Below are 57,671 nucleotides of genomic sequence, written 5' to 3' on the forward strand. Positions count from 1 at the left end.
GATAGAGGAAGCGGATCATGCTCCATTCGACCAGGGCTCCGAGTAGCGCTGCGGCGAAGAAGGCGAAGACGATGGCGAACAGGAAATACGAGCCGAACAGTTGGGGAAAGTGGCTGGCGAACAGGTTGGAGGTCATGTAGGTGACGTAGGCACCGAGAATCATGAACTCCCCGTGCGCCATATTGATGACCCCCATCTGGCCGAAGATGATGGCCAGGCCCAGGGCCATGAGAACAAAGACCGCAAACAGAATCAGACCGGCAAACCCCTGCATGGCAAAGATCGCGGACAGCTCGGCGGCAGAGAAATCAGAGAACATGGTCCTTCCTCCGGCGATATGAACAGGGATGGCGGCACCGGTGGTGCCAGACCCGCACCCCGAAGGGTGCGGGCCGGGGCGCGGTTACTGGTAACCGGCGGGGAACGGATCGGGCTCCATCAACTCTTCGGTCTCGTGGACAACCTTGAACTGACCATTACGCTGGGCGTGGCCGATGCGGCCCTTGGACCACAGGTGATGGTTTTCATGGATACGCACGTAGCCTTCAGGCGCGGTGTTCAGCTCGATATCCGGTGAGGCGGCACGCACCTTGTCGACATCGAAGGAACCGGCGGCTTCGACCGCGGCTTTCCACAGCCAGGGCCCGAGGTAGGCAGCCTGGGTCACGTCACCGATAACGGCATCGGCACCCCAGCGCTCCTTGAAGGCCTTGACGAAGGCTTCGTTGTTCTCGTTCGGCAGGCTCTGGAAGTACTTCATCGAGGCATAGGCACCTTCGATGTTCTCGCCACCGATACCGAGGATTTCATCCTCTGTCACCGAGATGGTCAGCAGGGAGAAGTCTTCCTTGGTCATGTCCAGGCCAGCGGCCTTGAGCTGGCGGTAGAAGGCCACGTTGGAGCCACCGACCACCGAGGCGAAGATCACATCCGGCTTGCGCAGGCGGATACGGTTGATCACCGAGTTGAAGCTGGTGTGACCGAGCGGGAAGTAGTCCTCGCCGACCACCTGGCCACCCAGATGCTGTTCGATGTGGGTACGGGCGATCTTGTTCGAGGTCCGTGGCCAGATGTAGTCCGAGCCGATCAGGTAGAAGGTCTTGGCACCCTTGTCCTCGGCTACCCAGTCCAATCCGGCCAATACCTGCTGGGTGGCTTCCTGGCCGGTGTAGATGACGTTGGGCGACTGCTCCAGGCCCTCATAGAAGGTCGGATAGTAGAGCATGCCGTTGTAGCGCTCGAAGATCGGTAGTACCGCCTTGCGTGAGGCTGAGGTCCAGCAGCCGAACACTGCGGCTACCTTGTCCTGGCGCAGCAGCTTGTTGGAACGGTCGGCGAAGGTTGGCCAGTCGCTGGCGCCGTCTTCCTGGATATATTCGATCTTGCGCCCCAGCACACCACCCATGGCGTTGATCTGTTCGATGGCGAGAATTTCCGCCTGTACCGAGCCTTCCTCACTGATCGCCATGGTGCCGGTGATAGAGTGCAGAATGCCGACCTTCACCGTGTTGTCGGTGACCGCCAGGCCGGTGGTATTGACCTCGGCGGTGGCGGGTGCCGCAGCTTGCACTGCCATTGGCATGCTCGCCATCATTACTGCGGCGGTGATCGCCGTGACAGTGGTGGAGAGAAACTTGCGGCGTGTCTGCTTGAATGGCCTGGAGTCGTTGGAGTGATCCATAGATGCTTCCTCGTTAACGGTTGAATCCTTCTGAATGGCTGTCACCGGTGGCAGCGCCGGCGACATCCACAGCGCCCACGTCTCGCATTCTGCGTAGCCTTCTCCAAACTGCCCATGCGACAAATACCCCAGCCGCCTACGTCATTTGACGCATGGCTGATACCGGCAAACAGGGGTAGGAGGAGCAGGATGCAGCGCGCTGGCATATATCTGGCATAGGTATGGGAAAGAGCGCTGGATTCCGGCCGGGGAGGGCGGATTCCAGGCTTGTCCAGATCGAGCATGCACCACGAAGGTGCAGGCCAGTAGGCCAGTGTCACCCGATCTGGCATCAAGGGGAGCAGCATGACCGCCAGACAACACATCTTCCGTGTGCGGCGCAGTTACAACCAGTGGGTGGCCAACGAGACGCTGGAGGATTACGCCCTGCGCTTCACCGCCAAGAGCGCCCGGCGCTGGTCGGGGGCGAAGGTGGCGGGTACCGCGCTGGGGGCGATTTCATTCCTCGCGCTGGAGGCCATCGGCGGCGCCATTACCCTGCACTACGGTTTCAACAATGCGCTGGCGGCGATACTGGCGGTGTGCACGGTGATCTTTCTCACCGCCATCCCGATCAGCTACTACGCCGCCCGCTACGGCGTCGACAGCGATCTGCTGACCCGCGGCGCGGGGTTCGGCTATATCGGTTCGACCATCACCTCGGTGATCTATGCCAGCTTCACCTTCATCTTCTTCGCCCTGGAAGCGGTGATCATGGCCATGGCCCTGGAACTGCTGTTCGGGGTACCGCTGGCGGCCGGCTATATTCTCTGCGCGGTGGTGATCATCCCGCTGGTTACCCACGGCATCACCCTGATCAGCCGCTTTCAGCTATGGACCCAGCCGTTGTGGCTGGTACTGCAACTGCTACCGTTCGTGTTCATCATCTACCTGAACGTCAGCGCGGTGGAGGATTGGACCAGCTTCGCCGGCACCGAGCCCGGCAGCGGGCCGGACAATGGCGTCAGCCTGCTGATGTTCGGCGCGGCGGCGGCGGTGATGTTCGCGCTGATGGCGCAGATCGGCGAGCAGGTCGATTTTCTGCGTTTTGTCCCTGAGCCCAAAGAGGGCCGGCGCCTGCGCTGGTGGGCGGCGGTCATGGCGGGCGGCCCCGGCTGGGTACTGCTTGGTGCGCTCAAGCTGCTGGCCGGCTCGTTCCTCGCGGTACTGGCGCTCAACCACGCCATCCCCCTGGAGGAAGCCGCCGACCCCACGCGCATGTACATGGTCGCCTTCGGCTACCTGACCAGCTCACCGCAGGTGGCGCTGGCGCTGGCCGGCATCTTCGTCATCATCTGCCAGGTCAAGATCAACGTCACCAATGCCTATGCCGGCTCCATCGCCTGGTCCAACTTCTTCTCGCGGCTGACCCACAGTCATCCCGGCCGGGTGGTGTGGCTGGTGTTCAACGTCAGCATCGCCCTGCTGGTGATGGAGCTGGGCGTCTACCGCGCGCTGGAGGAAACCCTCGGTTACTACGGCATCATCGCCACCGCCTGGGCCGGCGCCCTGGTGGCCGACCTGGTGATCAACAAGCCGCTGGGGCTGTCGCCACCACATATCGAATTCAAGCGCGCGCACCTGCATGACATCAATCCGGTCGGTGTCGGCGCCATGCTGCTGGCGACCCTGATCGGCATGCTCTGTTTTACCGGCACCTTCGGCGAGGTGCCGCGGGCCCTGGCGCATTTCATCGCGCTGGGCACCGCGCTGCTGACCGCGCCGCTGATCGCCTGGTGGACCAAGGGCCGCTATTACCTGGCGCGCCAGGTGATCCGCATCCAGCCGGACAGCGACGGCCGGCTGGCCTGCTGCATCTGCGAGAACCGCTTCGAGACCGAGGACATCACCCACTGCCCGGCCTATGGCGGGCATATCTGCTCGCTGTGCTGCTCGCTGGATGCGCGCTGCGGCGATTACTGCAAACCGGGCGCCGACTATGCCGCCCAGCTGCGCCGCCTGTTGCGCCTGCTGCTGCCGGAGCGGCTGATGCCGCGGGTCGGCTCGCGGGTCGGGCATTTTCTCGGGCTGTTGCTGCTGATCAACGGCCTGACCGCGCTGATGCTGTCACTGATCTACTACCAGACGCCGTTCATCGATGCCGACACCCAGGCCCAGGCGCTGCTGGGCACCACCCTGTGGAAGGTGTTCTTCATCCTGCTGATCATCACCGGGGTGATCAGTTGGCTGTTCGTGCTGGCCCATGAAAGCCGGCGGGTGGCGCAGGAGGAGTCGAACCGGCAGAACCGTCTGCTGCTGGAGGAAATCGGGGCCCACAAGGTAACCGACCGCGCCCTGCAGGAGGCCAAGGAGCATGCTGAGGCGGCCAACCAGGCCAAGAGCCGCTACCTGACCGGTATCAGCCACGAACTGCGTTCGCCGCTCAATGCGGTGCTCGGCTACGCCCAGCTGCTGGAGCAGGACCCGCAGATTCCCGAACAGCGCCGGCCGGCGCTGACGGTGATCCGTCGCAGCGGCGAGTATCTGGCCGACCTGATCGAGGGGCTGCTGGACATCTCCAAGATCGAGGCCGGCCGGCTCGAATTGAACCTGAGCGAGGTACGCATCGACCTGCTGCTCGATCAACTGGTCAACATGTTCCGTCTGCAGGCCGAGGACAAGGGGCTGGCCTTCCACTTCGACTGTCCGGACCGCTTGCCGCGCTGGGTGCGTACCGATGAAAAGCGCCTGCGTCAGATCCTCATCAACCTGCTGTCCAACGCCATCAAGTACACCGAGCGTGGCGGGCTCAGCCTGACCGTCGGCTACCGCAGCGGGGTCGCCGAGTTCACCGTCAAGGATACCGGCGAAGGCATCCGCGACGAGGATTTCGAACGCATCTTCCAGCCCTTCGAACGGGTGCGCAACCCCGGCTCCACCGCCTTCGGCACCGGCCTGGGGCTGACCATCACCAAGTTGCTGTGCGACATCATGGGCGGCGATATCAGCGTCCAGAGCACGCCGGGGCAGGGCAGCCAGTTCAAGGTCGCCCTGCTGCTGTCCAGTACCCGTGGTGAAGGCCGCGGTGAGCTGCCGGCCAGCCAGCCGCCACGGGGCTATGCTGGTGAGCCCAGGCGCATTCTGGTGATTGACGACGAGGACTCGCACCGCCAGTTGATGAACAGCCTGCTCACACCGCTTGGCTTTCAGGTCACCACCCTGGCCAACCCGCTGCTGGCCGTCGAGCTGGTGCGCAGTCAGCGTGTCGACCTGATCCTGCTCGATCTGAACATGCCCGGCATGGACGGCTGGAGTCTGCTGCAACAGCTGCGTGGGCAGGGTTGCAAGGCGCCGGTCATCATTCTCTCGGCCGATGCCGCCGATGGCGGCCAGTTGCAGCAGTCAGCGTTGCACGATGGTTATTTCATCAAGCCGGTGCCACTCAATCCGTTGCTGGAACAGATCGGCCAGTTGCTCGAATTGCACTGGCATCATGCAAGCGCTGCGCCCCAACCGGAGCTCATCGCCTCCACTGCCGCGCCGCCGGTCACCCGGCAGCAGTTGCGCGGGCTGGCCGAAATTGGCCACCGCAAGGGACTGCTCGAGGCGCTGTACCAGTTGCGTGAGCAGGATGCCGAACATGCCGCCTTCTACAGCGAGTTGATCCGCCTGGCTGACGCCTTCCAGTTCGACGCCATACGCCAGCGCCTTCAGGTAAACGACCATGAATACCCGTAACCGTATCAGCGATACCGTACTGATCGTCGATGATGCGCTCGATAGCATCCGCATGCTCAACGACGTGCTGGAAAACGCCGGCATGACCGTGCTGGTGGCTCTGGAAGGCGCCCAGGCGCTCAATATCAGCCGCAATATCACCCCCGACATCGTGCTGCTCGATGCGCTGATGCCGAACATGGATGGTTTCGAAACCTGCCGCCAGCTCAAGCGCAATCCCGCGCTGGCGGACGTGCCGATCATCTTCATGACCGGGCTGAGCGACACCGAGCATGTGGTCATGGGCCTGAACGCTGGCGGTGTCGACTACGTCACCAAGCCGATCAACCCGGATGAGCTGATCGCCCGCATGCAGGTGCACCTGGCCAACGCCCGCATCGCCCAGAGCGCCCGCCAGGCGCTGGACCAGACCGGCCAGTATCTGTTTGCGGTAGATCAGGGCGGGCAGATGCTGTGGGCCACGCCACAGGTGCATCAGCGGCTGCATCAGGCCGGTTATGGCCAGGCCGACGATCTGGCGGTGCTGGCTGACGAGCTGGGCATCTGGCTGAGCCACCAGCCGCAACCCGGCCATCATCTGGCGCCACAACGCGCCGGTGCGGACGGACCATCGATCGAGTTTCTGGCCCGCGTTTCCGCCCAGGAAAATCTGCTGCGCCTGATAGATGACCCGCGCAGTTCGGATGCCAGTGGTCGTCTGCGTGAAGCCCTTGGCCTGACCGGTCGTGAAGCCGACGTCATGCTGTGGATCGCCAATGGCAAGACCAACCGCGAGATCGGCCAGATCCTCGACATGAGCCCGCGCACGGTGAACAAGCATCTGGAGCAGGTATTTCGCAAGCTCGGCGTGGAGAACCGCACGGCGGCGGCTGCCGCTGCGATCAGGTGTCTGGCGCGGTTCTGAGCCTGAAGTAGAGCCTCCACTGTCCAAACCGGTCAGGCAAATCGATCTTTCCGAACATTGATCACCGAGCCCGCCGCTCTACTATGGATGACATTCAGGTGCCGCTCGCCCCGCACAGGGGCGCGTCATCCAGCGCGACACAATCATCGCTATTCGACGCACTGCCTCCAGCGGTTGAGGCGGCAGGCGCGTGCACCTGAAAAAAAGGGCCTACAGGCCCAACAACAAGAACAAGATAAAGGAAGTACAACTTATGCAATCGGTGAACGTGTACGAGCTTACAGGCAAGTCGAAATTCAACCGTTTCCACGGACTCATTCTGTTCTGGTGTGTGCTCATCCTGATAATCGACGGCTATGATCTGGCCGTGGTAGGGGCCGCGCTGCCTGCGATCATGGACGATATGGGCGTCGATGCCACCAGCGCCGGGATCATGGCCGGTTCGGCGCTCCTCGGTACCATGTTGGGTGCCATGTTCCTCGGGACGCTGGCCGACCGCATAGGCCGGCCGAAGATGATCGCGATCTGCGTGGCGCTGTTCAGCCTGTTCACCGCAGCCTCGGGCCTGACCAGTGACCCGGTCAGCTTCAGTATTACGCGTTTTCTCGCCGGCCTGGGCATCGGTGGGGTGCTGCCGGTGATGACCGCGCAGATGAGCGAATTTTCCCCCGCCAAGTTGCGCGCACGACTGGTAACCCTGGTGTTTGCCGGTTATTCCGTGGGCGGCATCCTGGTCGCCTTGACTGGCAAGCAACTGATCGAAAGCCATGGTTGGCAGTCGGTATTCTATATGGCCGGCCTGCCGGTGCTGCTGATTCCCTTCATTCTCAAGAGCATGCCCGAGTCGATGACCTTCCTGCTCAAGAAAGGCCGTCAGCAAGAGCTGCGGACGATTGTGCAGAAGATCGAGCCGCAACTGGCCGTCACCCCGCAAACGGTCTTCGTCGGGCTGGATGCAACGGCGGCCAAGCAGGATACGCCGGTGCGCAATCTGTTCCGCGAAGGCCGTGGTTTCAGCACGGTCATGATCTGGACCGCCTTCATGACCGGCCTGTTCATGGTCTATGCCCTTAATTCCTGGCTGACCAAGCTGATGGCCATGGCCGGTTTCAGCCTCGGTTCGGCGCTGAACTTCGTGATCGTGTTCAACATCGGTGCCATCGTCGGCGCGGTCGGCGGTGGCTGGCTCAGCGACCGGCTGAATATCAAGCATGTACTGGTGGTCTTCTATCTGGTCGGTGCCGTGGCCCTCACCGCACTGGGCTATACCCGCTCCACCGGCCTGCTGTTCGTCATGGTGTTCATCGTTGGTGCCTCGACGCTGGGTACCCAACTGCTGGCCTATGCCTACGCCGGCGACTTCTATCCGCTGTCGATCCGCTCCACCGGCGTCGGTTTCGCCTCGGGGGTAGGGCGCATCGGAGCCATAGTGGCGCCCATCCTGATCGGCTGGCTGGTATCGCTGAGCCTGCCGCTGGAACACAACTTCATGGCCATCGCCGTGGCCGGGGTGCTGGGTGCCATGGCCGTGACCATGGTCAACCAGTCACGTTCCGACTCCGCACGGGTACGGGAAGCGACAGCCCTGAGTAACTGACCGCAACAATTCACAGGTTTGCGCCCCGGTGGGGTGTCGTCGAGAGGCCGATCTGGGGTGTAGCGCGCCTGCGCTACGCCTGATCCCGGCAGAGCCAAAGCCCGTCGTCGAGTCGATTGCGACCCGGTCCGATCGCGGCCCGAGCCGCTCGACAACCCAGGCGATACACGCCTGGCTCATACAAACAACAAAAATGGTATCGGTAACATGTTCAAGAACACACTCAAGACGCTGCTGGTTTGCGCCATGGCAGCACAGGCGCCGGTGGCGCTGGCGGATTTTTTCGGGGACGCCAAGGCCAGCCTCGAGCTGCGCAACTTCTACTACAATCGGGATTTTCGCAATGAGGGCGCTGCCCAGTCCAAGCGGGACGAGTGGGGCCAGGGCTTCATACTCAACCTGCAGTCGGGATTCACCGAAGGTCGCATCGGCTTCGGTGTCGACGCGCTCGGTACCCTCGGGGTCAAGCTGGATTCCAGCCCTGACCGCACCGGCTCGGGTATTCTGGCGCATGATTCCGAGCGCAACGTGGCGGACGAATACAGCAAGGTGACGCTGACGGCCAAGGCGCGTGCGGGGCAAAGCGAGTTGCGGATCGGTGGTCTGCATCCCACCTTGCCGATGTTGTGGAGCAACAACAGCCGCCTGCTGCCGCAGATCTTCCGTGGCGGCATGCTGGTCTCCAATGACCTGGAGCCACTGAGCATCACCCTGTTGCGGGTGAACGCGGTCAAACAGCGCAATTCCACGGATTTCGAATCGCTGACGGCCTTCGGCTATGCGCCGGTCCGCGCCGACCATTACGATTACCTGGCCCTCGACTACCAGGCGCTATCGAGCCTGTCGCTCAGCTATCACCTCGCTGAGCTGAAGGACCTGTACCGTTCGCACTTCTTCGGCCTGAAGCTCGATCACCCGCTCGCCGCCGGCAGGCTGCTCTCGGACATCCGCTACTTCGATGCCAGCGACACCGGCAATGAAGGGCTGGGCGAGGTGGACAACCGTACGCTGAGCAGTTGGCTCGGCTACAACCTGGCCGGCCATACCTTCGGCGGTGGCTACCAGAAAGCCTGGGGCAGCACGCCGTTTGCCTTCCTCAACGGTGCCGACACCTACCTGTTCGGCGAGTCGCTGGTCAGTACCTTCACGGCGCCGAAGGAGCGGGTCTGGTTCCTGCGTTACGACTTCGACTTCGCGCAGGCGGGGCTGCCCGGTCTGACTCTCGGGGTCAAGTATGTGAAGGGTGATCAGGTTGACCCGACGCTGCTGAATACCACCCAGGCCGCCGAGTTGCGTGCCCAGGGCCGTGACGGCAAGGAATGGGAGCGGGTCACCGATATTGCCTACCAGGTCCAGAGCGGTCCGCTCAAGGACTTGTCCCTGCAATGGCGCAACTCCACCAACCGTTCGACCTACGCCGATAGCGCCAACGAGAACCGCTTGATCGTGCGCTATACCTTCAATTTCTGATTGAAGGGGCATGCGACCGGGGTAGCCGGATGGCTAATAGCGGTGCCCTGCACCCTGCGTTACACTCCGCGCTCAATTGATTGGTCCGACCAGTCGGAATCCCGCGGTTTTGCAGCGCAGCAGAGCAGGGGGCCGCTATGGCGATAATGCATAAAGACACGATTTCGGCTTGCCTGCTGAAGGAAGCCTTGTTGGGGTTCACCCGTCCCGGGCTGGATGCCGGAGCCCTGCTGGAAAGCCTCGGGTTTCCCGGCGTGCTGCTGGATGAGCCGGGCCATCGGGTGCCGGTCGAGCTGTACGGCACTGTCTGGCTGCGCCTGGCTGCCGCCTATGACGATGAGTTCTTCGCCATGGACTCGCGTCCGCTGCGGCTCGGCAGTTTCAATTTTCTCTGCCGCACCGGCATCACCCAGCCGACGGTGGAGCAGGCGCTGATCCATACCCTCAACTTCCTCGGCCTGATGCTCGGGAACTTCAAGGGGCGTCTGGCCAGAAGCCGGAGCCTGGCGGAAATCGTGCTGCTGGAGGGCGAGCAGCCGCCCCAGCGGCCCTTTGCCTATTTCACCTACTGGATGATCGTGCACGGCTTGGCCTGCTGGCTGGCGGGCCGGCGCATTCCCCTGCTGGCGGTCGAGTTGCGCTGCCCTGAGCCGGGCTATATAGCCGATTATCAGGTGATGTTTTCCGATAACCTGCGTTTTGGCCAGTCCTCCACCCGCGTCATCTTCGCCGCCGAAGCGCTGGACCTGCCGGTCCGCCGCAGTGAGGCCGAGTTGCGCTGCTTCCTGGCCCAGGCACCGGCCAACATCCTGGTTCGCTACCGGGATGCCAACAGCCTGGCCAGCCAGGTCAAGAACGCTCTGCGTGCGTTGCCGGCGATCGACTGGCCAACCAGCGATGCCCTGGCGCAATCGCTGTGCATGTCGCCGTCGACCCTGCGGCGCCGGCTGGCAGCCGAAGGTGTCCAGTATCAGGCGATCAAGGACAGCCTGCGGGAGGAGCAGGCGACTCGCTGGCTGGCCGATTCGGCGATCAGCTATGCCGATATCGCCGAACAGCTCGGGTTTGCCGATGTCAGCTCGTTCTACAAGGCCTTCCGCAAGTGGACCGGCACCAATCCCGGTCACTACCGCCAGTTGATTCTCGGCGACGATTGAGCGGACGGGAATCGCCAGACGCTTCGCCAGGCCGCTGCCGTCAGGCAGAATCATCGCTGAAATCCTCCTCCCAGAATTCCAGGTCGCCGCGGGAACCGGGAGTACGGGCCTGCTCCTGGGCCCGCAGCTCCACCCGGCGGATCTTGCCGGAGATGGTTTTCGGCAGGTCGCTGAACTCGATACGCCGGACACGTTTGTAGGGCGCCAGTTGCTGACGGGCGAACGCGATGATGTTGCCGGCCAGTTCCGGGCTCGGGGTATGGCCATGGCGCAGGATGATAAAGGCCTTGGGAACACATGAGCGCACCGGGTCGGGACTCGGAATGACGGCCGCCTCGGCAACGGCCTGGTGTTCGATCAGCACGCTTTCCAGTTCGAAGGGGCTGATGCGATAGCCCGAGGATTTGAAGACGTCATCGCTGCGACCGATATAGGTGAAGTACCCGGCCTCGTCGCGGACTGCGACATCACCGGTACGGTAGTATCGGCCACCCAGTGCGTCGCTGGTACGCTCGGGATCGCCTTCGTAGCCGCTGGTCAGGCTGGCGGGGGCCGGGTCGAGAGCCAGAGCGATTTCCCCCTCGTCGGCCTCCTGGTCATTGGCGTCGAGCAGCACGATCCGGTATCCCGGTAAGGGGCGACCCATGGAGCCGCTGCGCAGGGGCTGCCCCGGACTGTTGCCGATCTGCGCGGTGGTCTCCGTCTGGCCATAACCATCACGGATGTTCAGCCCCCAGGCGTGGCGGACGCGCTCTATTATCTCGGGATTGAGCGGTTCGCCGGCACCGACCAGTTCACGCAGGGCGACCGGGTAGCTGGCCAGATCCTCCTGGACCAGCATGCGCCACACGGTGGGCGGGGCACACAGCGAGGTGACCCTGCAGCGCACCATCTCATCCAGCACGGTCCTGGCATCGAACCGCTCATACTGGTAGCTGTAGACGGTGGCCCCAACGGTCAAGGGAGCGAAGAAACAGCTCCATGCATGCTTGGCCCAGCCAGGCGAACTGATGTTGTAGTGGATATCCCCGGCCTTCAACCCCAGCCAGTAGAGGGTGGACAGATGGCCAATGGGATAACTGGCGTGGCTATGCACTACCAGCTTGGGTTTGGATGTGGTGCCAGAGGTGAAGTAAAGCAGCAAGGGATCATCGGCGGTGGTCATGCCATCGGGTACAAAGTCTTCGCTGGCCTGGTGGCTGTCCGCGAAGCTTGTCCAGCCCCGGGATTGACCATCCACCGCGATGCGGGTGTGAATCTGCGGGTAGGCGGCGAAGCGCTGGGCATTGTCGGCCATGGTCACGATATGGCGCACGCCACCCCGCTCTATGCGGTCGGCCAGATCATCATCCGCCAGCAGGGTGGCGCAGGGAATGGTGACCGCCCCCAGTTTCATGCAACCCAGCATGATCTCCCACAGGGCGATATGGTTGGGCAGCATCACCAGGACCCGGTCGCCCCGCCGAATGCCTTGCTCTCTCAGGAAGTTGGCCGTCTGGTTCGAGCGACGTGCCAGTTCCGCGAAGGTCAGCTTCTGTTCCTGCTCGGCACTGACCAGCCACAGGGCCGGGTGCTGATTACCCCTGGCGATGGCATCGAAATGATCCAGCGCCCAGTTGAAATGGGTTGGCCTGGGCCAGTTGAAGCCCTGGCATGCGGCGGCGTAGTCCTCGCGGTTGGCGAGCAGGAAATCCAGTGCGGCGGCAAAGGGCGGGTTCACGGGCAGCCTCATCGCAGGACCTCCCTGACACTCTGGGAACGGGTCCTATGAAGAGTGGCATATATGTTGGGCATGAATAGCCTCCGGGATTGTTCTTCTTATCTGCCAGCAAGCTAGCAAAGCCCGTACCACACTGGAAAATCATTTTTATATCAATGGCTTGAGGTCAGGCATAGGCCGGAAAAGCCTTGCCAGGTGGATAACTGTCGCAAAGCGGTCCAGTCTCATGAGACTTTGTCTTAATATGAAACAGTTGGATGTGATCCCGGTGGGTGCTGAAAGCGCAGCGGCAGTTGGGCAGAGCAGCCTTCATGGCGTAGATGGCTGACCCGCCACAGCTGGCTCAATTATTGCTGCATAACACGAGGCGGTCGGGCATGCCGAGGTCCGTATCCGTCGATAATAAGAGGGTCTGCAACCAGACTCCGGAGGGGTAGCCATGCATGTAAATACAAGACTCAACCCTGGATTGATCGATATTTTCCGCGCTCGGGAAATGTCGCTTGCCGACCGGGGTTGGTGTTCGGGCGAGTTCATCCTGCGCGAACCGATCCGCGCATCCTGGCAGCGCAGCATGGATTACGGGCTGCAGCCGGATGCCGATCCGGTCGGGGCTGACCAGGTCGCCCTCGGCGCCGAGGACCTGTATGAAAGCAATAGAATGTTGCTGGACTGTGCCGAGCCCGCCTTGCAGCATCTGACCGACCGGCTCGGCCATCACGGCAATGACAGCCTGCTGATTCTGGTGAATGCCCAGGCTACGGTACTGGCCATCGAAGGGGGCAGCAGCAAGTGGCGGGAGTTGCGTGACCTCAACCCCGGAGTCTGCTGGAGCGAAGCGCAGCGGGGTACCAATGCCCTGGGCACCGCCCTGGTCGAGGACCGTCCGACCATGATCGGCTATGGCGAACACTTCCTCGATCGGCTCAGCATCTTTTCCTGTGCGGCTGTGCCTATTCGCAACCCCCAGGGCACCATCGAAGGTGTGCTTGACCTGACTCGTCAAGGTCCGACGCTGCAGGCCCAGGACAGCCTGCTGTTGCTGGACATGACCGCCAGTCAGATCGAGAGCCGCCTGTTCATCAGCTCATACGGCCATCAGTATGTGGTGGCTTTTCATCCGCGCCAGCAATACCTGGATACCGCCTGGCAGGGCCTGCTGGCACTGGATCCGGAAGGCAGGATACTGGCTGTCAATGAGCGTGCCTGCGAGTTCTTCGGCATGGATCGCCAGCAACTGGTCGGTCAACCCGCCGAAAGCCTGGTTCGGGGATGGCAGGAACGCTTCGGGCAATTGCGGCGGGGTGTCGGTGGCAGTCTGCGGACGCCGCGTGGTGATTTTTACTACAAGACCCTGCACCGGCCTGAGCCTCTGTCAGTGCCAGTGCATCAACCTGGGATACGCAAGGGCAATACCGCACCCAGTCTGGAAACCCTGGCGGGCAGCAGCAACCCGCGTTACCTGCGGGAACTGAACATGGCGGTGCGTGGCCTGCGCCACGATCTGCCCATTCTGCTGCTGGGTGAAACCGGCTCGGGCAAGGAATGGGTCGCCCGCGCGCTGCACCAGAACAGCCGCAGGGCGGACAAGCCCTTCATCGCGGTCAACTGCGCGGCTATCCCGGAGGGGCTGATCGAGTCCGAATTGTTCGGTTATCGGGATGGCGCCTTCACCGGGGCACGGCGCGGCGGCATGACCGGGCGACTGCAACAGGCCCATGGCGGCACCCTGTTCCTCGATGAGGTGGGCGATATGCCGTTGGCGCTGCAGGCGCGTTTGCTGCGGGTACTGCAGGAGCGCAAGGTGGCTCCCCTGGGTGCGGGCGTCGAGCAGGACCTGGATATCAACCTGATCTGCGCCACCCACCGTCAGGTCAAATCCCTGGTGACCGAGGGCGACTTCCGCGAGGATCTCTACTACAGGATCAATGGCATGTCCGTGCATCTGCCGCCGCTGCGCGAACGCAAGGACCTGCGCGAGCTGTGCTGTTCCGTGTTGCGCCGCCTGGGCGGCGGCGAGGTGACGCTTGCCGAGGAGCTGCTGCAGCTGTTCGAGGGCTACCACTGGCCAGGTAATATCCGCCAGCTGGAAATGGTGCTGCGCACCCTGCTGGCCATGCGGCTTCCGGAAGACCGGGAACTGGGGCTGGAGCACCTGCCGGCCACCACGATGGAGGAACTGATCGCCGAAGAGGCGTCGGTGCCGGACACCAATATCAGGGTCAGGGAGCAGGAACTCATCCGCCAGGCGCTGGCCGAGCACGATGGCAATGTGTCCGCCGCGGCCCGCATGCTCGGCATCAGCCGCGCGACCCTGTATCGAAAACTGAAGCAGGCTGGCTGATGCTGGTCGGCCTGGTATCGCGACTGGTCAGCAGCGAGCCGTCGGACGCGGTGCGCAGTGGCCTGCGCTGGCTGTACAGCTTCGTACGCCCGCAGTTGAAGGCCATTCTCGGTCTCATGGTGCTGTCGATATCGGCTTCGTTGCTGGTGTTGATGCAGCCGTGGCTGACCAAGCTGCTGATCGATGACGGCTTGCTGGCCGGCGATTTCCCGTTATTGGTGATGATAGTGCTGGGCATGATCGTCGCCACCACGGTGGCAACGCTGCTGTCGGGCATCAACCGCTATCTGCATACACGGTTATCGGGGCGCGTGCTGTTCGCCCTGCGTGAGGATGTGTACGGACATCTGCAGCAGCTGTCGCCACGTTTCTTCGGTCGGCGCCGCATGGGGGATCTGCTCAGCCGTCTCGATGGCGATATCGCCGAGATCCAGCGCTTTGCCATCGACGCGCTGTTTTCCGCCACCTCCAGCATCATCGGCCTGATAGGCGCGACCGTCATGCTGGTGATGCTGTCATGGAAGCTGGCGCTGCTGGTGGCGATCCTGGTCCCGCTGGAAATGCTCTGGCTGCGCTGGATGCGCCGCAAGGTGGCCGACGAGACCCGTACGCTGCGGGAGCGCTCCAGCGACATGTCCTCATTCCTGGTTGAAACGCTGCCGGCAATCAAGTTCGTCCAGGCGGTTGGTCGCCAGCGCCATGAAGCGGATCGCCTGCACGGGCTGGGGCAGGGGTATCTGCAGCAGTTGCTGCGCTTGCAGGTTGTGGAATTCTTCACCAACGCCATTCCCAGCACCATGACCTCGATCACCCGGGCGCTGGCCTTCCTGATCGGCGGCTATTGGGTCATCAGCGGTCAGTGGCAACTGGGGTCGCTGATCGCTTTCGCAACCTACCTGGGGATGGTGGTTGGCCCGGCGCAGAGCCTGCTGGGCCTGTATGTCGCGGTGCAGCGCATGGCGGTCAGCCTGACCCGCGTTACCGAGCTGCGTGACGAGAAGCCCGAGATCGCTGTTGCCGACAGCCCCCTGCCGCTGCCGGCGGCGCCCGCCGAGCTGGTGCTGCATGATGTCTCCTTCCAGCATACCGAGCGACAGCAGGTCATTATCGAAAGCGGCTCCGCGCGCTTCCCGGTGGGCAGGAAGATCGTCCTGTCCGGTCCGTCCGGCAGCGGCAAGTCGACCCTGATCGATCTGCTGCAGCGCTTCTATGACCCGGATCGGGGATATATCAGCTACGGGGGCGTGGATATCCGTCAACTGAACCTGAGCGGCTATCGCAAGCGGCTGGCGGTGGTCAGTCAGGATATCGTCCTGTTCCGCGCCTCGCTCGCCGATAACCTGCGCTACGGGGCGCCGGATGCCACCCTGGAGCAGATCGAGCAGGTGGTGAGGCAGGCCCATCTGGAGGAACTGGTGGCCAGCCTGCCGGAAGGCCTCGATGCCCAGTTGAGTGAACGTGGCCAGCAGTTGTCGGGAGGTCAGCGCCAGCGCATAGCGATTGCCCGGGCGCTGTTGCAGGATCCCGATGTGCTGGTGCTGGATGAGGCGACCTCGGCGGTGGATGTGCGCACCGAGCAGGCCATCATCCAGGAGATTGATGCCCTCTTCGCTGGGCGCACGCGTATTGTCATCAGTCATCGGCCGGGCATCGCCGATGACGCGGACCTGCATTACCAACTGCTCGATGGGCGTCTGAGCGTCACGGCAGCCAGCCCGTTGGAAGGAGTACCAGGTTGAGGGTGGGCATCATCGATAGCGGATTGCACCGGCAGCACTGGCCTCGGTTGCAGGCGGGCCGGGCCTTTGTCATGGGGCAGCAGGGTGTGCTCGGCCAGGCGCTCGAAGATGACCATCTGGGGCACGGCAGTGTGGTCACTCGTATCCTGTTGGCGCAGGCGCCCACCGCCGAGCTGGTGGTAGCGCAGGTGTTCGGCCAGCGCGCGGCGACCACCGCGGCGCAACTGACAGCCGCACTGCTGTGGTTGCTCGAACAGCGGGTGGAACTGATCAATTGCAGCCTTGGATTGCATGCCGACCGTCCTGCGCTGCGTGATGCCTGCGACCAGGCTGTCAGCCGCGGTGTGATCCTGTGTGCATCCAGCCCGGCCATGGGCCAACCGGTCTATCCCGCCAGTTACCCTGGGGTGGTCGCGGTCACCGGGGATGCTCGCTGCCAGCCGGGGGAATGGAGCTGGTTGCAGGGTGAGATGGCCGAGTTCGGCGCGACGGTCGGCAAGGGCAGCGAGGGCGGAGCGTCCATGGCTTGTGCCCGTTTCAGCGGCCTGCTCGCTTCGCTCTGGTCAACCCGGCCGGAGTGGAAGGCAGAGCAGGTGCTCGGGTATTTCAGGCAGCAGGCCAGTCGTACCGGCCCACAGCGCAGGGAGCCTCTATGCGAAAGAAACGGATAGCCGTTCTGGGAGCCGGCCCTGCCGGTGCTGCTGCTGCGCTGGGACTGGTGCGGCTCGGCTACCAGGTAACGGTGATCAGCGACTGGCGGCGTTTCAACGCCATCGAAGGTACCTCCGAGCGGGTATTGCAGGCGCTGCGCGGTATCGGCCTGCGGCGCGCCAGCGAGGCCGCCATTCCGGCGCCGAACCGCCAGGTCCTCTGGGCGGGACAGCGCAGCCTGCGTAATCGGGAATGGTTGCTGGAGCGGCCGGTCTTTGACCGGGCGCTGCGCGACGATCTTCACCAGGCCGATATCGAGGTGATCGAGGCGCGGGTATTGGCGGTGCATCAGGTGCACCCCGATCAGCTGTCGCTGGCGCTTGATGGTGCCGGCGACCTCGATGTGGACTTCGTGGTCGATGCCCGCGGGCGCCAGGCTCCGCAGTCCGCGGAGGCCGCCCGGGGGCCGGAAACGCTCAGCCTGTTGTGCCGGTGGCGTGGGCAGGCAGGGGAGGCGGCCAGCGCGGCGGAAAGCCTGGATTCCGGCTGGTGCTGGTTGGCGCGGCTGCCCAATGGCGAGCAGTACTGGCAATGGACGCTGGATGCGCGGCATATGGCGATGCCGGGCAGGGCGCAATTGACCGCCTGGTGCGCCGAGCGGCGGGCTGCAACCCAACTGGCGGCGGAGTTCTTCGCTGAAGATCCCGGCGCAGCGGTGGAGCTGCGCGCGCGCAGTTCAACCTGCACCCTGGCTTCGGACCTGTGTGGCGACAGGACCATACGGGTCGGGGATGCGGCAATGGCCGTGGATCCGCTCTCGGGCAATGGCATTTTCCAGTCGCTGTCCTCTGCGCTGCAGGCACCGGCGGTGATCAATACGGTGCTGCAGTACCCGGCCGATGCGCCGTTGGCGCAGGCCTTTCATCGTCGCCGGGTAACCGAGCTGTTTTACCGCTTCGCCCGCCTGGGCCGGGATTTCTATGCACAGGTGGAGGCTGCCCCGGAACAGTCGTTCTGGAGGGAGCGCCAGCGCTGGCCGGACGATCGCCAGACCCATATGCCGGTGACCCCGGAGGCGGTAACCACCGACTGGGCGCCGGTGGTCGCAGGGGATCGGATCAGTCAGGCGCGGGTGGTGATTACCCCGGATCAGCCGTTGGGCATCTGGCATCTGAACGGCGTGGAGCTGGCGCCGGTGGTGGAAGCCCTGCGTGAGCAATCCTGGGAGCAGGTGCTGGCGCAGCTGCAGCCTGCCCAGCGGGGGGCGGTTGCCGGGTGGCTGCAGACCTTGGGTTATGGGCCGGATACCGGCGTATCCGGCCGCAGCGTCACACCTTGATGAGCACTGATTTCGACTCGGTGTAGTGCTCGATCGCTGCCTCGCCCATTTCCCGCCCGATCCCGGACATCTTGTAGCCGCCGAACGGCAGAGCCGGGTCCAGTGCGGTATGGCAGTTGACCCACACCGAGCCCGCCCTGATCCGTGGGATCATGCGGTGGACCTGGCTCAGGTTGTTGGACCAGATGCTGGCACCCAGACCAAAGGGGCTGTCATTGGCCAGACGTATTGCATCCTCAATGTCGTCGAAGGGCTGGGCCACCAGCACCGGACCGAAGATTTCCTCCTGGACCAGCGGGCACTTCTGATCCACATCGGTGATCAGCGTCGGGCGGACAAAGAAGCCCGGCCCCGCAGAGCTGCCGCCACAGGCGATGGTGGCACCCAGCTCCCGGCCCATTTCGATATAGCCGTCCACCCGGGCCTGCTGCCTGGCGGAGATCAGCGGGCCCATGTCCACGCTGCTGTCCAGCCCGTTACCCAGCTTCATGCCATTGGCGATATCGCATATCTCCGCCATGACCCGGTCGAACTGACGGCGTTGGACGTACAGGCGGGAACCGGCACAACAGACCTGGCCCTGATTGAAGAAGATGGCATTGGCTGCACCCACCGCAGCCTCCATCGGGTCCATATCATCGAGCACGATGGTGGGCGACTTGCCGCCCAGTTCCAGGGTGATACGGGTCATGGACTCCAGCGCCGCCTTGCCGATCAGCTTGCCAACCGGAGTGGAGCCGGTGAAGGTGATCTTGTCGATGTCCGGGTGTGCTGCCAGCGCGGCACCGACTTCGGCGCCGATCCCGGTCACCACATTGAGCACGCCCGGGGGATAACCTGCCTCCTGCACCAGCTCGGCCAGCTTGAGGGCGGTCAGCGGGGTTTCATCGGCTGGCTTGAGGACCACGGTGCAGCCGGTGGCCAGGGCCGGGCCGATTTTCCAGCAGGCCAGGAGCAGGGGGAAGTTCCAGGCCACGATGGCACCCACCACACCCACCGGCTCGCGGGCGATGTAACCATGAAATTGAGCGTCAGGCATCAGCGGTACCGACGGGTTTACCGTGGTGCCGGTTATCTTGGTCGCCCAGCCCGCCATATAGCGGAAGAAGTCGATGCACAGCTGCACATCCACTGCGCGGGCCATCTGCGCGCTCTTGCCGTTATTCAGGCATTCCAGTTCGGCCAGGATGTCCGCATCGCGTTCGAGCAGGTCAGCCAGCTTGAGCAGCAGATTCTGCCGCTCCCGTGGCCGCATGCTGCTCCAGCTTGAATTATCGAAGGCCAGACGCGCCTGTTGTACGGCGCGATCAATATCGCCGGGCGTCCCCTTCGGTACATCGACCAGATGAGTGGCGGTTGCCGGGTTCAGCAACGCCATGGTCTGGTCCTGCTCACCGGCAGTCCACTCGCCTCCTATCAGCATGCTGCAGCGGCGGTTGAGAAACTCCCGGGTTTTTGGGTGGAGGGGAAATGCATCAGTCATCTTGTTCTCTCTCTCTGATGTTTAGAGTCCCAACCACAGGTGCAACCTCTGTGCCAAGAGCGCACACGGCCCCTGGTGGCTAAGGCGCCCATGCATCGGCGCGTAGAAGGGGGGCAGTGGCGTGCTTCAGGAGTGTCGCAAAGTGAAACAATCCTGAGACGCGGTGCTACATGCCGCGCTGACAAGCCTGGCGCGCAGGGTATGTGTCACAGAGTGAGATCATGTTGTCGCGCAATAAGACAATATGAGGTAGACAGGGGAGCAGGTTACGCCAATGTTTTTTCTATGTTATTGATTTAAATGAGTTTTATGTGAATGGCATGAGCCTTGCTTGGAGGGAGTAAGCACGGCAGGTTCCCCGCATCCGGGTTGGGCGAGCCGAAGCTGAAGAATAAATATCATAAGAAGACACCGTGGGAGGGCATGACCCGATGAAAACAAGACTCTTGAGGCAAGGGCTAATGGGAGGGCTGCTGGGGCTATCGTTGCTCCTGCATGGCACGGCACAGGCGGCGGACCCGGCATCGGCTGAGGAGCTCCTGGCCACACGCTGCGTGGCCTGCCACCAGGCAGAGGGCGGCGACAAGTACAGCCGGATCAGTCATCAGCGCAAAACACCCGAGGGCTGGCTGATGACCATTGCCCGCATGCAGACCGCCCATGACGTCCCCCTTACCGATGAAGAGCGGCGCACCCTGGTCAAGTATCTGGCCGACAGGCAGGGCATGGCCCCCTCCGAAACCGCAGACTATCGCTATGCGCTGGAGCGTCGCCTCAACCAGCAGGAGACGCTGATGGAAGACCCCCAGCTGGGTGAAATGTGCGTGCGCTGCCACTCGGGCGGGCGCGTGGCCATGCAGGGGCGCACCGAGCAGGAGTGGCACCACCTGGTGAACTTCCACCTTGGTCACTGGCCGGCGCTGGAATATCAGGCCCTCAGTCGCGATCGTGACTGGCTGAACATTGCCTTGAACGAAACCGTTCCCCATCTGGCCAAGCGTTTCCCGCTGGAAAGTGAAGCCTGGTTCCAATGGATGGAACAGCGTCCGAGCGCGGAAAGCCTGGCCAGCCGCTGGGTGTTCCGCGGGCACTATACCGGCAAGGGGGAGGTGGCCGGTAGCATGACGGCCAACTATGTCGGCGACGACAGTTTCGAGATCAAGCTGGATGGACGCTACGCCAACGGTGAGCCGTTCACCGGCAGCGGTACCGCACTGCTGCACAACGGCCATGAATGGCGTGCCAACGTCGACATCGACGGGACCATCCTGCGTCAGGTGTTCAGTGTGGTGGACAACGAGATGACCGGCCGCATGTTCGAGCGTGACCGTGACGAACGTGGTCTGGACTTCCACGCGGTTGCCGAAACCGCACCCACTCTGCTGGCGGTGCAGCCAGGCTACGTGAAGGTGGGCCAGGAACAGGAGCTGACATTGATCGGCAGCGGGCTGAACGGCACGCCGCAGCTGGGCGCGGGCATCGAGGTCCTCAAGGTGCTGGACAGCTCGGCGGACCGGATGCGGGTACAGGTGCGGGTCGCGGCCGATGCGCCGGTGGGTGTGCGGGAAGTGGCGGTTGGCGAGGCCAATGGCACGACCCTGGCGGTCTACCGGCAGATCAGCGAAGTGCGTGTGGTGCCGGATTATGCAGTAGCCCGGATTGGCGGCAACGGCAGCCCGACGGAGAAGGTCGAAGGCCGGTTTGACGCCGAGGCCTGGGGCCTCAGCGAGGATGGCAAGACGCCCTACCGGATAGGCTTTGTCCCGGCGACCTGGTCGGTGGAGCCATTCGACGAAGAGGCCGAGCAGCTCGAGGACGTCAAGTTCGCCGGTGTCATGGACAGGGAGACTGGGGTGTTCATACCGGGTGATGCGGGTCCCAACCCCCAACGTCCGATGATGGCCAACAACGTAGGCAACCTGAAAGTGCTGGCTACGGTTGAGGAGGATGGCCAGGCCGTGACCGGCGAAGGTCAGATGATAGTCGGCGTCCAGCGCTGGGTGATACCGCCGATCCCGTGAGGATAGGCGGCTCCGATGTAAACGGAATCAACAGACTCAGCGAGGTGGTCCCATGGGTATCAAACTGAATATTGTCGAGCACAACCTGCACCAGGTGCAGATCGATGCCGAACAGATGCTGTTTCACATTCCAACGAGTTCGCTGTTTACCCAGGATGAGCTGACGACCAGCATTCTTGGGGCCTTGCGCAGTGGCGCGGATTCCCGCGAGCACATCCAGACGGCGTTGGCGGGGCGTTTTCCGGCCCAGGACATTGACGAGGCGCTCAAGGACCTGCTGACGCTGGAGGTGGTGAGCGATGGCTCGCCGCTTACCGGGGATGTGTTTACCGGCGGCGTCAGCAAGACCGCACTGAATACCGTGGTGCTCAACGTCAACACGGGTTGCAATCTCAGCTGTACCTACTGCTACAAGGAGGACCTGGACAAGCCCTCTGCCGGTAAACGCATGTCGGCGGAAACCGCCATTGCCTCGGTAGAGATGCTGCTGGAGCAATCGCCGGAGGAGGAGCGCTATTCGGTGGTGTTCTTCGGTGGCGAACCATTGAGCAATCGTCCATTGATCGAGTACATGGTGGATTATTGCGAGCGGCGTTTCGCTGAACTGGGCAAGCAGGTGGACTTCATCATGACCACCAATGCCACCATGCTCACCGAAGACATCGTCGATTATCTCAACCGGCACCGCTTTGGCCTGTCGATCAGCATGGACGGGCCCAAGGCCATCCACGACAAGAACCGCATCACGGTCAGCGGCCAGGGCACCTACGACGTGGTTCGGCGCAAGGCGCAGATGTTGCTGTCGCGCTACGACAGCCGACCGGTGGGCGCCAGGGTTACCCTGACCCGGGGCACCACCGAGGTCGAGGCGATCTGGGATCACCTGATCAATGAGCTGGGTTTCGCCGAGGTGGGTTTCGCCCCGGTGACCTCGGGGGATATCAGCAGCTTCAACCTTACCGGAGAGGAGCTGATAACCCTGTTCGCCAACTTCAAGGCACTGGGCCGGCGCTATCTGGATGCAGCACTCAAGGGCGAGAACATCGGCTTCTCCAACCTCCATCAGCTGCTGACCGATATCCACGAGGGGCACAAGAAGTCGCTGCCCTGCGGAGCCGGCCTGAAGATGCTGGCAGTGGATTACAAGGGCGAGTTGAATCTGTGTCACCGCTTTACCGGCTCCTCGTTGCCCACCTTCGGCAACGTGCATGGCGAAGTGGACAATGCCTCGCTGACGCAATTCCTGTCGGATCGCCTGGATCGCAGCAATACCGGTTGCCAGACCTGCCGCATTCGCAACCTGTGTTCGGGTGGTTGCTATCACGAAAGCTACTCCAAGTACGGTGATCCGCAACATCCCAACTACCACTACTGTGAGCTGCTGCGCGACTGGGTGGATTTCGGTATCGAAGTCTACGCCAGGATCATGAGCAGCAATCCCGATTTCATTACCCGCCATATCGTTCCGCGGAAGGTGCACTGATATGAAACATCTCAAAGCCATTAACAATAAAGCGCGCACGCTCGAGCAGGCCGTCGCACAGGATCGGGTCGAGGAAGTGCTGGCCATGAACGCCACCGTTGGCTGTACCAGTACGGTCGATCCGGGTTGGGAAACGGACGTGTTCGGTGGCGTCACCGGACTCTGCCAGCCGATGGAAGCGGACCTGTACGGCTGCGCGGACCCCTGCTGGTGGCCGGCCCAGGTCCCCGACCTGATGAGCACCCACCCCGACTGGAACAAGGGCGCTGCCGACTCCAGCATGGACTGGCGCAAACTGGATACGGTTTTCCCCACAGACAAGTGAGCCTGGGGCTAGAGGATTTCGATATGTTCAAGAAAAACAACAAGATGTTAGTGGCTGGCGCGGTGATGACAGCGGTTATGACAGCGCCAGCCCTGGCCGATAATGCCGGTCGAGTGCTGCAATCCGGCCAGGAATACATGGTGGTGACCAACTACCCCAACAACCTGCATGTGATCGATGTGGCCACCGACGAGGTGTACAAGAGCTGCGACCTGCCGGACCAGTTCGGACCTGGGACGGCTATCGTCAGCCCGGACAAATCCCGCGCCTATGTGCTGAGCAACCGTTACACCACCCTCTATGGCATCGAGCTGGACAGCTGCGATATGTCCTTCCGCGCCGTCCTGGCACAGGCCCCGGGGGAGCTGGCGCGGTCGATGTACTCCTTTGCCGTCAGCGCTGATGGCAAGGAGCTCTACACCGTGGCCAACCCGTCGCAGAAGAACCTGGATCACTACGTCGTGGGTGACCCGCGGCTGCAGGTGTACAGTACCGATGCCGGGCTCGATGCCAAGCCGATCCGCATGTTCCCTGCACCGCGCCAGTCCTATCTGATGCAGGCCGCGGATGACGGTTCGCTGTATCTGGCTGCGGACAATATCTACCGGATCGACGTGCAGACCGGCGAGCGTGAAGTCGCCATCGGCGTGCGTGACTGGGAGCGCAAGGGCTACGGCCAGCCCGACGTGCTGTATCTCTGGCCCAAGCAGCAGGTCAGCCGGGATTTCACCATCCTCTACGCGGCGCCCAAGTTCACCGATGAGACGGAGGATATGGATACCGCGGAGTTCATGTTCGGTTTCTACAATATCAACCTGGAGACCGGCGAGATGGAAACCCAGGACTTCGCTCCAGTCACCGAGGTGTATTTCACTGGCGCGCGCTCGCCGAAGGACCCGAGTGCCATGTATGCGGTTCTCAACCGTCTGACCAAGTACGACATAGCCACCCAGAAGCTGCTGGCCTCCCAGGAGCTGGATCACACCTACTATGTACTGGCATTCAACCATGCCGGGGACAAGCTGTATCTGGCCGGTACCTTCAATGATATCGGCATCCATGATCCCGAGACCCTGAACAAGATCGGCAGCATCACCCTGCCGGGCGGGGATATGTCGACCACCACACCACAGATTTTCATCCGGTGATGCCTGGCCGCTCCGTCACCCGGAGCGGCATCCCAATCCAATAACAACGAGAGGTTCATCATGCGTACCGATCATATTTCTGGGCGGCGCTCGCTGCTGCCTGCCATTCTGGGTCTTGGCCTGGCGTTTGACGCCTGTGCCCATGAGCTGATCTCCACTGCCGATGGTTATCTGAACCTGGATATCAATGGGGCTGCCGGCATCTTCCACAGCGACAAGCGCTACAACATCGATGGCGCTACCGATCCTTCCGACGTGTCCTGGCGCGAGGCCTACCTGGAGTATGGCATCAGCTTCGGCTACAGCAGCCGAATGGGGCGCTGGGAGGGTGCGCTTACCGCGTTGAGCTCCGGCACCTGGGGCGATGGTGACGCGGCTGGCTTTTCCAACGGCAGTGAGCGCGAGACGGAGCTGGAGCAGGCCTGGTTGCGCTGGAGTTCCGCGCAACTGTTCTCGGCACTGGGGGAGGATGGCGTGGTGCTGTCCGCTGGCCGGCAGAGCGTCACCCTGGGCGATGGCTTCATTCTTGGCGCCGACATGGTCAGCATGGGGCGGGGTCTCGGCGATGAATTCGATCGTGGCGGCGGCTATTACCTGGGCGGCCGTACTGCCTTTGATCGTACCGCGGTGGTCAGTCTGGGCGGCGTCGAAGGCTGGCGCGGCGATCTGATGTGGCTGGAGTCGGATAACCACTTCCAGGCCGATATGGAACTGGCGATCGCCAACCTGGAGCATGTTGGCGACAAGGCCACCTTCGGTTTGAGTGCCATCAAGGGGCTGGATGTGAGCCGGCGTTATGCCGAGGCGCTGGGGCTGGAAGAGCGCGACGGGATGAAGGTCTACAGTGCGCGCGGGCAGGGTAACGCCGGCGTGGAGCAGCTGTTCCTGTCGGCGGAATACGCCCACCAGCGTTTCTCCTCCGGGACTGAAAATGCCTGGTATCTGGAAGGGGGCTGGACCTTTACCGAACGGGCCTGGCAACCGGCGCTGACCTACCGTTACAGCCAGTTCTCCTCTGGCTACGATCCATTGTTCTATGGCTTTACCCGGGGCTTCGGCACCTGGTATCAGGGTGAGGTGGCGGCCAACTATGGTGGGCCATTCAGCAGCAATGCCAAGGTCCATCACCTGGGTCTGCTGTTGAGTCCCCGGGAGGACCTGAGCCTCGGTGTGGCGGCCTTCGACTTCTCCACCCGCGATACCGCCGATGGGGACATGTCTGGTCAGGAACTGGATATCTATGCGGAATGGGCCGTGTCCGACCATGTCACCCTGATCCCGCTAGTCGGGCTGTTCAGTCCGGACAAGTCGGCGGTCGAAGGCGGTACGCAACTGGGAGGGCGCGGCGATAACCTGTATGCCCAACTGCTCATGTTCGTGAGCTTCTGATCCGCATTCCGGCCGCTCCAGCTGTCAACAGTGTGGAGCGGACCTGCAGACCGACCATACTGGTAACAGTGTCCAAAACAGTCAGGCAGTTTGAAACAAACGACCATTGCCCGGCCTGGCGGCAGGACACCAGAATGGTTGCATAACAATCTGACGGGTCGTGTGCTGGCCCGAGCCAGGAGCTTTCATGCAACTGAACAACCATACTTTCATGATCACCGGTGGTGCCTCGGGCCTGGGCGCGGCGGCTGCCACCATGCTGGTCGAGGCCGGAGCCCGGGTGGCATTGGTCGACCTCAATGGCGATGCCCTGCAGCAGCGCGTCGCTGAACTGGGCGATCACGCTCGGGCCTATGTCGCCGATATTGCCGATGAGCAGCAGGCCGCTGAAGCGGTAGCGGCGGCCCGGCGGGATCTAGGCCAGTTGCACGGCCTGATCAATTGCGCCGGGATTGCCCCCGGGGAAAGGATTCTCGGCCGCAATGGTCCCCACGGCCTGCCGAGTTTCGAGCGGGCGCTGCGGGTCAACCTGCTGGGCAGTTTCAATATGCTGCGCCTGGTCAGCGAAGTGATGGCCGAGGGCGAAGCCAATGGGCAGGGCGAGCGCGGGGTGATCATCAATACCGCCTCGGTGGCCGCCTATGATGGTCAGATCGGCCAGGCCGCCTATGCTGCCTCCAAGGGCGGCGTGGTCAGCATGACCCTGCCGGCGGCGCGGGAACTGGCGCGTCACGGCATTCGGGTGATGACCATCGCCCCGGGCATCTTCGAAACGCCGATGATGGCCGGCATGACCCAGGAGGTGCGTGACTCGCTGGCGCGGGATGTACCCTTTCCGCCACGCCTGGGCCTGCCCGGGGAATACGCGGCGCTGGTGCGCCATATCATCGAAAACCCCATGCTCAATGGCGAAGTGATCCGTCTCGACGGCGCGCTGCGCATGGCGGCACGCTGAGGAGGCTCACATGCAACAGGATCCGATAGTCATTGTTGGTAGCGCACGCACCCCCATGGGCGCGCTGCAGGGTGAGTTGGCCGGGATACCTTCGCCGCAGCTGGGCGCGGCGGCGATTCGCGCCGCGGTCGAGCGCAGCGGCCTGCCCGCCGAGGCGGTGCAGGAGGTGCTGATGGGCTGCGTGTTGCCCGCCGGGCTGGGGCAGGCGCCGGCGCGTCAGGCGGCGCTGGCTGCCGGGCTGGCCAAATCCACGGTGTGCACCACGCTGAACAAGATGTGCGGCTCGGGCATGCAGGCGGCGATCATCGCCCATGACCGGTTGCTGGCCGGCAGTATCGATGTGGTGGTGGCGGGTGGCATGGAGAGCATGTCGAATGCCCCCTACCTGCTGGATGGCGCTCGCCAGGGCCTGCGCATGGGGCATGGCCGCATGCTCGATCACATGTTCCTCGATGGCCTCGAGGACGCCTATGACAAGGGCCGCCTGATGGGCACCTTCGCTGAAGACTGTGCCCAGAGCCATGGTTTCAGCCGCGAAGAACAGGACGCCTGGGCTTTGCAATCGGTGCAGCGGGCACAGCATGCCATTGCGCAGGGGCTGTTTGCCGAGGAACTGACCCCCGTCAGCGCCCAGGTCGGGCGTCGGGCGGTACAGATGCAAGTGGATGAGACGCCACTGAAGGTCGATCCGAGCCGCATCCCCGGCCTGAAGCCGGCCTTCCGCGACGGCGGCACGGTGACCGCGGCCAACTCCAGCTCGATTTCCGATGGGGCCGCGGCGCTGCTGCTGATGCGCCAGTCCGAGGCGCTGCGTCGCGGGCTGCGGCCACTGGCGGCGATTCGTGGCCATGCGGCCTTTGCCGATGAGCCGGGCCTGTTCCCGGTGGCACCGATCGGTGCCATTCGACAGTTGCAGGAACGCACCGGCTGGTCGCTGGACGAGGTCGATCTGTTCGAGATCAACGAGGCCTTTGCCGTGGTCAGTATGGTTGCGGTACGTGAGCTGGGACTGGACCCGCAGCGGGTCAACGTGCATGGCGGCGCCTGCGCCCTGGGCCATCCCATCGGCGCCTCGGGTGCGCGGATTCTGGTCACCCTGCTGGGTGCCTTGCGGGCCCGACGCCTGCGCCGGGGTGTGGCGGCCATCTGCATCGGCGGTGGCGAAGCCACGGCCATGGCCATCGAACTGATCGATTGAGGAAACAGATATGCTGCTGACCGACGAACAACGCGAGATCGCCGGGGTAGCCCGCCAGTTCGCCCAGGAGCGGCTGCTGCCGTTTGCCGCCGACTGGGACCGGGATCACCGGTTTCCCGCCGAGGCGCTGGCGGAGATGGGCCAGCTGGGCTTTCTCGGCATGCTGGTGCCGGAGCAGTGGGGCGGTTGCGATACCGGTTACCTGACCTATGCCCTGGCACTGGAAGAGATCGCCGCCGGCGATGGCGCCTGCTCGACCATCATGAGTGTGCATAACTCGGTGGGTTGTGCGCCTATCCTGCGCTTTGGCAGCGACGAGCAGAAGCGCCGCTTCCTGCCGCCGCTGGCCACGGGTGAGCAGATCGGCGCCTTCGCCCTGACCGAGCCGCATGCCGGCTCCGACGCCGGTTCCCTGCGCACCCGTGCGCGGCGCGATGGCGACAGCTATGTGCTGGACGGCGCCAAGCAGTTCATTACCTCGGGCCGTGAGGCGGGCACCGTGATCGTGTTCGCGGTGACCGATGCGGATGCTGGCAAGAAGGGCATCAGCGCCTTTATCGTGCCCACCGACAGCCCCGGCTATGAAGTGGTACGGGTCGAGGACAAGCTCGGCCAGCATGCCTCGGATACCTGCCAGATCGCCTTCGATGGCCTGCGGGTGCCACTGGCCAACCGCCTGGGCGAGGAGGGTGAAGGCTATCGGATTGCCCTGGCCAACCTGGAAGGTGGGCGCATCGGTATCGCTGCCCAGGCGGTGGGTATGGCACGGGCGGCGTTCGAGGCGGCGCGTGATTATGCCCGCGAACGTGAAGCCTTCGGCAAGGTGCTGACCGAGCATCAGGCGGTGGCCTTCCGCCTGGCCGACATGGCCACGCAGATTGCCGTGGCCCGGCAGATGGTGCACCACGCCGCGGCCCTGCGCGATGCCGGCCAGCCGGCACTGGTCGAGGCCTCGATGGCCAAGCTGTTCGCCTCGGAAATGGCCGAAAAGGTCTGCTCGGCGGCGATCCAGACCCTGGGTGGTTATGGCTATCTGAAGGATTTCCCGCTGGAGCGCATCTACCGTGACGTGCGGGTGTGTCAGATATACGAAGGCACCAGCGATATTCAGCGGTTGGTGATTGCCCGCAATCTCGGCGAGCAGTAAGCCCCGCGCAGCAGGACAATCAAGGCACCGGCGGCAACGATCCGCGAGTGCCACGCGGTTTGATAACAAAAACAAGGAACAGAACAATGCAGACTTTTCAATCTGGCAGCATGCAGCAATTCCCCCTGATGATCAGCAGCATTCTGCAACATGCGGCCGCCGCCCATGGCGACCGTGAAATCGTCTCCCGGCTGGTGGAAGAGCCGCTGTGGCGCTACAACTATGTCGGCCTGGCCGAGCGTGCCGGCCGCGCGGCGAACATGATCAAGCGGCTGGGCATCGGGCCGGGGGACTTCGTTTCGACGCTGGCCTGGAACACCCACCGGCATTACGAACTGTTCTTCGCCGTGCCGGGGACCGGTGCGGTGTTGCACACCGGCAACCCGCGGTTGTCGGATGAACAGATCGCCTACACCATCAACCATGCCGGCAGTTCGGTGCTGCTGTTCGAGCGCAACTTTGCCGATCTGGTACTGCGCCTGCTGCCGCAGCTGAGCAATATCCGTCACTTCATCATGCTCGCCGACGGCGATCTGCCGGACATGCCGGGCATCGAGCTGCACGGCTATGAGCAACTGCTGGCCCAGGAAGCGTCGCTGCAGGACTGGCCGAGCTTCGACGAGAATGCTGGCGCCATTCTCTGCTATACCTCCGGCACCACCGGCAACCCCAAGGGCGTGCTCTACAGCCACCGCTCGATCGTCCTGCATGCGCTGGCCGCCGGACTGGGCAGTGCCTTCAACTTCTCCGCCTTCGATTGCATCATGCCCTGTTCCTCGCTGTACCACGGTACTGCTTGGGGTGTGCCCTTCGCGGCGGCGATCAACGGCTGCAAGTTCGTGCTGCCCTGCGACAAGATGGACGGCCAGAGCCTGCAGGAATTGATCCAGAACGAAGGGGTAACCTTCTCCGGCGGGGTGCCGACCATCTGGACCATGTACCTGGATCACCTGGAGAACACCGGTGAGGATGCCGGCAAGCTGACCCACCTGATCATCGGCGGCTCGGCCGTGCCCCGGGCCATGGCCGAGAAGTACCAGAACAAGTACGGGGTTGCCGTGCGTCAGTTGTGGGGCATGACCGAGACCAGTCCGTTGGGCGTGGTGGCCACGCCGACGCCGAAACTGGCCGAACTGGGCGAGGAGGCGGTCAACGATGTGATCTGGAGTCGCCAGGGCCGTCTGCAATATGGCATCGAACTGAAGGTGGTGGACGAGCAGGGCAAGCGCCTGCCGGTCGACGGCAAGAGCGCCGGTACCCTGATGGTACGCGGGCCCTGGACGGTCGAGCGCTATTTCCGCAGCGACACCAGCGCACTGGATGCCGATGGCTGGTTCGATACCGGCGATATCGCCACGCTGGATGAAAATGGCTTCATGCGTATTACCGACCGCACCAAGGACGTGATCAAATCCGGCGGCGAATGGGTCAGCTCGATTGATATCGAGAATGCCGCCGTGGCCTGCCCCGGTGTGCGTCTGGCGGCGGTGATTGGCGTATATCACCCGAAGTGGGAAGAGCGGCCATTGTTGATCATCGAACCGCATGCGGATGCTGAGGTGACCCGGGAAGCCATGCAGGCACATCTGGAAGACAAGATCGTCAAGTGGTGGATGCCTGACGACATGATCATCGATGTGATTCCGCTGACCGCGACCGGCAAGATCGACAAGAAGGTACTGCGCGATCGCTACTACAATCATCTGGCCGATCAGCAGCAACTTCAGGCTCAGGCGTGATGGGATGGCAAACCTGGGGGTGTAGCGCGCCTGCGCTACGCCAGCTCTCGGCAGGCTGAGAGATTTGTCGTTGAGCAGGTGCTCGACAACCCGTTATCCGATGAGAGGCTGTTGATGAACACAATGGAAACCGCCGGCGGGCCGCTGGCCGGGCTGCGGGTACTGGAGTTCGCTGGTATCGGCCCCGGGCCGCACTGCGCCATGCAACTGGCGGACATGGGCGCCGAGGTGCTGCGCATCGAGCGTCCCGGCGGCAATGGCTGGCCCAACCCGGTGGTCGACCGCGGGCGCACCTGCATTACCCTGGATATCCGCAGCGATGCCGGCCGCCAGCGCTGCCTGGAGCTGGCCCGGCGCGCCGACGTGCTGATCGAGGGCTTTCGCCCCGGGGTGATGGAGCGGCTTGGGCTGGGTCCGGACGCATTGGCCGCACTCAATCCGCGGCTGGTCTACGGACGCATGACCGGCTGGGGACAGACCGGTCCGCTGGCGCAGACCGCCGGGCATGACATCAACTATATCGCCCTGACCGGGGCGTTGGCCGCGATGGGGCGAACCGAAGGGGAGGCGCTGCCGCCGCTGAACCTGGTCGGGGATTTCGGTGGTGGTTCGATGTTCCTCACCGTGGGTGTTCTGGCGGCACTGCTGGAGCGCGAGCGCTCCGGCAAGGGCCAGGTGGTGGATGCCGCGATAGTGGACGGTACCGCCTCGCTGATGTCCTTTTTCAGTGGTCTGCTGCCCAGCGGACGGATCGATATGCGCCAGGGGCATAACCTGCTCGGCGGCGCGACGCCCTGGTACCGCTGTTACCTGTGCGCCGATGGCCGGCAGATTGCCGTGGGTGCATTGGAGCCGGCATTCTACCGAGAGCTGGTGCAGCGCAGCGGCGCCGGTGAGGCGTTGCGGGAGCAGGCCGGGAGCGCCGAGCAGCAGCTTGAACAGCGCGAGCTCTGGGCGCGGCTGTTCGCCCAGCGTACACGGGATGAATGGTGCGAGCTGCTGGAGGGCAGCGATGCCTGCTTCGCCCCGGTGCTGGGACTGGAGGAGGCTGATGAGCACCCGCACCTGGCAGCGCGGCAGACCTGGCAGAAGATCGACGGCGTGTTGCACAGCGCCCCGGCGCCGCGTTTTTCGCGCACGGCATCAGGTATCCGGCCTTCGGTGGCGGTTGATCCTGAAACGGATATCTGGCCAGACTGATTGCCTGTCAGGTTCAAGGAGGTTGCTTCATGTCAGCCAGCAAAGCTGAAGTTGCTGCATTCATGGCTGCGGAGTTTCCGCAGAGCAAGTGCAAGGTTGAAGCGGTGGGAGATCGCGGCGCGACCGTATCGCACGATGTGGGGGCTGACGAGCTGCGTCCAGGAGGGACGGTCTCCGGCCCGGTCCTCATGAGCGTGGCCGACGTTGCGCTGTATGTGGCCATTCTGGGCGAGATCGGGATAGTACCGCTGGCGGTCACCACCAGCCTCACCATCAACTTTCTGCGCAAACCGTCATCCGCCGCCAGGATCATCGGCGAGTGCAAGCTGATCAAGGTTGGCCGGACGCTGGTGGTTGGTGAGGTATCTCTGTTCTCGGAAGGGATGGAGGAGCCAGTGGCCCACGTGGTGGGAACCTACTCCATACCGCCCCAGCGATAGAGCCTGCTCAGAACGGCCAGAACACCGGAATGAAGATCACCCCCAGCACCCAGAAGATCAGGTTCAGCGGCAGGCCCACCTTGATGAAGTCGGTGAACTTGTAGCCGCCGGCGCTGTAGACCATGGTATTGGTCTGATAGCCCACCGGCGTGGCGAAGCTGGTGGAAGCGGCGAAGGTCACGGCGATCAGGAAGGGCGTCTGGTCCACCCCCAGCATATTGGCAGTGGACATGCCGATCGGGGTGAGCAGCACCGCAGCCGCGGCATTGCTCATGAACTCGGTCAGCAGCAGCGCCATCAGATAGAGCACCGCCAGTACCACCAGCGGACCGGATGAACTGACCAGGCCGATGCTGTTGGCGACGATGAATTCCGCCGCACCGCTCTGGCTCATGGCGATACCCAGCGGCAGCAAGCCGGCCAGCAGAATGATGATGCGCCAGTCGATGGCGTCATACACCTCATCCGCTTCCAGACAACCCGCCAGGGTCATCGCCACCGCACCGATCAACGACGTGATCGCGATCGGCGCCCAGCCGATGGCCGAGATGCCGATCACCAGAGCCATGGTGACCAGGGCGAAGGGCGCCCGCCAGCCAACCGGACGCTCGGCATCGCGCTGGCTGAGGACGATCACGTTGGAGTCCTGGCGCAGCGCCGGCATCTCGGTTTCCGGGGTCAGCATCAACAGCACGTCACCTACGTTCAACCGCACGTCCTTGAGCTTGTCGCGCAAGACCTGCCCGCGCCGGTGGATGGCCAGCACAGTGGCGTTGTGCTGCCAACGCCGGTCAAGCATGGCCAGGGTGCTGCCGATCACCCGTGAGCGTGGCGCAACCATGACCTCGGTCAGCACCTGCTGGGTACCTTCCTCGAGGTTGCGGGCCTTGAGCTTGAACTCCGAATCGATTTCCAGGCCGGTCTTGTTCTTCAACTCATCCAGTTGCGACCAGTCGCCACGGGCCAGCAGTATGTCGCCTTCCTCCAGGGTCTGTGACCGGGGCGACCAGACCTTCTCATCGCCGCGCAACAGCTCGAGAATGAAGACGCCGAATTCCTCGCCCAGCTTGGCTTCGCCGACCGAGGTGCCGATCAGCGAGGACTCGGGCATCACGCGCAGTTCGGTGATGTACTTGCCCAGCTCGTAGTGATCGACCAGTTCGGTGGCGCGGGTTTCCGGCAGCAGCCAGCGACCAAAGGTCAGCAGGTACAGGCAGCCGACTGCCATGCAGATCACCCCCAGCGGGGTGAACTCGAACATGCTGAAACCGGGGTGCCCCAGATCCCGGGCCATGGCATTGACCAGCAGGTTGGTCGACGTGCCGACCAGGGTACAGACGCCGGCCATCTGGGACACATAGGACAGTGGGATCAATGCCTTGGAGGCGGACATGCCGATGCTGGCGGTCGCCGCCAGCACGATGGGCATGAACACCGCGACCACCGCGGTATTGTTGACGAAGGGGGCCACCACGGCGAGCACGCCAAACAGCGTGAGCAGAAACAGGAAAGGTGATTTGGCCTGGCCGAGCAGGCGTCCGATGCCCGACAGTGCGCCACTGTTCTGCAGGCCCGCGGCCAGGATGAACATCGCCGCCACCGTGATCGTGGCCTGGTTGCTGAAACCGCTCAGCGCCTGCCCAGGATTGACCAGCCCGAGAATGGCCAGGCCGGAGAGCACCAGCAGCGCCACTGCGTCGATGCGCAATTTCTCGGTTGCGAACAGCACTATGGCCACCAGGGCGATGCCCAACACCAGCGCAATTTCTATCGTCATGCCCTAACTTTCCCCGTCCGCAATGCAGTCAGACTAGGTGATACGAACGAAAAAGCACAGATTTTTCAGGAGGCTGCGCCGAGAATGACGAGGGTTACAGTATGGTGCGCGGCTCAGTGCTCCGGAGGGTATCCCAGCCGCAGACCGCCCCAGTGCCGTCCCTTGACCAGGATGGGGACGGAAAGGTCATGCACCACCTCGCTGGTGTCCCGCTTGTAGGTCTGCAGCAGCAACGCCTGCTGGTGACTGCCGCAGCGCGCGCCGACCTGGTCATTGAACAGGCGCTTGCTGCGGCAGTAGCGGGTGTCATGTTCGATATCCCCGGTGGGCTGGCGACTCACGGCCTGGTTGTGGGTGGGGACATAGCCGGCGGGGGTGATGGCGATGGCGTAGATCAGGCTGGGGTTGTCATCCAGCAGCGCTTCCTGGATGGCCGGCAGGGTGCTGTCGGTATATTGGTCGAAACGGCTGCTGTAGCGCTGGGGACGGGTATCGGGTATCGGTATGAGTTGGCGATCAAACAGTGCCTCCAGGCCGATGCGACCCCGTTCCAGGTCTTGCTCGAACTGGTGACCGATCTGCTCGGCAGCCGCGCATGCCGCGTCATAAACTCGCTGGTGGTAGGGAGCCAGCGCCACCTCGGCGAGCATCTCGCTGACCTGCTCGGCCAGTTCCACCAGGTTGTCGGCTTCGGTATTCAGGCGTCGGGTCTGCTGGTCGCTGCCTGCCAGATCGGCACGTACCTGCTCCACGGCACAGGACAGGCTGCTCAACTGGTCGCGGTTGGCCGCGCTGCTGGCGGCGATCTGGGCGGTTTCCCGCTTGACCGCCTGGCCGTTGCGGTTGATTTCCAGTAGTTGGTCACTGGCCTGTTCGATCAGGCCGACGCTGGTCTGGATCTGACCGACCAGTGCACCGATGCCCTCGGTGACCCGCTGGGTTTCCTTGTGCATTTCATCGATGATGCTGGCGACCTCGGAGGTGGAGGTCGCCGTACGCGCCGCCAGGTTACGCACTTCATCGGCGACCACGGCGAACCCGCGACCCATTTCCCCGGCCCGGGCAGCCTCGATGGCGGCATTGAGTGCCAGCAGGTTGGTCTGGCTGGCGATATCGTCGATCACCTGGGTGACCTGCACGATGGTGCCGGCCTTTTCATTCAACCGGGTCAACATGGCCAGGCTGCTGTCGGCCTGGCGCGACAGTCCCTGGATGACGGCTACCGCCTGATCCAGTGCCTGCTTGCCGGTCTCGCTGCTACTGGTGGCGGCATCGGCAGCGCTATCAGCGGTGTCGGCGTGGCGTGAGGTGTTCTCCACCTGGTGGGCGATATGTTCGGCATTTTCGGCAACCTGGGTGATGGCAGCCAGTTGTGACGTCATGCTGACGGCCAGTTGCTCTACCGAGAAGCTGACCTCGGCGGCTGCCACGGCATTGCGGCTGGTGGACTGGGAAAGGTGGCGAGCCAGCTCGGTCAGTGCGGGATCGGAGGGCGTCACGGCGCTGGTCTCGGGGCTGCGCCGTAGCAGTGACAGCCAGGGGAGTATGCCCAGCAGCACGATGGGCAGCAGGATGATCATACCGAACTGCAGGACCAGCCAGAGACCCACCGCAAGCTGGATGAGAATAGAGAACAGCCGGGCAGCCGTTGCGCGGACCATGGAGCCCCTCCTGGACATTGTTGTTATGGAGTCGTTGCTATATGGCCGTGCTGATGAGGCCGGCCCGTTCAGCTGTTGGAGTATCGGTAGCCTGGAGCAGTGATGGCAATAAGCCTTTGGTCGCGAAGGCGGGCTGCTTTATGAGGAGGGCGATGGGGCGCTGAAACGAAAAAGCCCCCGCAATAGGCGGGGGCTTTCGTCGGAATTGGTGCCCAGGAGAAGACTCGAACTTCCACGGCCGTGAGGCCACTAGCACCTGAAGCTAGCGTGTCTACCAATTTCACCACCTGGGCGTGTCATTCGATCTGCGGTTGCACGGAGGCTTGCAGATCATGCCGACATGGCATTGCTGTCCAACTAAAAAAACCGGACGGCTGTCCGGTTTTCGGAATTGGTGCCCAGGAGAAGACTCGAACTTCCACGGCCGTGAAGCCACTAGCACCTGAAGCTAGCGTGTCTACCAATTTCACCACCTGGGCATGTCATCTCGACGTCTCTGCTATGCTGAACCTGTTTGGCTCGCGCTGCAACCGATGTCGTGTTGACGGCGCGAATGATACGCAGCAGGAAAAACCTTGTAAACCCCTGTTTGCAAAAAAATTATCCCATGGGAAATATGGTGCAAGAAATCGCGTTTCGCGGTTCAATAGGCGTCTATGACGAAAAAGACCAAACCTCAAGTCTCGATGCCCGCATCGAGCAACGCTGCTGATGCGGCCAGCTGGGTCGAATTGGATCCAGCAGCGCAACGTGAAGCAGAAAAATACGACAACCCCATCCCCAGTCGTGAACTGATCCTCAAGCTGTTGGCCGAGCGCGGTGCGCCGGCGACGCGGGCGCAGTTGCAGCAGGAGTTCGGGCTGAATGACGAAGATGGGATCGAAGCCCTGCGCCGGCGCCTGCGCGCCATGGAGCGCGATGGCCAACTGATCTATACCCGGCGTGGCGCCTATGCTCCGGTGGACAAGCTGGACCTGATCAGCGGTCGGGTGCAGGGGCACCGTGACGGCTTCGGCTTCCTGGTGCCCGACGACGGCGGTGAGGACCTGTTCCTCGGGCCATCGCAGATGCGCGTGGTATTCGATGGCGACCGGGTGCTCGGTCGGGTTACCGGCGTGGATCGCCGGGGCCGTAGCGAGGGCGCGATTGTCGAGGTGATCGAGCGAGCCCATGAGTTGCTGGTCGGTCGCTATTATGAAGAAGGCGGCATCGGCTACGTGGCGGCGGACAGCGCCCGGATCAATCATGAAGTGCTGGTGCCGCCAGGCTGCGCCGGCGGGGCCAAATCGGGCCAGTATGTCGAGGTGCGCATCACCCACTGGCCGACCATGAGCCGTCAGGCCCAGGGTGAAGTGATCGAAGTGGTCGGCGACTACATGGCGCCGGGCGTGGAGATCGAAGTGGCGCTGCGCAGTTACGATATCCCCAGCGTCTGGCCGCAGGAAGTGGTGGACGAAGCGGCGAAGCTGCCCGACTACGTGGTCGAGAAGGACAAGGCCAAGCGGGTCGATCTGCGACATCTGCCGCTGGTCACCATCGACGGCGAGGACGCCCGCGATTTCGATGACGCTGTGTATTGCGAACCGCGCAAGGCCAGCGGCTGGCGCCTGTTCGCCGGTGGCTGGAAGCTGTACGTGGCGATTGCCGACGTCTCCCACTACGTGCCGCTGGGCTCGGAACTGGATGCCGAAGCCGAGCTGCGTGGCACCTCGGTGTATTTCCCCAGTGAAGTCATCCCGATGCTGCCGGAGGCGATTTCCAACGGCCTGTGCTCGCTGATGCCGGAGGTCGACCGCCTGGCCATGGTCTGCGAAATGACCATCTCCAAGAACGGTGAGCTGACCGACTTCGAATTCTACGAAGCAGTGATCCATTCGCATGCGCGACTGACCTACAACAAGGTGTCCAGCATGCTGGAGCACCCGCGCAGCCGTGAAGGCAAGGCGCTGAGCAGCGAGTATGCCGAGGTGCTGCCGCACCTGAAGAATCTGTATGACCTGTACAAGGCCCTGGCCAAGGCGCGCCACGGGCGCGGCGCGATCGATTTCGAGACCACCGAGACGCGCATGCTGTTCGGTGAGGACCGCAAGATCACCGAGATCCTGCCGACTACCCGCAATGATGCGCACAAGATCATCGAGGAGTGCATGCTGTGCGCCAACGTGGCCACCGCGCGCTTCCTGCAGGACCTGGAAATCCCGGGCCTGTATCGGGTGCATGACGGACCCAAGCCGGAGAAGGTCGAGCGCCTGCGCCAGTTCCTCGGTTCCATGGGCATGTCTCTGACCCGCAAGAAGGGCGATCCGACCCCCGAGGACTATGCCGCGGTACTGGAAAAGGTGCAGGACCGGCCCGATGCCCAGCTGATCCAGACGGTGATGCTGCGCTCGCTGAGCCAGGCGGTATATACCCCGCACAACGCCGGGCACTTCGGTCTGAACTACGAAGCCTATACCCATTTCACCTCGCCGATCCGGCGTTACCCCGACCTGCTGGTGCACCGCGCCATCCGTTCGGTCATCCGTTCGCGCAAGAAGACCGATCTGGTACGGCGTTGTGGCGCCGGCACCTTGCCCAAGGCGGCGGTCTACCCGTATGACCTGGCCGCGCTGGAGCGCCTGGGTGAGCAATGCTCGCAGAACGAGCGCCGCGCCGACGAGGCGACCCGGGACGTGGTCAGCTGGCTCAAGTGCGAGTTCATGCAGGATCGCGTCGGTGAGAACTTCGATGGCCTGGTAACGGCGGTGACCGGCTTCGGCCTGTTCGTCGAATTGACCGATATCTACGTCGAAGGCCTGGTGCACATCACTGCCTTGCCGGCCGATTACTACAATTTCGACGCGGTGCATCACAGTCTGGTCGGTGAGCGTGCCGGCCGTACCTTCCGCCTGGGTGACTCGATCCGGGTGCAGGTGGTGCGGGTGGATCTGGATGAGCGCAAGATCGACTTCGAGATGGCCTCCGATCGGCCTGTGACGGCGAATGCCAATGACAGCCGCGCGGTGCGCGAGAAGCTGCTGAGCGAGGCGCGCAAGGCGCAGGCAGGTGCGCGTCCGGGCAGTAAGCCGAAGTCGGGCAAGCCGCCGGCAAGAGGGCGGGACGGCAAGCCGGCTCCAGCCGCTGGCCGCACTGGCGCCAAGCGCGGTGCCACCGAGCAGAAGCCAGCCGGCAAGAAACCATCGGCTCCGCGCAAGCGCAAGACCAATTGACGGGCAGTTGAAGCATTCATGAGTGAGCTGGAATACATCTATGGCCTGCACGCGGTGCAGGCCATGCTGGAGCAATCCCCGAAACGGGTAAAGCGGCTGATCGTGCAGCGCGGTCGGTTGGATGCACGCATGCAGGCGGTGCTGGAGCTGGCGGCTGCCGAGTCCATCGACAGCGATCGGGTGCTGCCGGAGGAGCTGGAGCGGTTGGCTGGTGGCGGGGTGCATCAGGGAGTGGTCGCTGCGGTGACGCCCAGTCAGCTATGGTCCGAGGAGATGCTCGGCCATCTGCTGGATCGACATGAAGGCGTGCCATTGCTGCTGGTGCTCGATGGCGTCACCGATCCGCACAACCTCGGTGCCTGTCTGCGCAGCGCCGATGCGGCGGGCGCGCAGGCGGTGATCATTCCCCGGGATCGCTCCGCCAGTCTGTCGCCCACCGTACGCAAGGTGGCCTGTGGCGCTGCCGAAACCGTGCCGCTGGTGGCGGTGACCAACCTTGCGCGCACCCTCAAGCAGTTGCAGCAGCGCGGATTGTGGGTTGTCGGCACCGCGGGCGAGGCGCAGCAGTTGCTGTACCAGATCGACCTGACCGTGCCCACGGTCATCGTCATGGGTGCCGAAGGTGCCGGCATGCGCCGCCTGACCCGTGAACATTGTGATTTTCTGGCCAAGCTGCCGATGGCGGGCGGGGTCAGCAGTCTGAATGTCTCGGTAGCGGCGGGCGTCTGTCTGTTCGAGGCGGTGCGTCAGCGTACTGCCGGGATTCTCGCTTAATCATGCTCCGAGCGTTCTTTGCACCGGGAGCGGCCTGCCTGCGACACGCCGTAAATACATCCCTGTAGGCTCGTTGATGCCATCCCTGGCATCAAACGGTCGCAGGCAGGCCGCTCCCGGCGCAAAGGTACAGGCATTGGTGTGGCTGAGGGTTTGAAACCATCCGCAGCGCAAAACTTTGTGGAACAGGTTGGCCGGCAGGGTTGGGCCGACCGTCGGTTGCCATGGATGGCAACCGCGAGCCCCCAGGGATGGGTTCACGGCGTGTCGGCACGGCCCTGCCGGCCAACCTGTTCCTTGCAGGCCCTGACAAAAGACGTTTCCTAAGCCGGAAATACCCTGTTTCCGGTTGCACTCCCGCTTTTCCTTGCCAGTTCCGGGCCGCTTCTCTAGAATGGCCGCCCCAAACCTGAGTTCTACTCCTTGCCAGACCATTTTGGGTGGCTGGCTATAACCCGTAAGGAGCACCTAATGCGTCATTACGAAATCGTATTTCTGGTTCACCCGGACCAAAGTGAGCAGGTTAACGCGATGGTTGAGCGTTACACCAAGCTGATCGAAGAAGACGGCGGCAAGATTCACCGTCTGGAAGATTGGGGCCGCCGTCAACTGGCTTACCCGATCGACAAGATCCACAAGGCTCACTACATCATGCTCAACGTCGAGTGCAGCGCCAAGGCACTGGAAGAGCTGACTGAAAACTTCCGTTACAACGACGCGGTCATTCGCAACATGGTCATCCGTCGTGACGAAGCCGTCACCGAACAGTCCGACATGCTCAAGCCTGAAGACACTGGTCGTGGTGAGCGCCGTGAGCGCCGCGAGCGTTCTGAAGACGACAACGACGCTGGTAACGATGCTGATGACAGCAACGACACCGACGCCGGTGACGACGAGTAAGTTTTTCGGTTCCCATTCCAGTTAAAGGAGACGCTGCCATGGCACGTTTTTTCCGTCGCAGAAAGTTCTGCCGTTTCACCGCTGAAGGCGTTAAAGAGATCGATTACAAGGATCTCAACACCCTGAAGGCCTATATCACCGAAACCGGCAAGATCGTACCCAGCCGTATCACCGGTACAAAGGCCAAGTACCAGCGTCAGCTGGCTGTCGCCATCAAGCGCGCCCGCTACCTGGCCCTGCTGCCCTACACCGACAGTCACGGTCGCTGAGTAGCAGCTCAAACCCGTAATCAGGGGATACTGAACCGCTATGCGTGGTCTGGCTGAATACATCATGCGCGGTCGCAGAGAGGCTACTCTTGCAGTAGCGATCGCCGCGGCCATACCACTGCTGTTCTGGTTCAGTGCGGCAGCTCTGGCGCTGGTTATCCTGCGCCGTGGGTTGTCGGAAGCGTTACCGATTCTTGTGTGGGGCATGTTGCCGGCACTGGTCTGGTCCCTTCTCGGGGATCTGACGCCCTTGCTGGTCATGCTCGGCAGCGCCGGTCTGGCGGTGGTATTGCGCCAGCACAATGACTGGGTTCGCGTGCTGCTGCTGGCTGTGCCGATGGGCGTGGTATTCGCTCTGGCCCTGCTGATGGCTCTTGGCGAGCCCTTGCAGGCCCTGGCCTCCAGCTTCCGGGAGATGTTGCCGGAGCTGCTCGGGCAAATGGGCGTGCAGCTCGACGAGGCAGCCAGGGCAGCGCTGCTGTCACGGCTCGATGAGCTGATGATTCCGGTGCTCGGCGGGGTGATGGGGGCCATGCATATGCTGATGGTCCTGCTCAGCCTGATGATCGGACGCTCCTGGCAGGCCCGGTTGTACAATCCGGGTGGTTTTCGCCAGGAGTTTCATCAGCTGCGTCTATCACCGCTGGCGAGCATCGGCTTGCTGATCGTGGTGATGCTGGCGCCGCAATGGCCGCAGTTGGCCCTGCTGTCGCCGGTGGCGAGTGTGCCGCTGCTGGTCGCCGGGTTTGCCCTGCTGCATGGTGTGGCTGGCATCAAGAATCTGGGTTCAGGCTGGATGATCGGGAGTTATGTGCTGTTTGTCCTGTTCATTCGGTTCGCCTACCCCCTGATTGTGTTTTTGGCATTTGTAGATAGCTTGTTCGACTTTCGCTCACGCATGCGGCCGCCCTCAGGCCCGCGTGATGATGACGACTCGAACAGCCAAGGTTGAATTCAAAGAGGTCATCGCAATGGAAGTTATCCTGCTCGAAAAGATCGCGAATCTGGGTAGCCTGGGCGACAAGGTCGCCGTCAAGTCTGGCTACGCTCGCAATTTCCTGTTGCCGTTCGGTAAGGCAACCCCGGCTACCGCCGCCAACATCGAAGCCTTCGAAGCGCGTCGCGCTGAGCTGGAAAAGATCGCTGCCGAGAAGACTGCCGAGGCTGAAGCCCGCGCAGCCAAGCTGGCCGATCTGACCGTCACCATCAGCGCCAACGCTGGTGAGGAAGGCAAGCTGTTCGGTTCCATCGGTACTCGCGACATCGCTGATGCCGTGACCGCCGCTGGCGTTGAGCTGGAAAAAAGCGAAGTGCGCCTGCCTGAAGGCCCGCTGCGCACTGTCGGTGAGTTCGACGTGGCTGTGCACCTGCACACCGACGTGGAAGCTACCGTCAAGCTGGTGGTTGTCGCCGGCTAAGCGGCACTCCCGCAACTGCAAGACCTGTCACCCGGTCCCGACCTGTGGTCGCGATCGGGTGATTTGCGCAGGTTTAGCGGTTAGACTTGCCAGCACGGCGCTTGTCCCCGACAGGCGCCGTGTTGTTGTTTGTGAAGCCCGCCAATCCAGGATTCGAGCCTGTAACCGATGAGTGATCAGATTTACGCCGAGCGTCCCGAGTTGGATCTGCAGACCACCGCATTGAAGATTCCACCGCATTCGATCGAGGCCGAGCAGGCAGTGCTCGGTGGTGTCATGCTGGAAAACAGCGCCTGGGAGCGGATCGCCGAACTGGTCAGCGAGACCGATTTCTATCGCCATGACCACCGCCTGATCTTCCGTGCACTGGTACGCCTGGCCGGGCGCAACCAGCCGTTCGACGTGGTCACCCTGGCCGAGGATCTGGATCGCGAGGGTCTGATCGACCAGGTGGGCGGGCTGGCCTATCTCGGCCAGTTGGCGAAGAACACGCCGTCGGCGGCCAACATCAGTGCCTATGCGCAGATCATCCGTGAGCGCGCAACCATGCGCCAGTTGATCAGCGTCAGCACCGAGATCACCGATACCGCGTTCAACCCCAAGGGCATGCAACCCAACGAAGTGCTGGACGAGGCCGAGCGCAAGATCTTCGCCATCGCCGAGAGCCGCCCCAAGACCGGCGGTCCGGAATCGGTCAATACCCTGCTGACCAAGGCCATCGATCGTATCGACACGCTGTTCAACAGCGAAGGCTCGATCACCGGCCTGTCCACCGGTTTCACCGAGCTGGATGGAATGACCTCCGGCCTGCAACCGGCGGACCTGATCATCGTCGCCGGACGGCCCTCCATGGGCAAGACCACCTTCGCCATGAACCTGGTGGAAAACGCGGTGCTGGGCAGTGACAAGGCCTGCCTGGTGTTCTCGCTGGAGATGCCCGGTGAGTCGCTGATCATGCGTATGCTGTCGTCGCTGGGGCGTATCGACCAGACCAAGGTCCGCTCCGGGCGCCTGGATGACGATGACTGGCCGCGCCTGACCTCGGCGGTGAACCTGCTCAACGACCGCAAGCTGTTCATCGATGACACCGCCGGCCTGTCGCCCATGGAGATGCGTGCCCGTGCGCGGCGCGTGGTGCGCGAACACGGCGACCTGTCGCTGATCATGATCGATTACCTGCAATTGATGCGTATCGGCGGTGCCTCCTCGGAAAACCGTACCAACGAGATTTCCGAGATTTCCCGCTCGCTCAAGGCGCTGGCCAAGGAATTCAACGTACCGGTGGTGGCGCTGTCGCAGCTCAACCGCTCGCTGGAGCAGCGCCCGAACAAGCGCCCGATCAACTCGGACCTGCGTGAATCCGGCGCCATCGAGCAGGACGCCGACGTGATCATGTTCGTCTACCGGGATGAGGTCTATCACCCCGATACCCAGGACAAGGGCATCGCCGAACTGATCATCGGCAAGCACCGTAACGGCCCGATCGGCACCTGCCGCATGGCCTTCATGGGCAAATTCACCCGATTCGAGAACCTTGCGCCCGGTTCCTACCAGGGCTACGGGGAGGAGTAACTCATGGCGCTCAGCATGCCCAGGGCACGGCCCCTGTTCGATTATCCCCGCTACTGGGCCGAGTGCTTCGGCCCGGCACCATTCCTGCCGATGAGCCGCGAGGAAATGGATCAGCTCGGCTGGGACAGCTGCGACATCATCATCGTCACCGGTGATTCCTACGTCGACCATCCGTCCTTCGGCATGGCCATCATCGGCCGCCTGCTCGAGGCCCAGGGGTTCCGCGTCGGCATGATCAGCCAGCCGGACTGGCAGAGCAAGGACGACTTCATGAAGCTGGGCAAGCCGAACCTGTTTTTCGGGGTGGCGGCCGGTAACATGGACTCGATGATCAACCGCTACACCGCCGATCGCAAGATCCGTTCCGACGATGCATACACCGCTGGCGGCAAGGCCGGCAAGCGCCCGGATCGGGCCAGCCTGTCCTATTGTCAGCGCTGCCGCGAAGCCTACAAGGATGTGCCCATCATCCTTGGCGGGATCGAGGCATCGCTGCGGCGCATTGCTCATTATGACTACTGGCAGGACAAGGTCCGGCCTTCGTTGCTGATCAATACCAAGGCCGACATCCTGATCTACGGCAACGCCGAGCGCGCCGTGGTGGAAGTGGCCCAGCGCCTGAGCCGGGGGGAGGAGGTCGGTAACCTGACCGATATCCGCGGTACCGCCTTCATTCGCAAGGACACACCCGAGGGCTGGTTCGAGCTGGACTCGACCCGGGTGGACCGTCCCGGGCGCATCGACAAGATCATCAACCCCTACGTCAACACCCAGGACACGGCCGCCTGTGCCGTCGAACAGGGCAAGGACGAACCGCCGCAGGGCGATGGCGAGGTGCAGGTGGTCGAGCTGCTGCACCATCCGCGCCTGGAGCGGGACCGCACGGTCATCCGCCTGCCATCCTACGAGAAGGTGCGCAACGATCCGGTGCTGTATGCCCATGCCAATCGGGTGCTGCACCTGGAAACCAACCCCGGCAATGCCCGGGCGCTGGTACAGCGTCACGGCGAGCGGGACGTGTGGTTCAATCCGCCACCCATTCCCCTGAGCACCGAGGAAATGGACTACGTGTTCGGGCTGCCCTATGCGCGCGTCCCGCACCCGGCCTATGGTGATGCGAAGATTCCCGCCTATGACATGATCCGCTTCTCGGTGAACATCATGCGCGGCTGCTTCGGTGGTTGTACCTTCTGCTCGATCACCGAGCATGAGGGGCGCATCATCCAGAGCCGCTCGCACGAGTCGATCCTCAATGAGATCGAGGAAATCCGCGACAAGGTGCCGGGCTTTACCGGGACCATTTCCGACCTCGGTGGGCCGACCGCCAACATGTACCGGCTGGCCTGCAAGAGCCCGGAGATCGAGGCTTCCTGCCGTAAGCCATCCTGCGTCTGGCCGGGTGTGTGTGACAACCTGAATACCGATCACTCGTCCCTGGTCGGGCTGTATCGCAAGGCCCGCGACCTGCCCGGGGTCAAGCGCATCCTGATCGCCTCGGGGCTGCGTTACGATCTGGCGGTACGCTCGCCGGAGTACGTCAAGGAACTGGTGACCCACCATGTTGGCGGCTACCTGAAGATCGCGCCCGAGCATACCGAGGAAGGGCCGCTGTCGAAGATGATGAAGCCGGGGATCGGCACCTACGATACCTTCAAGCGGATGTTCGAGAAGTACACCAAGGAAGCGGGCAAGGAACAGTACCTGATTCCCTATTTCATCGCTGCGCATCCCGGTACCACCGACGAGGACATGATGAACCTGGCGCTGTGGCTCAAGCGCAATGGCTTCCGCGCTGACCAGGTGCAGGCCTTCTATCCCTCGCCGATGGCCACCGCTACCGCCATGTATCACTCGGGCAAGAACCCGCTGCGCAAGATCGGCTACAAGAGCGAGGCGGTCGGTATCGTCAAGGGCGAGCGTCAGCGCCGGTTGCACAAGGCATTCCTGCGCTATCACGATGCGAAGAACTGGCCGATGTTGCGCGAGGCCCTGACCGAGATGGGGCGCAGTGACCTGATCGGCAACAGCAAGCATCATCTGATCCCCACCTACCAGCCGGCGGTCGAAGGCATGCCGGGCGGTCGCCGCCCGGGTAATGCACAGGCCGGCGTCAGAAAGGGCGGGCGCCTGCTGACCCAGCACACCGGTCTGCCGCCCCGCGACACCGGTGCGGGCAAGACCAAGCGTCGCCCCGGTGGCAATCGCCCGGCGCGTTGAAATGCCTATGGCGGCCATTGATAAACTCCAATGGCCGCGGGTATGGCGCTGAGGCAGCATAGGGACAGTTCAACAGGAGGAACTGTCATGTCGATCAGAACCATAGTCCACAGTCTGCTGGTCAGCTATGCCGCCGCCAGCAGCGGCGCCGGCACAGAAGAGGTCAGCGTCGGCTGAGTACCGGGTTGTCGAGCACCCGCTCGACGACAGGTTCGAGGTTGCTGCGAAGCTGCAGGCGTAGCGCAGGCGCGCTACACCCCGTTCTGGGTTGTCGAGCACCCGCTCGACGACAGGTTCGAGGTTGCTGCGAAGCTGCAGGCGTAGCGCAGGCGCGCTACACCCCGTTCTGGGTTGTCGAGCACCCGCTCGACGACAGGTTCGAGGTTGCTGCGAAGCTGCAGGCGTAGCGCAGGCGCGCTACACCCCACTGTTTTGGGTTGTCGAGCACCCGCTCGACGACAGGTTCGGTGTTACTGCGAAGCTGCAGGCGTAGCGCAGGTGCGCTACACCCCACTGTTTTGGGTTGTCGAGCACCCGCTCGACGACGGGTTCGGGATTGCTGCGAAGCTGCAGGCGTAGCGCAGGCGCGCTACACCCCACTGTTTTGGGTTGTCGAGCGCCCGCTCGACGACAGGTTCGGTGTTACTGCGAAGCTGCAGGCGTAGCGCAGGTGCGCTACACCCCATGTTTTGGGTTGTCGAGCACCCGCTCGACGACAGGTTCGGTGTTACTGCGAAGCTGCAGGCGTAGCGCAGGCGCGCTACACCCCACTGTTTTGGGTTGTCGCGCGCCTGCGCGACGACGGGTTCGGGATTGCTGCTAGCTGCTGGCATAGCGCAGGCGCAGTTTCAGCCCTCTCGGGGGTGCGGGGTGCGGCGTTCCATCCAGTAGTCCAGCAGAGCCCTGAGCTGAGCCAGTTCGACCGGCTTGGCCATATGTCCATCCATGCCAGCCAGCCGCGCCCGTTCACGATGCTCGGGCAGGATATGCGCGGTGAGGGCGATGATCGGCACTGGCGCCAGCGCATGCTGCTGTTCCCACCGGCGAATCTGCTCGGTGGCGGTGAAGCCGTCCATTTCCTGCATTTCGCAATCCATCAGTACCAGATCGTAATGCCCCTGCTTGACCGCTTCCACGGCCTTGCTGCCATTCTCCACCGAGTCGCAGGCGATCTTCAGCTTGGCCAGCATGCCGAGGATCACCCGGCTGGATACCGCATTGTCCTCGGCCACCAGCACCTGGAAGGTGCCCTCGAGCTGCTCGGCGCGCGGCTCCTCAGCCACGGCTGGGGAACTGCAGCGGGTGCTGTGCTGCTGCCACTCATCGATCAGTGTGGCCCGCAGGGTAGAACCGGAGACTGGCTTGTTCAATACCCGGCGGATGCCGGCGTTGCGTGCCACGATGCGGCTGGGCAACTGGTTGATGCCGGTAAGCATGATGATCAGCAGATCGTTGCTGATGATGGGGTCATCCTTGATCTTGCTGGCCAGCTCCAGGCCGCTCATGCCAGGCATGGATTGATCCACCAGCAGAATGTCGAAGGGGCTGTCCAGGTTGGCCTGGGCCCGCAGGATGGCCAGCGCTTCGCGGCCGCTGGAGGCGGTCCGGGGAATCATCTGCCAGGCGCTGGCCTGCTGCTGCAGGACCTTGCGGCAGGTGGCGTTGTCATCGACGATCAGGATGCTGCGGTCGATCAGGCAGTGGCCCTGCTGGTCGACTCCGGCTGGGCTGTCAAAGAAGGGCGCCGGCAGCATCACCCACACAGTGGTGCCTTCGCCGGGGCTGTCCTTGATCCCCAGTTGGCCCTGCATCATGCGAATCAATCGTTGCGAGATATACAGCGACAGTTGCCCTTGCCGCTCGATCATGTCCACCAGCAGCTCGCTGGGAACAGCCTCCTCGAGCAGGCTGCTGCGGGCGTCGGCAGCCATGCCATGCCCGGTGTCCTGAACCGCGAAACGCAGCAGCGAATGTTCTGGCGCCTGGCTTTCCAGCGCCGCCACCAGCAGGATCTCGCCCTCATCGGTATTGAGCATGGCATTGCTCAGCAGGCTCATGATGACCTGCCGCAGGCGTGCCGGGTCACCTTCCATCATGCGCGGCACATCCGGATGCACGAAGCTGATCAGCTCGATCGGCTGGTTGCTGAGCCGGTGACGACAGCTTTCCAGGCAGTCCTCGATCAGCGAGTGCAGATCGAAACGCAGGTTGTCCAGAGTCAGTTGCCCGGATTCCAGGCGTGACAGGTCGAGAATGTCGTTGATCAGGTTGAGCAGATCATTGCCCGAGCTGTGAATGGTCTGCACATAATCACGCTGTTTGGCGGACAGCGCAGTATCGAGCAGCAGTTCCGACATGCCCAGCACGCCATTCATCGGAGTGCGGATTTCATGGCTGATACGCGCCAGGAACCGCGCCCTGGCGCTGCGCTGGGCGAGAAAGGAGGTTTCGGCATGACGCTGGCTGATCTGCTTCAAGGTATTGCGCCGCAGTCGGCAGTACAGGCTCCAGGCATAGCACAGCAGGGCTCCCCAGAGCAGCAGGTCAGCGAGATGCTGGTGCAGGACATGTGGCTGCACACCGTAGATCTGCTCCAGCAGCCAGCTGGCGATCAGCATCAGGGTGCCGGCGAAAAACAGATGATCGATCGGCTCGCGCCGAAGCAGGGTGATGACGGTCAGGCCCAGCATGGTCAACGGCAGGCCGATCCGCACCACCGACAGGATGGCCTGAGCCATTGCTGGCTGGGCGATGCTGAGCAGCAACAGCAGAGCCCCAGCGACCAGGATGGCGATGCGCTCGCTGTGATCGCCCGTCGTGCCCAGTACCGGATGCAGGCCCTGCAGTGTCGCGGCGAGCACCACGAAGGCCGACAGGCTCAGCAGAATGCCGGTCTGGCCATGCAGGAAGTCCCAGTTATGCAGTGCCCAGCCGATGCTGCTGAGACTGCTGAGGCTGAATAGCAGGGCGCTGATGGCCATCAGCAGGTGCAATGGGTCGCGCCGCAGCAGACCCTGCAACAGACAGTTCAATGCCAGGGCCAGCAGCAGGCCGACCAGCATTCCCTGGAGGGCCTGGTGGCGGGTGTGGATCTTGCTCGCCTCGCTCAGTGGTACCAGACTGACATGGGTGCTCAGCGGATAGTCGTTCTGCAGCCGCACCAGCAGCTTTTGTCGGCTGTTGTCATGCACATTGATCGGAAAGGCGAAGCCGCCATGGGGCAGCGGCATGCTGCTGCGGGTATCGGTGGTACCAGCGGAATGGCTGGTGCGCAGCAGACCGTCCCTTAGCAGGTACACGTTGATACGGGCGATGGTCGGGTTGTGCAGTTCCAGCAGGTAGGTGTTCCGGTGTTCCAGCGGTACCTGTACCCACAATGCGGAGCCGCCCCCCGGAATTTTCAGCGGGCCTTCGGCATTGGGAACGAACAGGTTGGCGTAGCGGTTGGACAGAATGTCATTGAGACCCAGTTGGCCGCCGGTGTCGACGAAGGTCTGGTAGCCCGTGGCGCTGCCATGAGCCCACATGCTGACGACCAGCAGGCTAAGGCCGATCAGGCTGCCGAACCACGATCTGAGTGTTCGCTTCACTGTGTATGTCCTGTCCCTGGGCAATCCCTGAGCGGCTATTCTGCGGAGCCGCCCTGCCAAGCGCAAGGGCTGGCCGGATGACATTGGCCGCCGGCGGACTGAACCGCCGGCCGAGTCCCTGGCCGGCGGGCTCGCCGCTCAGGCTTCTCGCTGGATCGCGCGGTAGCCAATATCCGAGCGGTAGAAGCAGCCATCCCAGCTGATTTTCCGGGCCAGCTCGTAGGCACCCTGCTGGGCTGCCTTGACGTTTTCGCCCAGCGCGGTAGCGCACAGCACCCGCCCGCCCTGGGTGACCACCTGGCCATCCTGCAGCGCGGTGCCGGCATGGAATACCTTGCCATCGGCACTGACCGCCTGGTCCAGGCCACTGATGGCATGGCCCTTGGTGTAGTCGCCGGGATAACCACCAGCCGCCAGCACCACACCCAGGCTGGGACGCGGATCCCAGCTGGCCTCGGCGCGGTCCAGTGTGCCGTCCAGCGCGGCTTCCACCAGCTCCACCAGACTGCTCTGCAGACGCAGCATGATCGGCTGGGTTTCCGGATCGCCGAAGCGGCAGTTGAACTCGATGACCTTGGGGGCGCCGCTCTGGTCGATCATCAGGCCAGCATACAGGAAGCCGGTATAGACGTTGCCTTCGGCCGCCATGCCGCGCACGGTCGGCCAGATGACCTCGTCCATGACCCGCTGGTGCACCGCATCGGTCACCACCGGTGCCGGGGAGTAGGCACCCATGCCACCGGTATTGGGGCCGGTGTCGGCATCGCCGACGCGCTTGTGATCCTGGCTGGTGGCCATTGGCAGCACATGTTCGCCGTCGACCATGACGATGAAGCTGGCTTCCTCGCCATCCAGGAACTCTTCGATCACCACCCGCGAGCCAGCCGCACCGAAGGCATTGCCGGCGAGCATGTCACGCACCGCAGCTTCAGCTTCGGCCAGGGTCATGGCAACGATCACGCCCTTGCCGGCGGCCAGACCATCGGCCTTGATCACGATCGGAGCACCTTTTTCGCGCAGGTAGGCCAGGGCCGGCTCGACTTCGGTGAAGTTGGCGTAATCCGCAGTGGGAATCGCGTGGCGGGCCAGAAAGTCCTTGGTGAAGGCCTTGGAGCCTTCCAGCTGGGCCGCGCCAGCGGTCGGGCCGTAGCACTTCAGGCCGCGCTCGCGGAACAGGTCGACCACACCGGCGACCAGCGGCGCTTCCGGACCGACGATGGTCAGGGCGACGTTGGCGGCGGCGAAGTCGGCCAGCTTGTCCAGTTCCAGCACATCGATGGCAAGGTTCTCGCACTTGGCCTCGATCGCGGTGCCGGCGTTGCCGGGGGCTACAAACACCTTCTCGACGCGCTCATCCTGCGCCACTTTCCACGCCAGTGCGTGCTCACGCCCGCCACTGCCGATAATCAATACGTTCATCTAGTCTTCCTCAGCTATTCCGTCATTGCGAACCCTGCAAGGGTGACGCAATCCATGGCCCGTGCAGCCTGCCAGGTGGATTGCCACGCCCCTTTGGGGCTCGCAATGACGGTCTTGTGTATGGCGCCATGGGTAGTACATGGCTTCAGCGCGGCCGCATCAGTGACGGAAGTGGCGCATACCGGTGAATACCATGGCGATCCCCGCCTCGTCGGCCGCATCGATCACTTCCTGGTCGCGCATGGAGCCGCCGGGCTGAATCACCGCGCGGATACCTACGGCAGCGGCATTGTCGATGCCGTCGCGGAACGGGAAGAAGGCATCGGAGGCCATCACTGCACCTTCGACCGGCAGACCGGCATGTTCGGCCTTGATCGCGGCGATGCGTGCGGAATTGACCCGGCTCATCTGGCCGGCGCCGACGCCGATGGTCTGGCGGTTACTGGCATAGACGATGGCGTTGGACTTGACGAACTTGGCCACCTTCCAGGCGAAGATCAGGTCATGGATCTCCTTCTCGGTCGGCGCCCGGCGGGTCACTATCTTGAGATCGGCTTCGGTGATCATGCCGGTGTCCCGGCTCTGTACCAGCAGGCCGCCATTGACGCGCTTGTAGTCCAGGTCCAGGGGCCGTTCTGTCGACCACTGGCCGCACTCGAGCAGACGCACGTTGGCCTTGGCGGCGACCACCTCACGGGCAGCGGCGGAAATGCTCGGGGCGATGATCACTTCGACGAACTGGCGCTCGACGATAGCCTTGGCGGTCTCGCCATCCAGCTCGCGGTTGAAGGCGATGATGCCACCAAAGGCCGACTCGCTATCCGTGGCGAAGGCCAGCTCATAGGCCTGGCGGATGCCGCCTTCATCTTCCGGCACCACTGCCACGCCGCAGGGGTTGGCATGCTTGACGATCACACAGGCCGGCTTGCTGAAGCTCTTCACGCATTCCAGCGCGGCGTCGGTATCGGCCACGTTGTTGTAGGACAGTTCCTTGCCCTGCAGCTGCACGGCAGTGGCGATGCAGGCCTCGACCGGCTGCGCTTCGCGGTAGAAGGCGGCGCTCTGGTGCGGGTTCTCGCCGTAGCGCATGTCCTGCGCCTTGATGAACTGGCTGTTGAAGGTACGCGGGAAGGCGGCACGGTCTGCGGTACCCAGGGTGTCGCGAGTCTGGTCGATGGTGCCCAGGTAGTTGGCGATCATGCCATCATAGGCAGCGGTGTGTTCGAAGGCCTTGAGCGCCAGGTCGAAGCGCTGGGCATAGGTCAGGCCGCCGTCCTTCAGGCTGCCGATCACGCTCTGGTAGTCGCCGGCATTGACCACGATGGCGACATCCTTGTGGTTCTTGGCCGCCGAGCGGACCATGGTCGGGCCGCCGATATCGATGTTCTCGATGGCATCGGGCAGGCTGCAGTCGGGCTTGGCCACGGTGGCGGCAAAGGGGTACAGGTTGACGACCACCATGTCGATCGGCTGGATGCCATGCTCGGCCATGACTGCGCCGTCCAGGTCGCGGCGACCCAGGATGCCGCCATGGATCTTCGGATGCAGCGTCTTCACCCGACCATCCATCATCTCCGGGAAGCCGGTGTAGTCGGCTACTTCCACGGCGTCGATGCCGCTGTCGCGCAGCAGCTTGTAGGTGCCGCCGGTGGAGAGGATTGCCACGCCCAGAGCGGTGAGTTCACGGGCGAAGTCGACAACGCCGGTCTTGTCCGACACGCTGATCAGCGCGCGGCGTACCGGCAGACGGGTGGTTTGGTCGGTCATTGCGTTTCCAGTTGGGGTTGATGAAAGAACGGGGTTCACAGCAGGCCGTATTGCTTGAGCTTCTTGCGCAGGGTGCCACGGTTCAGGCCCAGCACTTCCGAGGCTCGGGTCTGGTTGCCACGGACATAGTCCATGACGCTTTCCAGCAGCGGGGCCTCGATTTCCGCCAGCACCATGTTGTACACATCGGTGACATCCTGGCCGTCCAGGTGCTCGAAATAGTTTCTCAGCGCCTGTTCCACACTGTCGCGCAGTGTCTGGGGGCCTGCCAGTGCGTCGCTGGGGCGTACGGACAGATCGGGGTCGGTGGTCTCGGTCACGGGTAGCTTTCCGTCAATCTGGGATGTGTTCAGGTCGTTCATGCCGCGAGGCCTCCGTCCATCAAGCGGTTGAAGAAGTGCTCTATTGCCTGACGTTGCTGCGTGGCGCAGTCCATGCGGTTGAAGCTCCGGCGAAAGTCCTCGGCACCGGGCAGTGATTGCAGTTGCCAGCCCACATGCTTGCGGGCGATGCGCACACCCTGTTCCGGGCCGTAGAACTGGTGCAGGGCATCCAGGTGCTCCAGCAGCAGCGCCTGTTGCCAGGCCAGCCCGGGTTCGGGCAACTGCTCGCCATGGCGCAGGTAATGTTCGATTTCACGGAAGACCCACGGCCGGCGCTGGGCGGCGCGGCCGATCATCACCGCGTCGGCACCGGTGTGTTCCAGCACCTGGCGGGCCTTGTGCGGTGAGTCGATATCGCCGTTGGCGAACAGCGGGATGCAGATCGCCTGGCGGATCTGCGCGATGGTGTCGTATTCGGCCTCGCCGGTATACAGCTCGCTGCGGGTGCGGCCATGCACGGCCAGGGCCTGGATGCCGCTCTGTTCGGCGATGCGCGCGACATTCACGCCGTTGCGGTTATCGGGGTCCCAGCCAGTGCGGATCTTCAGGGTGACCGGGATATCCACCGCCTTGACCACCGCTTCGAGGATATCGGCTACCAGCAGCTCATCGCGCAGCAGGGCGGAGCCGGCGGCCTTGTTGCAGACCTTCTTCGCCGGGCAGCCCATGTTGATGTCGATGATCTGCGCGCCGTTGTCGCGGTTCATGCGCGCGGCATCGGCCATCATCTGCGGATCACCGCCGGCGATCTGCACCGAGCGCGGGCCGGGTTCGCCGCTGTGGTCGAGGCGCTGACGGGATTTGCGGCTGTGCCACAGGCGGGTGTCGCTGGTGACCATCTCCGAGACCACCAGACCGGCGCCCAGCTCGCGGCACATCCGACGGAACGGGCGGTCGGTGACACCGGCCATGGGGGCCAGTATGACGCGGCTGGTGAGTTGGTGAGGTCCGATACTGATCACTGCTGGTCCATCCCTGTACTCGGTGGTCAATGGTATATGCCCCGGAACCGCAGGACATGTTCGGGCAGGGTCAGAAAAGTGAAGAGGGCGGCTATCATACCTGCTACCGATGACCATATAAAGACTGTCTGGCTGATATTTGATCAGTTATCCGCCGGTCGGCGATTCACGGGCTGAGAAATTCCAGGCGATAGCCGCTGGCCTGCGGGCCGGGGTCGAGCATGTTCAGGCCGACATGGATCGGCGTTTGTGGTGGCATCAGCCGTACCCCGGCCAGTTCACCGGACAGGTACTCCTCCGGACGGAAGCGCCGGTTGGCGACGTCCCGCCCGCCGGCGTCGGTGAAATGCATCTGCAATACCGGGAATGGCTGCTCGAAATCCGCGCGGTTGTAGAGGATCACATCGATGGCCAGGGCATTGGGAAATTCGGGGTGCGGACGTACCAGCAGATTGGCACTGCGGATGCGGCTGATGTCCACCCGGGCCGGCAGCTCGCATTGGGCAATCAGGCACAGGCTTTCCAGCAGCGGGCGGCTGCGTTGATCGCGCGCCAGGGCGTCGAAGTTGTAGTAGAAGAACTGTGCGGGCAGCGCCAGCAAGGCCAGCAGGCACAGGCTGCCCCACAACCAGGCGCGTTCCCGTCGGCGCCTTGTCGGTTCGCTCAGCAGTTCCTCTTCCAGCATCTCCAGCCGCAGGGTGGTGACCCGGGGTTCGCGCCGGTCCGGCTCCACGCTGTCGGAATACTCGTCGGGCATGGCGGCCGGTTGCGCCTCGCTCCGCACTTCGGCCGCCGGCGCGGCAGCGGTTTCGCTGGCGTCAGCCGGCTGGCCGCGGCGGAAGATGCCATGATCGGTGTTCTGGCCCTCGTCGGTAGGCGGGGCCTGGATGCCGAGCCGGTTGTGATCGAAATCGGGGCCGAAATCCTGGGCCGGAGGCGTGGCGAGAAAGTCCTCGTGCAGATCGGTGAACGGCTCGGCCGGCGGCTGTTCCTCATCTGCATCCAGCGTCGCGGGCAATGCCGCTTCCAGTCCGGATTGCTGGTGGCCGGTCATGCCGGAGGGGTTGACCTCGTCGATGATCGACTCGTCCAGGCCCAGGGCTGCCAGATCCGGTTCGTCCAGATCATCATGCAACAGACTCGAGGGTGCCGGCTGTTCGGACTGTGGCTGGGGAGCGGGGTCTGTCCGTAGCATGGCAGCGGCTGCATCGCCTGCATGAAACACTTCCAGACAGGCACCGCAGCGCACATTGCCGGCGGCCACACTCAGTTGCTCCGCCGTGAGCCGGAAGCGGGTCTGGCAATAAGGACATTGGGTGACCAGCGGCTCGCTCATGGTGAGACTGGAATCCTTGTCAGGCAATGAAGGAATGTGGGCCATATTGTGCCCGCAACCGGCTCACAGCGCCACGCTGCGGCGCACGCCGCTGACGCGGATCCAGCCGTCCTTGTCGGCCACCGGGTCCAGCTCGAAGGCGTCGCGATAGGCGGCGAGAATCTCCTCGGTCTGCTCGGCGAGAATGCCGGACAGGGCGATACGCCCACCCGGTTTGACCAGGCCGGTGAGTTGCGGTGCCAGGCTGACCAGCGGCCCGGCCAGGATATTGGCAACCAGAATGTCCGCCGGCTCCGCCGGCATATCGGCAGGCAGGTACAGCGGCAGGCGCTCATCGGCCAACTGGTTGCGCTGGGCATTGTCGCGGGAGGCTTCCAGCGCCTGGGGGTCGATGTCGGTGCCGGTTACCCGTTCGGCCCCAAGCAGCAGCGCGGCAATGGCCAGGATGCCCGAGCCGCAACCGAAATCGATTACCTGCAGGCCGTCGAGATGCTGGCCGTCCAGCCATTCCAGACAGAGTGCGGTGGTCGGGTGGGTGCCGGTACCGAACGCCAGGCCCGGGTCCAGCAGCAGGTTGACCGCCTCGGGCTCCGGCGCCGCATGCCAACTGGGCACGATCCACAGGCGCTGGCCGAAACGCATCGGCTGGAAGTTGTCCATCCAGCTGCGCTCCCAGTCTTGGTCGGCAATGTCCTCGAACTGATGCTCGGGCAGCGCCTGCGGCCACATCGACCGTAACTGCTCGAGCAATGCCTGGCGCTCGGTATCGGCTTCGAACAGGGCCAGCAGATGGGTATGTGACCACAGCGGGGTGGTGCCCAGGTCCGGCTCGAAGATGGGCTGGTCCTCGGCGTCCATGAAGGTCACCGAGACGGCACCCAGCCCCAGCAGGAGATCTTCCATGGGCTCGGCCTGATCGGGAGTAATGGCAAGACGCAGTTGCAACCAGGACATCATCATTCCTCAGAGTAGGAGGCTGAAAAAACAAGGGAGCGGCCTTGGCCGCTCCCTGATTACCGCTTGTCGCTACAGCATATTATCAGCTGATGCCGAGTTTATGCTCCAGGTAGTGAATATTCACACCACCCTTGCAGAATTCGGCGTCACGTACCAACTCCCGGTGCAGCGGGGTGTTGGTCTTGATGCCGTCGACCACCAGCTCATCCAGGGCGTTGCGCATGCGTACCATGGCCTCGTCGCGGGTGGCGCCGTAGGTGATCAGCTTGCCGATCAGCGAATCGTAGTTCGGCGGTACCTTGTAGCCACTGTACAGGTGCGAGTCCACCCGTACGCCGTTACCGCCGGGCGCATGGAAGAAGCTCACGGTACCCGGGCTGGGCATGAAGGTGTTCGGGTCCTCGGCATTGATCCGGCACTCGATGGCGTGGCCGCGGATGACCACGTCATCCTGGGTCAGGCTCAGCGGCTGGCCGGCGCAGACCTTGATCTGCTCCTTGACGATGTCGATGCCAGTGACCATTTCCGAGATCGGGTGCTCCACCTGGATGCGGGTGTTCATCTCGATGAAGAAGAACTCGCCGTTCTCATACAGGAACTCGAAGGTACCGGC

At 63.1% G+C, this 57,671-nt stretch carries 41 protein-coding genes, 2 tRNA genes and 1 pseudogene (2 of these 44 only partly in view); 28 read left to right on the top strand and 16 right to left on the bottom strand.

Annotated elements, in window-relative coordinates; all coding sequences use genetic code 11:
- A protein-coding gene (gene urtB / locus CQ007_RS02120) for an urea ABC transporter permease subunit UrtB (RefSeq protein ID WP_105643252.1) crosses the window boundary here: on the bottom strand, window positions 1-319 show its start. The gene continues 608 nt to the left of window position 1, outside the view; the window shows 319 of its 927 coding nt (coding positions 1-319); it begins with the start codon at window positions 317-319; its stop codon lies off the left edge, out of view.
- Between the two features lie 84 nt (window positions 320-403).
- The gene (gene urtA / locus CQ007_RS02125; RefSeq protein WP_235833889.1) at window positions 404-1,594 is read right to left on the bottom strand and encodes an urea ABC transporter substrate-binding protein; all 1,191 of its coding nucleotides are present in this window, start codon (window positions 1,592-1,594) and stop codon (window positions 404-406) included.
- 432 nt (window positions 1,595-2,026) lie between these two features.
- On the opposite strand from urtA, the gene CQ007_RS02130 reads away from it, so the two are divergent.
- The 5 genes from CQ007_RS02130 (at window position 2,027) to CQ007_RS02150 (ending at window position 10,526) form a co-directional block, all read left to right on the top strand.
- Window positions 2,027-5,398, top strand: a complete 3,372-nt coding sequence (locus CQ007_RS02130; protein WP_105643254.1) for an ATP-binding protein — start codon at window positions 2,027-2,029, stop codon at window positions 5,396-5,398.
- The gene (locus CQ007_RS02135) at window positions 5,385-6,302 is read left to right on the top strand and encodes a response regulator transcription factor (RefSeq protein WP_105643255.1); all 918 of its coding nucleotides are present in this window, start codon (window positions 5,385-5,387) and stop codon (window positions 6,300-6,302) included. The genes CQ007_RS02130 and CQ007_RS02135 overlap by 14 nt, the downstream gene beginning before the upstream one ends.
- Before the next feature lie 253 nt (window positions 6,303-6,555).
- A complete protein-coding gene (locus tag CQ007_RS02140; protein ID WP_105643256.1) occupies window positions 6,556-7,899 on the top strand; it encodes an MFS transporter in 1,344 nt (447 codons plus the stop codon).
- A gap of 207 nt (window positions 7,900-8,106) precedes the next feature.
- Window positions 8,107-9,369 (top strand): OprD family porin, encoded by a 1,263-nt coding sequence (locus tag CQ007_RS02145; protein WP_105643257.1) that lies wholly within the window; start codon window positions 8,107-8,109, stop codon window positions 9,367-9,369.
- A 137-nt stretch (window positions 9,370-9,506) separates the two neighbouring features.
- A complete protein-coding gene (locus CQ007_RS02150) occupies window positions 9,507-10,526 on the top strand; it encodes an AraC family transcriptional regulator (RefSeq protein WP_105643258.1) in 1,020 nt (339 codons plus the stop codon).
- A 40-nt stretch (window positions 10,527-10,566) separates the two neighbouring features.
- Here CQ007_RS02150 and CQ007_RS02155 read toward each other — a convergent pair whose 3' ends face one another.
- Window positions 10,567-12,258: an AMP-binding protein gene (locus tag CQ007_RS02155; protein WP_105643259.1), complete on the bottom strand. Its 1,692-nt coding sequence runs from the start codon at window positions 12,256-12,258 to the stop codon at window positions 10,567-10,569.
- A 427-nt stretch (window positions 12,259-12,685) separates the two neighbouring features.
- On the opposite strand from CQ007_RS02155, the gene CQ007_RS02160 reads away from it, so the two are divergent.
- From CQ007_RS02160 to CQ007_RS02175, 4 genes are read left to right on the top strand one after another with little or no spacing between them, the layout of a single operon-like run.
- Entirely contained in the window at window positions 12,686-14,590 is a 1,905-nt protein-coding gene (locus CQ007_RS02160; protein ID WP_371919776.1) for a sigma-54-dependent Fis family transcriptional regulator, read from the top strand.
- Window positions 14,590-16,329, top strand: coding sequence for an ABC transporter ATP-binding protein (locus CQ007_RS02165; RefSeq protein ID WP_105643261.1), 1,740 nt, complete (start codon window positions 14,590-14,592; stop codon window positions 16,327-16,329). The genes CQ007_RS02160 and CQ007_RS02165 overlap by 1 nt, the downstream gene beginning before the upstream one ends.
- A gap of 2 nt (window positions 16,330-16,331) precedes the next feature.
- Window positions 16,332-17,000 (top strand): S8 family serine peptidase, encoded by a 669-nt coding sequence (locus CQ007_RS02170; RefSeq protein ID WP_256582180.1) that lies wholly within the window; start codon window positions 16,332-16,334, stop codon window positions 16,998-17,000.
- Window positions 16,982-18,319: an NAD(P)/FAD-dependent oxidoreductase gene (locus tag CQ007_RS02175; protein ID WP_105643263.1), complete on the top strand. Its 1,338-nt coding sequence runs from the start codon at window positions 16,982-16,984 to the stop codon at window positions 18,317-18,319. The genes CQ007_RS02170 and CQ007_RS02175 overlap by 19 nt, the downstream gene beginning before the upstream one ends.
- Here CQ007_RS02175 and CQ007_RS02180 read toward each other — a convergent pair.
- The gene (locus CQ007_RS02180; RefSeq protein WP_105643264.1) at window positions 18,309-19,802 is read right to left on the bottom strand and encodes an aldehyde dehydrogenase; all 1,494 of its coding nucleotides are present in this window, start codon (window positions 19,800-19,802) and stop codon (window positions 18,309-18,311) included. The two genes, CQ007_RS02175 and CQ007_RS02180, sit on opposite strands and share 11 nt — an antisense overlap.
- A gap of 431 nt (window positions 19,803-20,233) precedes the next feature.
- Here CQ007_RS02180 and peaA point away from each other — a divergent pair, with 431 nt between their 5' ends.
- The 11 genes from peaA to CQ007_RS02235 all read left to right on the top strand — a co-directional run bounded on the left by peaA (window position 20,234) and on the right by CQ007_RS02235 (window position 32,847).
- Window positions 20,234-21,823, top strand: a complete 1,590-nt coding sequence (gene peaA / locus CQ007_RS02185) for a quinohemoprotein amine dehydrogenase subunit alpha (RefSeq protein ID WP_105643265.1) — start codon at window positions 20,234-20,236, stop codon at window positions 21,821-21,823.
- Window positions 21,824-21,875: 52 nt separating this feature from the next.
- Complete coding sequence (gene peaB, locus CQ007_RS02190; RefSeq protein WP_105643266.1) at window positions 21,876-23,306, top strand: quinohemoprotein amine dehydrogenase maturation protein; 1,431 nt, start codon at window positions 21,876-21,878, stop codon at window positions 23,304-23,306.
- A 1-nt stretch (window position 23,307) separates the two neighbouring features.
- Window positions 23,308-23,631, top strand: coding sequence for a quinohemoprotein amine dehydrogenase subunit gamma (gene qhpC / locus CQ007_RS02195; RefSeq protein ID WP_105643267.1), 324 nt, complete (start codon window positions 23,308-23,310; stop codon window positions 23,629-23,631).
- A gap of 77 nt (window positions 23,632-23,708) precedes the next feature.
- Window positions 23,709-24,779, top strand: a complete 1,071-nt coding sequence (peaD, locus tag CQ007_RS02200) for a quinohemoprotein amine dehydrogenase subunit beta (RefSeq protein ID WP_256582165.1) — start codon at window positions 23,709-23,711, stop codon at window positions 24,777-24,779.
- Between the two features lie 60 nt (window positions 24,780-24,839).
- The gene (locus CQ007_RS02205; protein WP_256582166.1) at window positions 24,840-26,168 is read left to right on the top strand and encodes an alginate export family protein; all 1,329 of its coding nucleotides are present in this window, start codon (window positions 24,840-24,842) and stop codon (window positions 26,166-26,168) included.
- 187 nt (window positions 26,169-26,355) lie between these two features.
- A complete protein-coding gene (locus CQ007_RS02210) occupies window positions 26,356-27,123 on the top strand; it encodes an SDR family NAD(P)-dependent oxidoreductase (RefSeq protein WP_105643268.1) in 768 nt (255 codons plus the stop codon).
- A gap of 10 nt (window positions 27,124-27,133) precedes the next feature.
- A complete protein-coding gene (locus CQ007_RS02215; RefSeq protein WP_105643269.1) occupies window positions 27,134-28,321 on the top strand; it encodes an acetyl-CoA C-acyltransferase in 1,188 nt (395 codons plus the stop codon).
- 10 nt (window positions 28,322-28,331) lie between these two features.
- Window positions 28,332-29,468, top strand: a complete 1,137-nt coding sequence (locus CQ007_RS02220; RefSeq protein WP_105643270.1) for an acyl-CoA dehydrogenase — start codon at window positions 28,332-28,334, stop codon at window positions 29,466-29,468.
- 110 nt (window positions 29,469-29,578) lie between these two features.
- Window positions 29,579-31,207, top strand: coding sequence for a long-chain fatty acid--CoA ligase (locus CQ007_RS02225; protein ID WP_105643363.1), 1,629 nt, complete (start codon window positions 29,579-29,581; stop codon window positions 31,205-31,207).
- A 114-nt stretch (window positions 31,208-31,321) separates the two neighbouring features.
- A complete protein-coding gene (locus CQ007_RS02230) occupies window positions 31,322-32,407 on the top strand; it encodes a CaiB/BaiF CoA-transferase family protein (protein ID WP_305888508.1) in 1,086 nt (361 codons plus the stop codon).
- A gap of 29 nt (window positions 32,408-32,436) precedes the next feature.
- Entirely contained in the window at window positions 32,437-32,847 is a 411-nt protein-coding gene (locus CQ007_RS02235) for a PaaI family thioesterase (RefSeq protein ID WP_105643272.1), read from the top strand.
- 7 nt (window positions 32,848-32,854) lie between these two features.
- Here the strand turns inward: CQ007_RS02235 and CQ007_RS02240 are convergent, their stop codons facing one another.
- The 4 genes from CQ007_RS02240 to CQ007_RS02255 form a co-directional block, all read right to left on the bottom strand.
- Window positions 32,855-34,624, bottom strand: coding sequence for an SLC13 family permease (locus CQ007_RS02240; protein WP_105643273.1), 1,770 nt, complete (start codon window positions 34,622-34,624; stop codon window positions 32,855-32,857).
- A 113-nt stretch (window positions 34,625-34,737) separates the two neighbouring features.
- Window positions 34,738-36,303 carry a methyl-accepting chemotaxis protein gene (locus tag CQ007_RS02245; protein WP_105643274.1) on the bottom strand — a complete coding sequence of 522 codons (1,566 nt, stop codon included), beginning with the start codon at window positions 36,301-36,303 and terminating at the stop codon, window positions 34,738-34,740.
- 188 nt (window positions 36,304-36,491) lie between these two features.
- Window positions 36,492-36,578: transfer RNA gene (locus tag CQ007_RS02250), tRNA-Leu, on the bottom strand.
- Between the two features lie 99 nt (window positions 36,579-36,677).
- Window positions 36,678-36,764: transfer RNA gene (locus CQ007_RS02255), tRNA-Leu, on the bottom strand.
- A 207-nt stretch (window positions 36,765-36,971) separates the two neighbouring features.
- Between CQ007_RS02255 and rnr the strand changes: the two genes are divergently transcribed.
- From rnr to CQ007_RS02295, 8 genes and pseudogenes are all read left to right on the top strand, one after another.
- Window positions 36,972-39,494, top strand: coding sequence for a ribonuclease R (rnr, locus tag CQ007_RS02260; protein WP_105643275.1), 2,523 nt, complete (start codon window positions 36,972-36,974; stop codon window positions 39,492-39,494).
- Window positions 39,495-39,512: 18 nt separating this feature from the next.
- A complete protein-coding gene (gene rlmB / locus CQ007_RS02265) occupies window positions 39,513-40,268 on the top strand; it encodes a 23S rRNA (guanosine(2251)-2'-O)-methyltransferase RlmB (protein ID WP_105643276.1) in 756 nt (251 codons plus the stop codon).
- A 471-nt stretch (window positions 40,269-40,739) separates the two neighbouring features.
- Window positions 40,740-41,168 (top strand): 30S ribosomal protein S6, encoded by a 429-nt coding sequence (rpsF, locus tag CQ007_RS02270; protein ID WP_105643277.1) that lies wholly within the window; start codon window positions 40,740-40,742, stop codon window positions 41,166-41,168.
- Window positions 41,169-41,206: 38 nt separating this feature from the next.
- Window positions 41,207-41,437, top strand: a complete 231-nt coding sequence (gene rpsR / locus CQ007_RS02275; RefSeq protein WP_090536524.1) for a 30S ribosomal protein S18 — start codon at window positions 41,207-41,209, stop codon at window positions 41,435-41,437.
- Window positions 41,438-41,501: 64 nt separating this feature from the next.
- Complete coding sequence (locus CQ007_RS02280; protein ID WP_256582168.1) at window positions 41,502-42,389, top strand: hypothetical protein; 888 nt, start codon at window positions 41,502-41,504, stop codon at window positions 42,387-42,389.
- 19 nt (window positions 42,390-42,408) lie between these two features.
- On the top strand, window positions 42,409-42,855 hold the full coding sequence (gene rplI / locus CQ007_RS02285; protein WP_105643279.1) for a 50S ribosomal protein L9: 447 nt from the start codon (window positions 42,409-42,411) through the stop codon (window positions 42,853-42,855).
- A 168-nt stretch (window positions 42,856-43,023) separates the two neighbouring features.
- Window positions 43,024-44,427 (top strand): replicative DNA helicase, encoded by a 1,404-nt coding sequence (gene dnaB, locus CQ007_RS02290; RefSeq protein WP_105643280.1) that lies wholly within the window; start codon window positions 43,024-43,026, stop codon window positions 44,425-44,427.
- A 15-nt stretch (window positions 44,428-44,442) separates the two neighbouring features.
- Window positions 44,443-46,605 (top strand): annotated as a pseudogene (locus CQ007_RS02295) (YgiQ family radical SAM protein); the annotation flags it as partial.
- 887 nt (window positions 46,606-47,492) lie between these two features.
- Here CQ007_RS02295 and CQ007_RS02300 read toward each other — a convergent pair.
- The 8 genes from CQ007_RS02300 to accC all read right to left on the bottom strand — a co-directional run.
- Complete coding sequence (locus CQ007_RS02300; protein WP_158256705.1) at window positions 47,493-50,234, bottom strand: response regulator; 2,742 nt, start codon at window positions 50,232-50,234, stop codon at window positions 47,493-47,495.
- Window positions 50,235-50,372: 138 nt separating this feature from the next.
- Window positions 50,373-51,653, bottom strand: coding sequence for a phosphoribosylamine--glycine ligase (gene purD, locus CQ007_RS02305; protein ID WP_105643282.1), 1,281 nt, complete (start codon window positions 51,651-51,653; stop codon window positions 50,373-50,375).
- A gap of 159 nt (window positions 51,654-51,812) precedes the next feature.
- Entirely contained in the window at window positions 51,813-53,420 is a 1,608-nt protein-coding gene (purH, locus tag CQ007_RS02310) for a bifunctional phosphoribosylaminoimidazolecarboxamide formyltransferase/IMP cyclohydrolase (RefSeq protein ID WP_105643283.1), read from the bottom strand.
- 35 nt (window positions 53,421-53,455) lie between these two features.
- Window positions 53,456-53,740 (bottom strand): DNA-binding transcriptional regulator Fis, encoded by a 285-nt coding sequence (gene fis / locus CQ007_RS02315; protein ID WP_256582169.1) that lies wholly within the window; start codon window positions 53,738-53,740, stop codon window positions 53,456-53,458.
- Between the two features lie 38 nt (window positions 53,741-53,778).
- Window positions 53,779-54,795, bottom strand: coding sequence for a tRNA dihydrouridine synthase DusB (gene dusB, locus CQ007_RS02320; RefSeq protein WP_371919777.1), 1,017 nt, complete (start codon window positions 54,793-54,795; stop codon window positions 53,779-53,781).
- Window positions 54,796-54,931: 136 nt separating this feature from the next.
- Window positions 54,932-56,101, bottom strand: coding sequence for a DUF3426 domain-containing protein (locus CQ007_RS02325; RefSeq protein WP_105643286.1), 1,170 nt, complete (start codon window positions 56,099-56,101; stop codon window positions 54,932-54,934).
- 63 nt (window positions 56,102-56,164) lie between these two features.
- Complete coding sequence (gene prmA / locus CQ007_RS02330) at window positions 56,165-57,055, bottom strand: 50S ribosomal protein L11 methyltransferase (protein WP_105643287.1); 891 nt, start codon at window positions 57,053-57,055, stop codon at window positions 56,165-56,167.
- Window positions 57,056-57,140: 85 nt separating this feature from the next.
- Window positions 57,141-57,671 carry the final stretch of an acetyl-CoA carboxylase biotin carboxylase subunit gene (accC, locus tag CQ007_RS02335; protein WP_105643288.1) on the bottom strand. It continues 810 nt past the right edge of the window, so the window shows 531 of its 1,341 coding nt (coding positions 811-1,341); its start codon lies off the right edge, out of view; the stop codon is at window positions 57,141-57,143.

The organism is Pseudomonas sp. MYb185 (assembly GCF_002979975.1).
Taxonomy (GTDB): Bacteria; Pseudomonadota; Gammaproteobacteria; order Pseudomonadales; family Pseudomonadaceae; genus Halopseudomonas.

Bases quoted from the DNA above. Each gene is read 5' to 3' on its own strand.
- urtA (WP_235833889.1), bottom strand. From the start codon at position 1,594: ATGATGGCGAGCATGCCAATGGCAGTGCAAGCTGCGGCACCCGCCACC.
- CQ007_RS02140 (WP_105643256.1), top strand. From the start codon at position 6,556: ATGCAATCGGTGAACGTGTACGAGCTTACAGGCAAGTCGAAATTCAAC.
- CQ007_RS02215 (WP_105643269.1), top strand. From the start codon at position 27,134: ATGCAACAGGATCCGATAGTCATTGTTGGTAGCGCACGCACCCCCATG.
- CQ007_RS02225 (WP_105643363.1), top strand. From the start codon at position 29,579: ATGCAGCAATTCCCCCTGATGATCAGCAGCATTCTGCAACATGCGGCC.
- peaD (WP_256582165.1), top strand. From the start codon at position 23,709: ATGACAGCGCCAGCCCTGGCCGATAATGCCGGTCGAGTGCTGCAATCC.
- qhpC (WP_105643267.1), top strand. From the start codon at position 23,308: ATGAAACATCTCAAAGCCATTAACAATAAAGCGCGCACGCTCGAGCAG.
- rpsF (WP_105643277.1), top strand. From the start codon at position 40,740: ATGCGTCATTACGAAATCGTATTTCTGGTTCACCCGGACCAAAGTGAG.
- CQ007_RS02205 (WP_256582166.1), top strand. From the start codon at position 24,840: ATGCGTACCGATCATATTTCTGGGCGGCGCTCGCTGCTGCCTGCCATT.
- dnaB (WP_105643280.1), top strand. From the start codon at position 43,024: ATGAGTGATCAGATTTACGCCGAGCGTCCCGAGTTGGATCTGCAGACC.
- purH (WP_105643283.1), bottom strand. From the start codon at position 53,420: ATGACCGACCAAACCACCCGTCTGCCGGTACGCCGCGCGCTGATCAGC.
- CQ007_RS02220 (WP_105643270.1), top strand. From the start codon at position 28,332: ATGCTGCTGACCGACGAACAACGCGAGATCGCCGGGGTAGCCCGCCAG.
- peaA (WP_105643265.1), top strand. From the start codon at position 20,234: ATGAAAACAAGACTCTTGAGGCAAGGGCTAATGGGAGGGCTGCTGGGG.
- CQ007_RS02145 (WP_105643257.1), top strand. From the start codon at position 8,107: ATGTTCAAGAACACACTCAAGACGCTGCTGGTTTGCGCCATGGCAGCA.
- CQ007_RS02280 (WP_256582168.1), top strand. From the start codon at position 41,502: ATGCGCGGTCGCAGAGAGGCTACTCTTGCAGTAGCGATCGCCGCGGCC.
- rplI (WP_105643279.1), top strand. From the start codon at position 42,409: ATGGAAGTTATCCTGCTCGAAAAGATCGCGAATCTGGGTAGCCTGGGC.
- CQ007_RS02325 (WP_105643286.1), bottom strand. From the start codon at position 56,101: ATGAGCGAGCCGCTGGTCACCCAATGTCCTTATTGCCAGACCCGCTTC.
- CQ007_RS02175 (WP_105643263.1), top strand. From the start codon at position 16,982: ATGCGAAAGAAACGGATAGCCGTTCTGGGAGCCGGCCCTGCCGGTGCT.
- rlmB (WP_105643276.1), top strand. From the start codon at position 39,513: ATGAGTGAGCTGGAATACATCTATGGCCTGCACGCGGTGCAGGCCATG.
- CQ007_RS02230 (WP_305888508.1), top strand. From the start codon at position 31,322: ATGAACACAATGGAAACCGCCGGCGGGCCGCTGGCCGGGCTGCGGGTA.
- rnr (WP_105643275.1), top strand. From the start codon at position 36,972: ATGCCCGCATCGAGCAACGCTGCTGATGCGGCCAGCTGGGTCGAATTG.
- CQ007_RS02150 (WP_105643258.1), top strand. From the start codon at position 9,507: ATGGCGATAATGCATAAAGACACGATTTCGGCTTGCCTGCTGAAGGAA.
- CQ007_RS02135 (WP_105643255.1), top strand. From the start codon at position 5,385: ATGAATACCCGTAACCGTATCAGCGATACCGTACTGATCGTCGATGAT.
- CQ007_RS02155 (WP_105643259.1), bottom strand. From the start codon at position 12,258: ATGAGGCTGCCCGTGAACCCGCCCTTTGCCGCCGCACTGGATTTCCTG.
- CQ007_RS02160 (WP_371919776.1), top strand. From the start codon at position 12,686: ATGCATGTAAATACAAGACTCAACCCTGGATTGATCGATATTTTCCGC.
- prmA (WP_105643287.1), bottom strand. From the start codon at position 57,055: ATGTCCTGGTTGCAACTGCGTCTTGCCATTACTCCCGATCAGGCCGAG.
- CQ007_RS02130 (WP_105643254.1), top strand. From the start codon at position 2,027: ATGACCGCCAGACAACACATCTTCCGTGTGCGGCGCAGTTACAACCAG.
- purD (WP_105643282.1), bottom strand. From the start codon at position 51,653: ATGAACGTATTGATTATCGGCAGTGGCGGGCGTGAGCACGCACTGGCG.
- CQ007_RS02210 (WP_105643268.1), top strand. From the start codon at position 26,356: ATGCAACTGAACAACCATACTTTCATGATCACCGGTGGTGCCTCGGGC.
- CQ007_RS02180 (WP_105643264.1), bottom strand. From the start codon at position 19,802: ATGACTGATGCATTTCCCCTCCACCCAAAAACCCGGGAGTTTCTCAAC.
- CQ007_RS02245 (WP_105643274.1), bottom strand. From the start codon at position 36,303: ATGTCCAGGAGGGGCTCCATGGTCCGCGCAACGGCTGCCCGGCTGTTC.
- CQ007_RS02165 (WP_105643261.1), top strand. From the start codon at position 14,590: ATGCTGGTCGGCCTGGTATCGCGACTGGTCAGCAGCGAGCCGTCGGAC.
- CQ007_RS02240 (WP_105643273.1), bottom strand. From the start codon at position 34,624: ATGACGATAGAAATTGCGCTGGTGTTGGGCATCGCCCTGGTGGCCATA.
- peaB (WP_105643266.1), top strand. From the start codon at position 21,876: ATGGGTATCAAACTGAATATTGTCGAGCACAACCTGCACCAGGTGCAG.
- rpsR (WP_090536524.1), top strand. From the start codon at position 41,207: ATGGCACGTTTTTTCCGTCGCAGAAAGTTCTGCCGTTTCACCGCTGAA.
- CQ007_RS02235 (WP_105643272.1), top strand. From the start codon at position 32,437: ATGTCAGCCAGCAAAGCTGAAGTTGCTGCATTCATGGCTGCGGAGTTT.